Origin of the sequence: Polaribacter sp. Hel1_85, from assembly GCF_000766795.1 — a bacterium.
Taxonomy (GTDB): Bacteria; Bacteroidota; Bacteroidia; order Flavobacteriales; family Flavobacteriaceae; genus Polaribacter.
In genome coordinates this window covers 1,562,127-1,619,797 of the sequence record NZ_JPDS01000001.1, presented here as the reverse complement: position 1 = coordinate 1,619,797, position 57,671 = coordinate 1,562,127, and the positions used below count along the sequence as shown (strand labels likewise).

The 57,671-nt window shown below is 28.2% G+C and carries 49 protein-coding genes, 2 tRNA genes and 1 pseudogene (2 of these 52 cut by a window edge); 39 read left to right on the top strand and 13 right to left on the bottom strand.

Features of this window, described 5'->3' with window-relative positions; translation table 11 throughout:
* The 31 genes from PHEL85_RS07095 to PHEL85_RS06945 form a co-directional block, all read left to right on the top strand.
* Window positions 1-636, top strand: the 3' portion of a protein-coding gene (locus PHEL85_RS07095) for an energy transducer TonB (protein WP_036822829.1). 195 nt of this gene lie to the left of the window's left edge; the window shows 636 of its 831 coding nt (coding positions 196-831); the start codon falls outside the window, past its left edge; the stop codon is at window positions 634-636.
* Window positions 637-858: 222 nt separating this feature from the next.
* Complete coding sequence (locus tag PHEL85_RS07090) at window positions 859-1,284, top strand: adenylyltransferase/cytidyltransferase family protein (protein WP_036822826.1); 426 nt, start codon at window positions 859-861, stop codon at window positions 1,282-1,284.
* Window positions 1,285-1,288: 4 nt separating this feature from the next.
* On the top strand, window positions 1,289-1,717 hold the full coding sequence (locus PHEL85_RS07085; RefSeq protein WP_036822823.1) for an adenylyltransferase/cytidyltransferase family protein: 429 nt from the start codon (window positions 1,289-1,291) through the stop codon (window positions 1,715-1,717).
* Between the two features lie 32 nt (window positions 1,718-1,749).
* Window positions 1,750-2,958, top strand: coding sequence for a bifunctional folylpolyglutamate synthase/dihydrofolate synthase (locus PHEL85_RS07080; RefSeq protein ID WP_036822820.1), 1,209 nt, complete (start codon window positions 1,750-1,752; stop codon window positions 2,956-2,958).
* A gap of 59 nt (window positions 2,959-3,017) precedes the next feature.
* Window positions 3,018-3,095: transfer RNA gene (locus PHEL85_RS07075), tRNA-Val, on the top strand.
* Between the two features lie 120 nt (window positions 3,096-3,215).
* On the top strand, window positions 3,216-4,199 hold the full coding sequence (locus tag PHEL85_RS07070) for an SDR family oxidoreductase (RefSeq protein ID WP_036822817.1): 984 nt from the start codon (window positions 3,216-3,218) through the stop codon (window positions 4,197-4,199).
* Window positions 4,199-5,482 (top strand): nucleotide sugar dehydrogenase, encoded by a 1,284-nt coding sequence (locus PHEL85_RS07065; RefSeq protein WP_036823244.1) that lies wholly within the window; start codon window positions 4,199-4,201, stop codon window positions 5,480-5,482. Before PHEL85_RS07070 ends, PHEL85_RS07065 begins: the two co-directional genes overlap by 1 nt.
* A gap of 3 nt (window positions 5,483-5,485) precedes the next feature.
* Window positions 5,486-6,415 (top strand): Gfo/Idh/MocA family oxidoreductase, encoded by a 930-nt coding sequence (locus PHEL85_RS07060; RefSeq protein WP_036822814.1) that lies wholly within the window; start codon window positions 5,486-5,488, stop codon window positions 6,413-6,415.
* 146 nt (window positions 6,416-6,561) lie between these two features.
* Window positions 6,562-7,884 (top strand): UDP-glucose dehydrogenase family protein, encoded by a 1,323-nt coding sequence (locus PHEL85_RS07055; RefSeq protein WP_036822812.1) that lies wholly within the window; start codon window positions 6,562-6,564, stop codon window positions 7,882-7,884.
* An 11-nt stretch (window positions 7,885-7,895) separates the two neighbouring features.
* A complete protein-coding gene (locus PHEL85_RS07050; RefSeq protein ID WP_036822810.1) occupies window positions 7,896-8,849 on the top strand; it encodes a GDP-L-fucose synthase family protein in 954 nt (317 codons plus the stop codon).
* Between the two features lie 75 nt (window positions 8,850-8,924).
* Window positions 8,925-9,161 (top strand): four helix bundle protein, encoded by a 237-nt coding sequence (locus PHEL85_RS07045; RefSeq protein WP_316931332.1) that lies wholly within the window; start codon window positions 8,925-8,927, stop codon window positions 9,159-9,161.
* Between the two features lie 204 nt (window positions 9,162-9,365).
* Complete coding sequence (gene gmd / locus PHEL85_RS07040) at window positions 9,366-10,493, top strand: GDP-mannose 4,6-dehydratase (RefSeq protein ID WP_036822807.1); 1,128 nt, start codon at window positions 9,366-9,368, stop codon at window positions 10,491-10,493.
* Window positions 10,494-10,566: 73 nt separating this feature from the next.
* Entirely contained in the window at window positions 10,567-12,105 is a 1,539-nt protein-coding gene (locus PHEL85_RS07035; RefSeq protein WP_036822804.1) for an aldolase catalytic domain-containing protein, read from the top strand.
* Complete coding sequence (locus PHEL85_RS07030) at window positions 12,105-12,848, top strand: 3-deoxy-manno-octulosonate cytidylyltransferase (RefSeq protein WP_036822801.1); 744 nt, start codon at window positions 12,105-12,107, stop codon at window positions 12,846-12,848. Before PHEL85_RS07035 ends, PHEL85_RS07030 begins: the two co-directional genes overlap by 1 nt.
* Entirely contained in the window at window positions 12,845-13,465 is a 621-nt protein-coding gene (locus PHEL85_RS07025; protein ID WP_036822798.1) for an HAD family hydrolase, read from the top strand. The genes PHEL85_RS07030 and PHEL85_RS07025 overlap by 4 nt, the downstream gene beginning before the upstream one ends.
* A 6-nt stretch (window positions 13,466-13,471) precedes the next feature.
* Window positions 13,472-14,665: a lipopolysaccharide biosynthesis protein gene (locus PHEL85_RS07020; protein ID WP_036822795.1), complete on the top strand. Its 1,194-nt coding sequence runs from the start codon at window positions 13,472-13,474 to the stop codon at window positions 14,663-14,665.
* Between the two features lie 142 nt (window positions 14,666-14,807).
* Window positions 14,808-15,782, top strand: a complete 975-nt coding sequence (locus PHEL85_RS07015) for an alpha-2,8-polysialyltransferase family protein (protein WP_036822792.1) — start codon at window positions 14,808-14,810, stop codon at window positions 15,780-15,782.
* Between the two features lie 2 nt (window positions 15,783-15,784).
* Window positions 15,785-16,924 carry a glycosyltransferase family 4 protein gene (locus PHEL85_RS07010; RefSeq protein ID WP_036822789.1) on the top strand — a complete coding sequence of 380 codons (1,140 nt, stop codon included), beginning with the start codon at window positions 15,785-15,787 and terminating at the stop codon, window positions 16,922-16,924.
* A gap of 20 nt (window positions 16,925-16,944) precedes the next feature.
* A complete protein-coding gene (locus PHEL85_RS07005) occupies window positions 16,945-18,156 on the top strand; it encodes an O-antigen ligase family protein (RefSeq protein WP_081965081.1) in 1,212 nt (403 codons plus the stop codon).
* A gap of 4 nt (window positions 18,157-18,160) precedes the next feature.
* Window positions 18,161-19,249, top strand: coding sequence for a glycosyltransferase (locus tag PHEL85_RS07000; protein WP_156109128.1), 1,089 nt, complete (start codon window positions 18,161-18,163; stop codon window positions 19,247-19,249).
* Between the two features lie 6 nt (window positions 19,250-19,255).
* Window positions 19,256-20,620: an AMP-binding protein gene (locus tag PHEL85_RS06995; RefSeq protein WP_156109126.1), complete on the top strand. Its 1,365-nt coding sequence runs from the start codon at window positions 19,256-19,258 to the stop codon at window positions 20,618-20,620.
* Window positions 20,604-21,755, top strand: a complete 1,152-nt coding sequence (locus PHEL85_RS06990) for a glycosyltransferase (protein ID WP_052108473.1) — start codon at window positions 20,604-20,606, stop codon at window positions 21,753-21,755. The genes PHEL85_RS06995 and PHEL85_RS06990 overlap by 17 nt, the downstream gene beginning before the upstream one ends.
* 2 nt (window positions 21,756-21,757) lie before the next feature.
* Window positions 21,758-22,903, top strand: coding sequence for a glycosyltransferase (locus tag PHEL85_RS06985; RefSeq protein ID WP_036822779.1), 1,146 nt, complete (start codon window positions 21,758-21,760; stop codon window positions 22,901-22,903).
* A gap of 5 nt (window positions 22,904-22,908) precedes the next feature.
* Window positions 22,909-23,460 (top strand): WcaF family extracellular polysaccharide biosynthesis acetyltransferase, encoded by a 552-nt coding sequence (locus tag PHEL85_RS06980; RefSeq protein WP_036822776.1) that lies wholly within the window; start codon window positions 22,909-22,911, stop codon window positions 23,458-23,460.
* Between the two features lie 3 nt (window positions 23,461-23,463).
* Window positions 23,464-24,210: a glycosyltransferase family 2 protein gene (locus PHEL85_RS06975; protein ID WP_036822772.1), complete on the top strand. Its 747-nt coding sequence runs from the start codon at window positions 23,464-23,466 to the stop codon at window positions 24,208-24,210.
* Between the two features lie 3 nt (window positions 24,211-24,213).
* Window positions 24,214-25,137 (top strand): NAD-dependent epimerase/dehydratase family protein, encoded by a 924-nt coding sequence (locus tag PHEL85_RS06970; protein ID WP_036822770.1) that lies wholly within the window; start codon window positions 24,214-24,216, stop codon window positions 25,135-25,137.
* 4 nt (window positions 25,138-25,141) lie between these two features.
* Window positions 25,142-26,092: an MraY family glycosyltransferase gene (locus tag PHEL85_RS06965; protein ID WP_036822768.1), complete on the top strand. Its 951-nt coding sequence runs from the start codon at window positions 25,142-25,144 to the stop codon at window positions 26,090-26,092.
* A gap of 5 nt (window positions 26,093-26,097) precedes the next feature.
* Window positions 26,098-27,198 carry a DegT/DnrJ/EryC1/StrS family aminotransferase gene (locus PHEL85_RS06960; RefSeq protein WP_052108472.1) on the top strand — a complete coding sequence of 367 codons (1,101 nt, stop codon included), beginning with the start codon at window positions 26,098-26,100 and terminating at the stop codon, window positions 27,196-27,198.
* Window positions 27,199-27,227: 29 nt separating this feature from the next.
* On the top strand, window positions 27,228-29,126 hold the full coding sequence (locus PHEL85_RS06955) for a nucleoside-diphosphate sugar epimerase/dehydratase (protein WP_036822765.1): 1,899 nt from the start codon (window positions 27,228-27,230) through the stop codon (window positions 29,124-29,126).
* Window positions 29,127-29,170: 44 nt separating this feature from the next.
* Window positions 29,171-29,950 (top strand): polysaccharide biosynthesis/export family protein, encoded by a 780-nt coding sequence (locus PHEL85_RS06950; protein ID WP_036823236.1) that lies wholly within the window; start codon window positions 29,171-29,173, stop codon window positions 29,948-29,950.
* A 2-nt stretch (window positions 29,951-29,952) separates the two neighbouring features.
* Window positions 29,953-32,337, top strand: a complete 2,385-nt coding sequence (locus tag PHEL85_RS06945; protein WP_052108471.1) for a GumC family protein — start codon at window positions 29,953-29,955, stop codon at window positions 32,335-32,337.
* 32 nt (window positions 32,338-32,369) lie between these two features.
* Here the strand turns inward: PHEL85_RS06945 and PHEL85_RS06940 are convergent, their stop codons facing one another.
* Window positions 32,370-33,107, bottom strand: a complete 738-nt coding sequence (locus PHEL85_RS06940) for a tyrosine-protein phosphatase (protein WP_036822762.1) — start codon at window positions 33,105-33,107, stop codon at window positions 32,370-32,372.
* A gap of 157 nt (window positions 33,108-33,264) precedes the next feature.
* Here PHEL85_RS06940 and PHEL85_RS06935 point away from each other — a divergent pair, with 157 nt between their 5' ends.
* Window positions 33,265-34,113 carry an N-acetylglucosamine kinase gene (locus PHEL85_RS06935; RefSeq protein WP_036822760.1) on the top strand — a complete coding sequence of 283 codons (849 nt, stop codon included), beginning with the start codon at window positions 33,265-33,267 and terminating at the stop codon, window positions 34,111-34,113.
* Here the strand turns inward: PHEL85_RS06935 and PHEL85_RS06930 are convergent.
* Together PHEL85_RS06930 and gldJ are read right to left on the bottom strand one after the other, a co-directional pair.
* A complete protein-coding gene (locus tag PHEL85_RS06930; RefSeq protein WP_036822758.1) occupies window positions 34,110-35,366 on the bottom strand; it encodes a UDP-N-acetylmuramoyl-tripeptide--D-alanyl-D-alanine ligase in 1,257 nt (418 codons plus the stop codon). The genes PHEL85_RS06935 and PHEL85_RS06930 overlap by 4 nt on opposite strands.
* A gap of 72 nt (window positions 35,367-35,438) precedes the next feature.
* Entirely contained in the window at window positions 35,439-37,100 is a 1,662-nt protein-coding gene (gldJ, locus tag PHEL85_RS06925; RefSeq protein WP_036822755.1) for a gliding motility lipoprotein GldJ, read from the bottom strand.
* 202 nt (window positions 37,101-37,302) lie between these two features.
* Between gldJ and porU the strand changes: the two genes are divergently transcribed.
* The 7 genes from porU (at window position 37,303) to PHEL85_RS06890 (ending at window position 47,424) form a co-directional block, all read left to right on the top strand.
* The gene (porU, locus tag PHEL85_RS06920; protein ID WP_036822752.1) at window positions 37,303-40,698 is read left to right on the top strand and encodes a type IX secretion system sortase PorU; all 3,396 of its coding nucleotides are present in this window, start codon (window positions 37,303-37,305) and stop codon (window positions 40,696-40,698) included.
* Between the two features lie 40 nt (window positions 40,699-40,738).
* Complete coding sequence (porV, locus tag PHEL85_RS06915; RefSeq protein ID WP_036822749.1) at window positions 40,739-41,866, top strand: type IX secretion system outer membrane channel protein PorV; 1,128 nt, start codon at window positions 40,739-40,741, stop codon at window positions 41,864-41,866.
* Window positions 41,867-41,946: 80 nt separating this feature from the next.
* A complete protein-coding gene (gene cdd / locus PHEL85_RS06910) occupies window positions 41,947-42,429 on the top strand; it encodes a cytidine deaminase (RefSeq protein WP_036822746.1) in 483 nt (160 codons plus the stop codon).
* A 149-nt stretch (window positions 42,430-42,578) separates the two neighbouring features.
* Complete coding sequence (locus PHEL85_RS06905) at window positions 42,579-42,959, top strand: group III truncated hemoglobin (RefSeq protein WP_036822743.1); 381 nt, start codon at window positions 42,579-42,581, stop codon at window positions 42,957-42,959.
* 146 nt (window positions 42,960-43,105) lie between these two features.
* A complete protein-coding gene (locus PHEL85_RS06900; protein WP_036822740.1) occupies window positions 43,106-44,170 on the top strand; it encodes a 3-oxoacyl-ACP synthase III family protein in 1,065 nt (354 codons plus the stop codon).
* A gap of 99 nt (window positions 44,171-44,269) precedes the next feature.
* Complete coding sequence (guaA, locus tag PHEL85_RS06895; protein WP_036822738.1) at window positions 44,270-45,805, top strand: glutamine-hydrolyzing GMP synthase; 1,536 nt, start codon at window positions 44,270-44,272, stop codon at window positions 45,803-45,805.
* A gap of 137 nt (window positions 45,806-45,942) precedes the next feature.
* Window positions 45,943-47,424: a LysM peptidoglycan-binding domain-containing protein gene (locus tag PHEL85_RS06890; RefSeq protein WP_235318239.1), complete on the top strand. Its 1,482-nt coding sequence runs from the start codon at window positions 45,943-45,945 to the stop codon at window positions 47,422-47,424.
* A 269-nt stretch (window positions 47,425-47,693) separates the two neighbouring features.
* On the opposite strand, the gene PHEL85_RS06885 is transcribed toward PHEL85_RS06890, so the two are convergent.
* The 10 genes and pseudogenes from PHEL85_RS06885 to PHEL85_RS06845 form a co-directional block, all read right to left on the bottom strand.
* A complete protein-coding gene (locus tag PHEL85_RS06885) occupies window positions 47,694-48,209 on the bottom strand; it encodes a hypothetical protein (RefSeq protein WP_036822733.1) in 516 nt (171 codons plus the stop codon).
* 60 nt (window positions 48,210-48,269) lie between these two features.
* On the bottom strand, window positions 48,270-51,413 hold the full coding sequence (gene ccsA, locus PHEL85_RS06880) for a cytochrome c biogenesis protein CcsA (protein WP_036822730.1): 3,144 nt from the start codon (window positions 51,411-51,413) through the stop codon (window positions 48,270-48,272).
* A 136-nt stretch (window positions 51,414-51,549) separates the two neighbouring features.
* The gene (scpA, locus tag PHEL85_RS06875) at window positions 51,550-53,613 is read right to left on the bottom strand and encodes a methylmalonyl-CoA mutase (RefSeq protein ID WP_036822727.1); all 2,064 of its coding nucleotides are present in this window, start codon (window positions 53,611-53,613) and stop codon (window positions 51,550-51,552) included.
* Window positions 53,606-53,938 carry a hypothetical protein gene (locus PHEL85_RS06870; protein WP_036822725.1) on the bottom strand — a complete coding sequence of 111 codons (333 nt, stop codon included), beginning with the start codon at window positions 53,936-53,938 and terminating at the stop codon, window positions 53,606-53,608. The genes scpA and PHEL85_RS06870 overlap by 8 nt, the downstream gene beginning before the upstream one ends.
* On the bottom strand, window positions 53,931-55,307 hold the full coding sequence (locus tag PHEL85_RS06865; RefSeq protein ID WP_036822721.1) for a methylmalonyl-CoA mutase subunit beta: 1,377 nt from the start codon (window positions 55,305-55,307) through the stop codon (window positions 53,931-53,933). Before PHEL85_RS06865 ends, PHEL85_RS06870 begins: the two co-directional genes overlap by 8 nt.
* Window positions 55,308-55,625, bottom strand: coding sequence for an FtsB family cell division protein (locus PHEL85_RS06860; protein WP_036822718.1), 318 nt, complete (start codon window positions 55,623-55,625; stop codon window positions 55,308-55,310). It lies immediately after the preceding gene.
* Window positions 55,626-55,629: 4 nt separating this feature from the next.
* Window positions 55,630-56,235 carry a uridine kinase gene (gene udk / locus PHEL85_RS06855; RefSeq protein ID WP_036822716.1) on the bottom strand — a complete coding sequence of 202 codons (606 nt, stop codon included), beginning with the start codon at window positions 56,233-56,235 and terminating at the stop codon, window positions 55,630-55,632.
* Between the two features lie 202 nt (window positions 56,236-56,437).
* Window positions 56,438-56,511 (bottom strand) — tRNA-Thr (locus PHEL85_RS06850).
* 120 nt (window positions 56,512-56,631) lie between these two features.
* Window positions 56,632-56,706, bottom strand: a pseudogene (locus tag PHEL85_RS18265) (SnoaL-like domain-containing protein); the annotation flags it as partial.
* A gap of 53 nt (window positions 56,707-56,759) precedes the next feature.
* Window positions 56,760-57,671, bottom strand: partial view of a cryptochrome/photolyase family protein gene (locus tag PHEL85_RS06845; RefSeq protein WP_036822714.1) — the 3' portion only. The gene runs 396 nt beyond the window's last position; only the last 912 of its 1,308 coding nucleotides appear in the window; its start codon lies off the right edge, out of view; it ends in the stop codon at window positions 56,760-56,762.

The following is a 57,671-nucleotide window of genomic DNA, read 5'->3' as shown; positions in this document are numbered from 1 at the left end:
ACACCAAAAGTGGTTGAGAAAAAAGAGGTTGTAGAAGAAGAGGTTAAAGAAGTTCCAAAAGAAATCATTGAGGAAGAAATTATTACAAATGAAAGTTCTAAAGATGTTCCTGTTGTAGAGAAGGTAAAAGAAGTAAAGAAAGAGCTTGTGAAAGAGGTTGTTAAAAAAGAAGTTCCAAAAGAAAAGCCAAAACCCAAACCATCAAAAGAAACACAAGATGCGTTAAATAATTTATTAAATGGTAATTCTTCAGATGGAAAGCCAAAAGGTGAAGGTGATGATAAAGAGGTTGGTGTAAAAGGAAAAGAAAATGGTAATCCAGATACTAATAAATATTATGGAAATACAGGAAGTGGTTCTGGTGGAAATTATAATTTAGCAGGTAGAAAAGCGCTTTCAAAACCAAAAGAACAACCAGATTGCCAAGAAGAAGGAACTGTTGTTGTGAGAATTCAGGTAGATAAAAATGGTAAAGTTGTTTATGCTCAAGCAGGAGTTCAAGGAACAACAAATTCTGCACCTTGTTTGTTAAAACCGGCTAAAGAAGCAGCCTTAAAAACAAAATGGAATGCAGATAGCAAAGCTCCATCAAAACAAGTAGGAACTATTATTTATAAATTTTCTTTGTCTAAGTAATTATTAATTTTTACATTTCTGCCACTTTTGTAAAACAAAGGTTAATCAACGGCATTTAATCATTGAACTTAGTTAATTGACTTTTCGCCGACAGTTGAGCTTAATTTTAAAATTTGTATCCGATATTTGTATCATCATTAATAAATAAGTGTAAATAACTACGTCGATACAAAAGCAATATTTTTACACAAAAAATTAAATTTATATTTTACACAAAAAATTATGAAAAAAAAAGCAATTATAGTTTCAGGATATTTTAATCCAATTCACAAAGGGCATTTAGAGTATTTTAATAATGCAAAAGCTTTAGCAGATGAGTTGTTTGTTATTGTTAATAGTGATTTACAAAGAGAATTAAAAGGTTCAAAAGAATTTCAAAAAGAAGAGGAGCGTTTATTTATAGTTCAGAATATTAAAGCTGTAAATAAAGCTATAATTTCAGTAGATAAAGACAGGACAGTTTGTGAGTCAATTCGTTCTCTTTATGAAACTTATGGAGAAGAGTATGATTTAGGGTTTGCAAATGGAGGAGATCAAGATAATAATTCAATCCCAGAAGCTCCAATTTGTAAAGAATTAAAAATTCAATTAATAGATGGTCTTGGTGATAAAATACAATCATCATCTTGGTTGTTAAATAAAAAATAAGTTTATGAAAATAGGAATTACTTTTAGTTCGTTTGATTTGTTTCATGCAGGGCATGTTAAAATGTTAGAAGAAGCAAAACAAGAATGTGATTATTTAATTTGTGGTTTGCAAACAGATCCAACTTTAGATAGACCAGAAAAAAATAGACCAATACAGTCTGTAGTTGAGCGTTATATTCAATTAAAAGGATGCAAATTCGTTGATGAAATTGTCCCTTATGCAACAGAACAAGATTTAGAAGATGTTTTGCGTTCATTTAAAATTGATGTTAGAATTGTAGGAGATGAATATGCAAGCAAGCAATTTACAGGTAGAAAGTATTGTGAAGAGAAAGGAATAGATTTGTATTATAATAAAAGAGAGCACCGTTTTTCTAGCAGCGGATTGAGAAAAGAGGTTCAAGAAAAAGAAAATTTAAAGTCTAAAGCTTAATTGTCTTAAAATTAAATTGTTTCTCTGTTTTTATGGATTACAAAAAAACATTAGATTGGATGTTTGCACAATTACCTATGTATCAAAGAGAGGGTAAAACAGCATTCAAAAAGGACTTAACTAATACTTTAGCACTCTCAAAAGAATTGAACTTTCCGGAAAAAAAGTTTAAATCTATTCATGTTGGTGGCACAAATGGAAAAGGTTCTACAAGTCATATGTTGGCTTCTATTTTACAAGAAGCAGGGTATAAAGTGGGCTTGTATACTTCTCCTCATTTAAAAGATTTCACAGAAAGAATTCGAATTAATGGTGTTGAAATACCAAAGAGAAAAGTTACATCATTTATAAAAAAAAATAAAGATTTTTTAGAAAAGCAGAAATTATCTTTTTTTGAAATGACTGTAGGAATGGCTTTTGATTATTTTGCGACAGAAAAAGTAGATATTGCTATTGTTGAGGTTGGTTTAGGTGGTAGATTAGATTCTACAAATATAATTACTCCAGAAGTTTCTGTAATTACAAATATTGGTTTAGATCATACGCAGTTTTTAGGAGAAACTTTACCAGAAATCGCATTTGAAAAAGCAGGAATTATCAAAAATAATATTCCTATTATTATTGGAGAAGAACAAAAGGAGGTGAAAAGTGTTTTTGTCGCTAAAGCGGAAGAGTGTAAATCTTCAATTTATTTCGCTTCAGGTGTTGATAAAAGCTACAAAACAGATTTGTTAGGTAATTATCAAACGAAAAACTCAAAAACAGCAGTTGTAGCGATAAATAAATTGAAAGGGTTTTCTGTTTCGGAGGAAAATATTAAAAAAGGCTTATTAAATGTAATAAAAAATACAAATCTTAAGGGTAGATGGCAGATTTTGCAAGAAAATCCAAAAGTAATTTGTGATACAGCACATAATAAGGAAGGCTTAAGTATTGTGTTAAAGCAATTAGAAAAAGAATCGTTTAAAAAACTGCATTTTGTTTTAGGTGTTGTTTCTGATAAGAAATTAGAAGCCATTTTGCCGCTTTTTCCAAAAGAAGGGCATTACTATTTTTGCAAACCAGATATTCCAAGAGGGATGTCTGAAATGATTTTACAAGAAAAGGCAAAAGAATTTAATCTAATTGGGGAAAAATATTTTTCAGTTAAAGAGGCTTTTAAAGATGTGTTACTGAATGCAAATCAACAAGATATAATCTATGTTGGTGGAAGTACTTTTGTAGTTGCTGAAATTATTTAAATAAAAGTTTGGTTTTTGTTTGGTGGATTAAAAATCTGTATTATATTTGCAACCGCTTAGGGCAATTAGCTCAGTTGGTTCAGAGCACCTCGTTTACACCGAGGGGGTCGGGGGTTCGAATCCCTCATTGCCCACCAAGTAAAATCCTTCACAATTTGTGAGGGATTTTTTGTTTTTAATGGTTTTAAGGAAAGAATCAAGTGATTCTTTTTTGTTATATTTGGTTTCTTCAAAAAGAGCTGAAAAAATACTTTTAAATGGATATAGAATTATCAGGAAAAAAAATACTTGTTACAGGTGGTGCTGGTTTTATTGGTGCTAATCTTTGTGAAGTTTTACTTCATAAAAAAAATACGGTTATCTGTTTAGATAATTTTTCTACTGGAAAAAGAGAAAATATTTCTTCACTTTTAGAAAATACAAACTTTAAATTAATAGAAGGAGATATTAGAAATCTTGAAGATTGTATGTTTGCAGCTTCTGGGGTAGATTATATTTTGCATCAAGCAGCGCTTGGTTCAGTGCCAAGATCTATTAAAGATCCTATTACTACAAATGATGTAAATATTTCTGGTTTTTTAAATATGTTAGTAGCAGCAAGAGATAATAGTGTTAAAAGATTTGTGTATGCAGCAAGTTCTTCAACTTATGGAGATTCTAAATCATTACCTAAGATAGAAAGTGTAATAGGTAAGCCTTTGTCTCCTTATGCTGTAACTAAATATGTAAATGAGTTATATGCTGATGTTTTTGGAAAAACCTATGGATTAGAAACCATTGGTTTAAGATATTTTAATGTTTTTGGGAGAAAGCAAGATGCTAATGGAGCATATGCAGCTGTAATTCCTAAGTTTATAAATCAGTTGATGAAATTAGAGTCTCCAATAATTAATGGAGATGGAACTTACTCAAGAGATTTTACATTTATTGAGAATGTAATTCAAGCAAATTTATTGAGTTTAATAGCGAGTGAAGATGCTGTAAATGAGATTTATAACGTTGCTTTTGGAGATAGAAATACGTTAATAGATTTAACAAACTCTTTAAAAGAATTACTCTCTGAGTATAATCCGAAAATTAAAAATGTAGAAGTGATTTATGGTCCAAATAGAGAAGGAGATATTCCTCATTCTCATGCCGATATTTCAAAAGCAAAAAAGTTGTTAAATTATAATCCGATGTTTTCTTTAAGTGAAGGTTTAAGAGAATCAATTCATTGGTATTGGAAAAATTTAAATTAATGAGTAAAATTAAAATAGGAATTATTGGATTAGGCTATGTTGGATTGCCTTTAGCGAGACTTTTTGCAACAAAGTATTCAGTTGTTGGTTTTGATATAAATCAAACCAGAATTGAAGAGCTTAAACAAGGGAAAGACGCAACCAGAGAAGTTTCTAAATCTCTTTTAGAAGAGGTTTTTCTTCTTGAAAATAATAATGAAATAGGATTGTTTTGTTCGTCGGAATTAAATGATTTAAAAGATTGTAATTATTTTGTTATTACAGTTCCAACACCAGTTGATAAAAATAATAGACCTGTTTTAACGCCTTTAATTAAAGCAAGTGAAACTGTTGGTAGTGTTTTAAAAGAAGGAGATGTTGTTGTTTATGAATCGACGGTTTATCCAGGAGCTACAGAAGAAGATTGTGTTCCTATTTTAGAAAAAGTATCAGGGTTAAAATTTAATAAAAACTTTTTTGTAGGATATTCTCCAGAAAGAATAAACCCAGGAGACAAAAAACATACAGTAGATAAAATATTAAAAGTTACATCTGGTTCAACAAGAGAAGTAGGTGAAAAGGTAGATCAATTATATGCTTCTGTGATTTCTGCAGGAACTCATTTAGCCCCGTCAATTAAAGTAGCTGAAGCCGCAAAAGTGATAGAGAATTCTCAGAGAGATATAAACATTGCGTTTGTAAATGAATTGGCTAAAATTTTTGGGTTGATGGATATAAATACACAGGATGTTTTAGAGGCAGCTGGTACAAAATGGAACTTTTTGCCATTTCAACCAGGTTTAGTTGGAGGTCATTGTATTGGTGTAGATCCTTATTATTTAGCTCAAAAAGCACAAGAATTTGGTTATCACCCAGAAATTATTTTAGCAGGTAGAAGAGTGAATGATGGGATGGGTAAGTATGTTGCGTCAGAAGTTGCAAAACTGATGATTCAAAAAGATGTTGAGGTAAAAGGTGCTGAAATTTTAGTCTTAGGGATTACATTTAAAGAAAATTGTCCTGATGTTAGAAATACAAAAGCAGTTGATGTAATTTATGAATTACAAGATTATGGTGCAAATGTTACTGTTTTTGACCCACATGCGAATGTTAAAGAAGTTAATTCAGAATATAAATTAAATTCAATTAAAGTATTGCCTAAAAAGAAATTTGATGCAGTAGTTTTAGCAGTTGCTCATAAGGAGTTTCATAATTTGAATTTTGAAGAAATAAAAAAAGAAAAATCAATTTTATATGATGTTAAGAATTTTCTAGATTCTAAACATGTAGATAAATCACTTTAAGGAATGAAAAACTTTGCATTAATTGGTGCTGCAGGATATATTGCACCAAGGCATTTAAAAGCAATTAAGGATACAGATAATCAATTAATTGCTGCTTTAGATAAATTTGACAGTGTAGGTGTAATGGATAGTTATTTTCCTAAAGCTGATTTTTTTGTAGAATTTGAGCGATTTGATAGACATATAGAGAAATTAAAAAGAGCAGGCACACATTTAGATTATGTAAGTATTTGTACTCCAAATTATTTGCATGACTCACATATTAGAATGGCTTTAAGAAGAGGAGCTGATGCAATTTGTGAAAAACCATTGGTTTTAAATCCTTGGAATTTAGATGCTTTAATGGATATTGAAAAAGAATCTAGTCAAAAAATAAATACAATATTACAATTAAGATTGCATCCAAGTATTGTTGCTTTAAAGAATAAAGTAGATGCTGAAGGTAAAAAGGGAAAGTATGAGGTAGACTTAACCTATATTACCTCAAGAGGTAATTGGTATGATGTTTCTTGGAAAGGTGATGAAAGTAAATCAGGTGGAATAGCTACAAATATTGGGGTTCATTTTTATGATATGTTATCGTGGATATTTGGTGATGTTCAAGAGAATATTGTTCATTTGAAAGAAAAGGATAAATCTGCGGGTTATTTAGAGTTTAAAAATGCCAGAGTAAGATGGTTTTTGTCAATTAATGAAAATGATTTACCTAAACAAATAAGAGAAAAGGGTCAAAGAACATTTAGGTCAATTACAATAGATAATCAAGAATTAGAATTTAGTTCAGGGTTTACAGATTTGCATACCAAAAGTTATCAAGAAATATTAAAAGGAAACGGATTTGGTTTGAAAGATTCTGAGGAATCTATAAAAATAGTTCATCAAATTAGGAATATGACAATTAGTAAAATAGGTGAAAAACACCTATTTATTTAGTAAATAAATAATTCTATATTTGCAAAAAAAAAACTATTTTGAAAGTAGGAATTACGTTTAGTTCTTTCGATTTTTTTATGCTAGATATGTAAAGATTTTTTGAAAACACGAAAAAGAAAATTTTAAAAAAGAATAAGTAAAAATTTATGAATATATCCGTAATAGGTTCTGGTTATGTAGGGTTAGTTTCAGGTACATGTTTTGCAGAAATGGGTAACCATGTAACATGTGTTGATATAGATCCAGTTAAGATTGAAAAGTTAAACAAAGGTGTTATTCCAATTTTTGAACCTGGTTTAGAAACCATGGTTTTGAAAAATGTCAAAAATAAAAATCTAGATTTTACAACAAGTTTGTCAGAATCAATTTTAAATGCAAAAATTGTTTTTATTGCAGTTGGTACTCCAATGGGAGATGATGGTTCAGCAGATTTACAATATGTTTTGGCGGTGGCTAAATCCATTGGGGAATCAATGGTTAAAGAGTTAGTTATCGTTGATAAATCTACGGTTCCAATTGGTACTGCGGATAAAGTCAAAGCAACTATTCAGGCTGAATTAGACAAGAGAGGAGTTGCTATTAATTTTCATGTTGTATCTAATCCCGAGTTTTTAAAAGAAGGAGCAGCTATTGATGATTTTATGAAGCCTGATAGAGTAGTTATTGGCGCAGATTCAGATTATGCATTTGATACAATGAAGCAGCTATATTCTCCGTTTTTTAGAACTCATGATCGTTTTATTACTATGGATATTCGTTCTGCTGAAATGACAAAATATGCTGCCAATGCAATGTTAGCTACTAAGATTTCCTTTATGAATGAGATTGCAAATATTTGTGAAAGAGTTGGTGCAGATGCAAATCAGGTAAGAATTGGTATTGGTTCTGATAAACGAATTGGGTATAGTTTCATTTACCCTGGAGCTGGTTATGGTGGTTCTTGTTTCCCTAAAGATGTGAAAGCACTAAAGAAAATAGCGGAAGAATATGGGTATAAAGCAAATTTAATTACTTCTGTAGAAGAGGTTAATGATGCTCAAAAATTAGTGATAGCAAATAAAATTGTAAAGCGTTTTGGTGAAGATTTAACAGGAAAAACATTTGCCTTATGGGGATTAGCTTTTAAACCAGGTACAGATGATATGCGTGAGGCTCCAGCAATTTATGTTGTAAATGAATTGGTGAAAAGAGGAGCTAAAGTAAAAGCATATGACCCTAAAGCAATAGAAGAGGCTAAAGAATGTTATTTAAAAGATGTTGAAGGAATAACCTATTTTGAATCTAAATATGAAGTGGTGAAAAACGCTGATGCGTTAATTCTTTTGACAGAGTGGAAAGAATTTAGATCACCCGATTTTGAAGAAATAAAAGCGCAATTAGTTTCTCCTATAGTTTTTGATGGTAGAAACCAGTATAATGCATTTAATTTAGAGGATAAAGGGTTTGAATATCATCAAATTGGTAAATAATTTTTTTATTAATGAATAAGTCAACAAAGATATATATAGCTGGCCATAGAGGAATGGTTGGGTCTGCAGTTTGGAGAACTTTAGAAAATAAAGGGTATACCAACTTAATAGGAAGAACTAGCAAAGAATTAGATTTAAAAAATCAAGAAGCTGTTAAAGATTTCTATACAACTGAAAAACCAGCAATTGTTATTGATGCTGCTGCAAAAGTGGGAGGTATTTTAGCTAATAATGATTTTCCGTATCAGTTTTTAATGGAGAACATGCAAATTCAGAATAGCTTAATTGATGGCGCATTAAAATCAGGAATTGAAAAGTTTATATTTTTGGGAAGCTCTTGTATTTATCCAAAATTTGCGCCACAGCCATTAAAAGAAGAATATTTATTAACAGATTCTTTAGAGCCAACAAATGAGTGGTACGCAATCGCTAAAATTACTGGAGTTAAAGCTTGTCAATCTATAAGGAAACAATTCAACAAAGATTATGTAAGTTTAATGCCAACAAATTTATATGGTACACATGATAATTTTGATTTAAAATCATCACATGTTTTACCAGCAATGATTCGTAAGTTTCATGAAGCCAAAAACAATAATAATTCTGATGTAACACTTTGGGGAAGTGGTACTCCTATGAGAGAGTTTTTATTTGTAGATGATATGGCAGAAGCTGTAGTTTATGCTTTAGAAAACAAGTTGCCAGAATATTTATATAATGTAGGTTCTGGAAAGGATATTACAATTAAAGAATTGGCAGAAACCATACAGAAAGTTATTGGCCACAACGGTGAAATTGTTTGGGATTCTGAAAAACCAGATGGAACACCAAGAAAATTAATGGATGTTTCTAAGATGAAAGAATTAGGTTGGAGTTATTCAATAGAACTAGAAGAAGGAATTGAAAAAACCTATAATTGGTTTTTAAATAATATAGAGAACATTAAAGAAGTGAAGTTAACGTAGACTTTGACGAAGACTAAGACTAGGACGGAAACTAGTTCGTTGTCGGAGTCAAAGTTAAAGTTAAAAAAAAAGACATTGAGAGATTTTAGGAAATATGATATTTGGACAGATAGTATGGAGCTTGTTAATGCCATTTATACGTTTGTAGAAGCTTTTCCTAACACCGAAAAATATGGACTGAGTTCTCAGATAACACGATCTGCGGTTTCAATTCCTTCAAATATTGCAGAAGGAGCATCTAGAAATTCAGAAAAGGATTTTGCAAGGTTTTTGGAAATAGCATTGGGGTCAGCTTTTGAATTAGAAACATAGTTAATCATTGCTGAAAGAAGAAAGTATATGTCAGCATCTCATTTAGAGGAAAGTATTTTGAAGTTAACTAGTTTACAGAAAAGAATATACGCACTAAGAAGAAAAATTATAAACTAAAAGACAAAGACAAAGACAAAGACAAAGACAAAGACAAATTAGTCCAAGTCAAAGTTTATGTCAACGTCATTTTTTGAAACAAAAAATATGAAAGTAGCATTAATCACAGGAATTACAGGACAGGATGGTTCTTATTTAGCCGAATTATTATTAGAGAAAGGCTATATGGTGCATGGTATTAAGAGAAGATCTTCTTTATTTAATACAAATAGAATTGATCATTTATATCAAGATCCGCATGATCCAGATTTAAGACTAAAATTACATTATGGAGATTTGACAGATGCAATGAATTTGACTCGTATCATCCAAGAATGTCAACCTGATGAAATTTATAATCTAGGAGCGATGTCTCATGTTGCGGTTTCTTTTGATACTCCAGAATATGTTGGTAATGTTGATGGGTTAGGTACTTTAAGAATATTAGAAGCCGTAAGGATTTTAGGTTTAGAAAATAAAACAAGAATTTATCAGGCTTCAACTTCCGAATTATATGGAGGTATGCCAGAGAATAAAAATGAAAGAGGTTTTTATGATGAAGATTCTCCATTTTACCCCCGTTCTCCTTATGGAGTCGCTAAAATATACGGGTTTTGGATAACTAAAAATTATCGTGAAGCTTATAATATGTTTGCTTGTAATGGTATTTTATTTAATCATGAGTCACCAAGAAGAGGAGAGACTTTTGTAACAAGAAAAATTACACGTGCAGTAGCTAAAATAGCTTTAGGGTTGCAAGAAAAAGTCTTTTTAGGGAATTTAGAGGCAAAAAGAGATTGGGGACATGCGAAAGATTATGTTCGCATGATGTGGATGATTTTACAGGCCGAAAAACCAGAAGATTGGGTAATTGCAACAGGAATTACAACGACAGTAAGAGATTTTGTACGTTTGGCTTTTGAAGAAGTAGGTATTGAAGTGGAATTTAAAGGAGAAGGAGTTGATGAAAAGGCTTATGTTAAAGCTTGTAATCATAAAGATTTTCAAATTGAAACAGGTAAAGAAGTTTTATCTGTAGACCCTACTTATTTTCGCCCAACAGAAGTAGATTTGTTATTAGGAGATCCAACAAAAGCCAAAGAAAAGTTAGGATGGGTCCCAGAGCATGATTTGGCTTCTTTAGTTAAAGATATGATGAAAGGTGATGTTGCATTAATGAAAAAAGATGTTGATTTATTGAAGGCTGGACATGAAATTTTGAAGCAAGCAGAGTAATTATATTGTGAATATCGAAAAGATTTAATTTTAATAAAAAGAAGTGTTAGTTTCTTTTGAATCTATAAAATAAATGAAAATTTTAGACTGTACTATAAGAGATGGAGGTTATTATACAAATTGGGATTTCGATCAAAGTTTGATAGTTGAGTATTGTAAATCAATGGAGCAACTTCCTATAGAGTATATAGAAGTTGGTTATAGGAGTATAGCTTTAGAAGGATATTTAGGGAAATATTTTTATTGCCCTATATACGTGTTAAAAGAATTAAAAAGTTTAATGCCTTCAAAAAAGTTAGTAATTATTTTAAATGAAAAAGATATAAGACCTGAACATCTTGAAGAGTTACTTATACCGATAAAACCATATGTTACTTTAATTAGAATGGCAGTAGATCCATCAAATTTTAAAAGAGCAATAAAATTAGCTAAAGCTGTAAAAAAAATAGGTTTTGAGGTAGCTTTTAATGTTATGTATATGTCTAATTGGAAAAAAGATCCATCGTTTTTAGATTTATTAGAGGGATTAGATGATACTTTAGATTATTTTTATATGGTTGATTCTTTTGGAGGTATTTTACCAGATGAAGTAAAAGAAATCATACGATTAGTTAAATCTAAAACAAATGTTAGTTTAGGTTTTCATGGACATGATAATCTTAATATGGGGCTTATTAATACCCTCACAGCTTTAAAAGAAGGTTGTAATATTGTTGATGCAACAATCACAGGAATGGGGAGAGGAGCTGGGAACTTAAAAACAGAGTTATTATTAACTTATTTAAAAAGTCAAGATAAAATTAACTTTAATTTTGATTTATTAGGGGGAGTTGTTGCTAGTTTTGAGCATTTAAAAAAGGAATATGGTAATTGGGGTACAAGTTTACCTTATATGTTTTCAGGAGCTCATTCTTTACCGCAAAAAGATGTTATGGAGTGGGTAGGGATGAACAGATATTCCTTAAGTTCAATATTAAATGCTTTAAATAACAAAAAGTTAACCGTAGAAGACAATGTCAAATTACCTGTTTTAAGTAAAGTAAAAAGTTTTAAAACAGCTATTATATTGGGAGGAGGTAAATCTGTGAATTCACATAAAGATGCTATTGTAAAATATGCAGAATCGAATAATGATTTTTGTTTAATTCATGCAGGAACAAAAAATGTGATACAATTTAAAGATTTAAATTGTAAACAAGCAATTGCTTTAGTTGGGGTAGAAAATGAGGAGTTTTTAAATCAAATCGATGTTTCAAAAAGAGAAAACTCTATGTTTATATTACCTCCATATCCCAGAAAAATGGGAGTTTCCCTTTCTTCTGGTATAAAATTATTAGCTAAAGAGTTGGCAAATATTGAATTTACAAAGTCTTCGTTAGATTCACCTTTTGTGGTTGCTGTGCAAACAGCATTAGACTTTGGTGTATCTGAATTATTTATAGTAGGATTCGATGGATATGACGTGGATTTAAATAAAAATCAGTTTGCATTAGCACAGGAGAATCAAAATATTATTAATGATGCTTTAAAATTAGATGGCTTTTCAATTAAATCTATAAGTCCTACTAAATATGAGAATATAGAATTAACTTCAATATATAGCTTAATATAATGAGAACAGTAGGAGTAATACCAGCAAGATATAAATCATCAAGATTTCCAGGAAAACCTTTAATTCGATTAAATGGAATTCCTATGATAATTAGGGTTGCACAAATTGTAGAAAAAGCTTTAGGCAAAGAAAATACTTATGTTGCAACAGATGACATTCAGATTAAAAATTTAGTTGAAAGCTATGGTTTTAATATTGTGATGACTTCCGAGAATTGTTTAACAGGTACTGACAGAGTCTTCGAATTTTCTAATAAAATTGATGCGGATATTTATGTTAATATTCAAGGAGATGAACCACTTTTAGATTATAATGAAATTATAAAAGTAGTTAAAGTTAAAGAAAAAAATTACGATTATGTTGTAAATGGAATGTGTGGTTTTACAGAAGATGAAAACCCCAATAATATCAATATTCCAAAAGTTATAGTTAATAAAAAAAATGAATTAATTTATATGTCACGACTTCCAATTCCGGGAAGTAAAACAGTAGATTTAGCAGAAAAAAAAGATTTTAAAAAACAAGTTTGTATCTATGCTTTTAATAAAAAAGAATTAGAAGCTTTTGGAACCCAAACTAAAAAATCTGAAATAGAGAAACATGAGGATATTGAAATTTTAAGGTTTTTCGATTTAAATATTCCTGTGTTAATGGTAGAAACAGATGAAAGCTCTTTAGCTGTAGATGTTATTGAAGATGTAGCAAAGGTGGAAGAGGTTCTTCAGAAAATTGAAAACTCATGATTAAAAATATACTTTGGGATTTTGATGGTGTTATTTTGGATTCCATGAAAACTCGAGATTGGGGTTTTAGAGAAATATTTAAACTTTTTAATAAAGAACATGTAGATAAATTGTTAGAATATCATAATTTGAATGGTGGTTTGTCACGTTATGTTAAAATTAGATATTTTTACGAAGAAATTTTAGAGAAAAAAATAACAGAAGATGAAGTTTTGAAATATGCAGAAAATTTTTCTTTATTAATGAAAGAAGAATTAGTGAACCCAAATAATCTTATTTTGGATTCAGTGAATTTCATTAAAAATAATTATAAAAATTACAATTTTCACATTGTTTCTGGTTCAGATCAAAATGAATTAAGATTTTTGTGTAAAGAATTAAATTTAGATTTATTTTTTTTATCTATTCACGGTTCTCCAACTCCAAAAAAACAATTGGTGAATTTATTACTTAAAAAATATAATTATAACTTAAGTAATACTTGTTTAATAGGAGATTCAATTAACGATTTTGAAGCAGCAGATTATAATTCTATTGGTTTTTACGGTTATAATAATCCGAAATTATTTGATGTATCAGTAACTTATATAAATTCATTTAAAAATTTCTGCATTTAATAATTTATGAAAAAACACATAAATAATTTTTTATTAAATACATCTCCCTTTTTCGTTGCGCTTTTACCAAGTATTTTTGCTATTCCAATATACTTAAAAACAATTGGTACTGAAGGTTTGGGGATGTATTACTTATATTTAGCAACAGTAGGTATTGGAGGGACTTTTGATTTTGGTATTCCGCAAACTGTTATTAAATATGTTGCCCAATATAAACTAGTCTCTAAAAAATTTGTAAACTTAACTATTTTGTCAACTCGATTAATAATTTTGTTGACAAGTTTTGTACTAACTATTATTTCTATCTTATTATGCTTAATAATTGCATATAGTAATCTTTTTTATAATCTAGAAATTATTTGGGTTGTTTTTTTTTCAATTGGGTTAATTTTACAAATTTGGTTTAATTTTTTTTTATCAATTCTAAAAGGATATGAGAAGTTTAAAGATGTAGCTAAGATTGAGATTTTAAATAAATTAATTTTTACAGGTTTTGGAATATTATTAGCATTTCTTTATAAAGATGTTAAATATGTTATTTTAAGCCATATTTTTGCTCTTTTAATTCAGAATATATTCCTGTATAAAAAATTAACTTTTTCTAAAAAAAAATATTCTTTTAAGTTTAAAATTGAATTTTTTAAAAGAAATTTATGGTTATATTCTAAATGGATATTAATTCAAAATACAATTGGTTTTTTGAATAATAATATTGATAAGTTTATTGTTGCATCTTTTATAAACCTAAATTCTTTAGCGGTATATAATACTGCTAAAAACATAGCAAATATATTACCCGCTTTTTTTAGTAAAGGTTTATCTTATTTACTGCCTCATGTTGCTGGAATAAAAAATAAAGAAAGTATAAGAGGTTTTTATCTTAAGTATAGCTATATTTTTAACAGTATACTAGCTTTCTTATATATATTGGGGGTGTTAGTTTCGGTTCCTTTTTTTCCATTTTATCTTAAAGGAGACATTGAATTATCAAATCAAGTTATTAGTGTTTTTAGGTTTTTATTAATTAGTTCAGTATTCACTTCTACATCACTTCTAAGTTTTAATTTATACAATGGTATGGGAGAGGTAAAAATAAATACAATTCTACCTCTTATAACTAATTCTTTTTCAATTTTATTCATTTTTATTTGTGGGTATTATTATGGATTATGGGGGGGTTGTATTTGCCAGAATGAATAATGTTGTAATGTCTATTTTTGTAAGAACCTACACCTATAATAAGGTTTTTAATATGAAAGATTACTTTGTTGGTTTTAAAATGGTATTACCAATTTTAATATCAATTTTAGTAGTAGAGTTTATCTATTTTAATTTTTTTTAAATGAAAAAAAATATTTTTATATTTTCTAGTCCTCTTCAATTTCTGTTTAGTTCTTTAACAGCTTCTCAATTAGAGCAAAATTCATATAGTATTGGTTATTATTATGTTTACCACAAAAATTTTACTAATATATATAAAATGATATCTGATTTTTTAGGAGATAGTATGTCTATAATACTACCAATTGAAGAGATGGATGTTAATGATATTAACTTTGATGATACTGTTTATTTTTCAAATAGATACAGTTCCGTAGAAATTGAATTATTTTATAAATGCTATGATAAAACAACAAACCTGAATCTTTATGAGGAAGGGTTTAATACGTATTTAAAGCATCATTTTAACAACCCTAAAAAAAGTGAGTACAATACAATTAATAATATAAAAAACTTTATAAAGGTAAAAATTAGGGGTAAAAGACCAAACTTAATAAAATTAGAGGAATTTAAAAATATTTATACAACATTTAAAATTGATCACCTTAAAAATAATACTAATTGGATTCCTATTAATTTTGTTAACAGCAACGAAATACAAAAATCAAATGATTCATGTCTATTTTTATCTCAAAGTTTAGTGCAAGACAGTTTAATAGATAAAAATATTTTTATTGATTTTTTAGAGAGCTATTTTAGTAAAATAGGTTTAAAATATAAAACAATATACTTTAAACCTCATCCTCGTGATGATATAGAAATGATAAATGAAATAATTAGAAAAAATAAAAACCTCAAGTTATTACCTGAAAAAGATAGTGATTTACCTGCTGAAATTTTGTTAGTAAAAAAACCAATGGATGTTATAGGTTTTTCTTCATCAACTTTAATTTATGCAAATTCTTTACTGAAAATAACTTCTTATGAATGTTTAAGTGATTTAGTAAAGATGAATAAAACTAATTATAAAATACAATCATATTATAAAAGTGTTAAGGTTTTATTTAATAAACACAAAATAAGTAAAATAAATTAATTATGAATATACTTTTTTTTACAGAATTATCACCTTTTCCAATTAATGGAGGAGAAAGAATAAGAAGTTATGGTTTATTAAAAGCACTATCTAGTATTGGTGTTAAAGTAACGGCAGTAATCAGAAATGAAAATGATATAGATTTAAAGAAATATAAAATAAAAAATATAGATTATATTTCTTTTGATAAGCCTAGGGTTTCTGCTTTTAATAAACTATTATTTACTAATATTTACGCAACAGATAAAAATCTTTTAAATCTTTTTAAAAGTCTCTTAAAAGTTAATAAATATGATTTAGTTTTTTTAGACTATTTATTTTCAGGTAGATATGTTAATTTTTTTAAACAAAAGAAATTTAAAGTAATTATTGGAACCCATAATTGTGAATCTGACTTATTTGACCAAGAGCCTGCGCTTACTTTTTTACAAAAAATAAGAAAACTTCAGTTATACTATACCATGAGGCTGCATGAGAATTTCTATTTTAAGAGTGCAGATGCTATAATAACTGTAAGTGACAATGATAAGAATAAATTTTTAAAGAAAAAGATAAATGAATCTATCTTTGTAATTCCAAATTTTTTAGATCAAGAAAAGTATAGTATTGATAAAAATGTTTTAAGAGATGATTATTTTGTAATGACTGCCAATTTTAACGCTTATATGAATGTAGAAGGTTTAAACTGGTTACTGCAGAATGTTTGGGATGATGAAATTGATAATAAGTATAAACTTTTAATTGTCGGTAAATATTCAGATAGAATATTATATGATTTAGGATTGTCTAAAAAATTTAAAAATGTATATCCAATTGGCCCTGTAGAGGATATAACTTCTTATATAGCTAGATCTAAAGCTGTATTTATTCCTTTACTGCAAGGTAGTGGTTCCCGACTAAAATGCCTTGAAGCTATGGCGTTAAGTACACCTGTTATTGCTACGTCAATAGGTGTAGAAGGTATTAATAGCAATTCTTTTTTTGTTGCGGATACGGCAATAGAGTTTAAAAATATAATATTAAATTATAAATTTGATGAGGTTGTGGGTAGAAGATTAAATGAAGATTATATTAATACTTATTCGCTTTCAGCAAATAGAAAGAAAATAAAAGAATTAATAGATTACGTTGTTAAAATATAATAATAGACCGTTAGATTATTATGTTAGATATCAAAAATTTTAGAAAAATTCCTTTCCTAATATATTCACTTGGCTTATGGGGGGCACAAGTTGTTATATTGTTTGTATACACACTAGGATTCAAAGATTCAAGCCAATCATTCACAATTCCCTATAGAATTTTAGTTAGCATTTTTTCTATTTACTTATTGTTTTCAAAATCTTTGTTTTATGTTTTTGCGAAATCAAGGATATTGCACCTAATATTTTTCTTTTATCTTTTAATACTTCTTCGAATGTTTTATGATGGTTTTTTAGGAGTTAATGAGATGGGGCTGAAACCTGAAGTATATATATTTAGGTTTCTCTCTTTTATTGTTCTTCCCTCATTTGCCTTTATGTATCCATTAAAAAAGCAAGATGTTATATATGCGCAAAAAGGGGTGATTTTTACTTGTTTTTCATTTTTATTTATCGGTTTTTTTCTTTATAGAGATCAACTAGGCTCAGACTATAGGAGTGCTGGTTATACTGCGGAAAGAGTAAAGGATGAGTTTATAAGTCCAATGGCTTTTGCCTACATAGGTTTTACATTGTTTGGAATAGTAATCTGGGACTATTTTTATCAAAAAAGATTAAGTTTATTTATTTTTTTAACATTAATATCTATTTCGATATTTGCTATTGCGTGGAGTGGTACAAGAAATACAAGTTTGGGAGTACTATTTATTCTTGCTTTTGTCTCATTACAGAAATCAAAATCAAAAAAACATTTTTTTAAAATACTTTTTATCTGGATTTCAGGTTTTATCGGTATAGCCTATCTTATGGCAAAATCTGACTTAGATATTTTAAATAGGTTTACTTTCTTGTTTGATCAAATAAAAAGCGGTGATGCAGATGCTGGATCTGCTAGATTATCAATATGGGGTGATGGTTTTAATCAATTTTTACAAAATCCTTTTTTTGGGGATGCACTTGAGGTTAAGAGTTACAAGTATGTAGCACATAACATGTATTTAGAAACATTAATGGCTACAGGTGTGTTGGGTGGAATAACTTTCTTAATAATTCTTGTAAAAACTTTTAAAAATGGTTACATAATGTTAAAAACAAACTCTAATCTTGGATGGCTAATGATTCTTTTTTTAGAGAGATGCTTTACTGGGTTTCTAAGTACCTCTATATTAGATCCTCTTTTTTGGTTAGTTGTAGTAGCTATTAATTCAAATAAATTAAAATTAAGGAATTAAAGATATGAAATTATTTGTAGACAATGAGTTTAAGGGGCATCATTCAGAATATTTGGATATAATAATAAAATATCATCAAGTAAATAGTAAAAGGTTGGTGTTAGCAGTTAGTCAAGAATATTATAACAACAGAAAAGATATTCATCATGTAGATAATATAGTATTTGTTGTGTTAAAAAAAACTTTAAATTTACTAGATAAGTTTAAAGAAGTTAAACAAATTCAAGAAATTGCAAAGGAGTTTTCTGTTAATGAAATCTGTTTATTAAATTTTAATTATTATTTTAAATTGATGTTCTTTTTTGGCAAAAAATATAGTATTTCAGGTATTTATTTTATGCCATATTTAATGAAGAGTAACATCTCTAAGAAAGAATATAGATTAAAAACAATTCAATTTAAATCAATTTTTTTATTTTGTAATATAAAATCTATAATGATTTTAAATGATACTGATGCTGTCTCTAAATTCAATAATTTATTTAAAAACAACAAATTTTCTTATTTAGTAGACCCAGTTTATTATTTAGAAGAACCAAGTCTGTCCACCAGTAATAGAGAAAAACTTGTGTTATCTTTTTTAGGTGAAGTTTCACCAAGAAAAGGTATTTTTCAATTTTTGGATGCATTGGATAATCTTGAAAAGGAAAAACTGAATAAATTAGAAATTTGCATTGCAGGAAATTCAACTGTTTTTAAAGAAGAGATTTTAGTTAGAATTGGAGTTCTAGAGAAAAAATGTCCTACACTTTTTGGTAATGTATATCTAGATAGGGTAGAGGAAAGTGTGTTTAATACAATTCTATTAAAAGCAGATATTGTTTTATGTTTACATCAAAAGGTAGAAGGATCTAGTGGTATAGTTGGTAAAGCTTCAGTTTTTAAAAAGCCAATAATTGGCCCTAAAGAGGGATTAATAGGTTGTTTAATTAAAAAATACGGTATAGGAGTACAGATTAATACTAAAGATCCATTAAATATTTCAAAAGCAATAGAAAATATTTTAGAAAAAAGAATTCAAATTGAAGACCATAAGTTTGAACACTATGTAGAAGATCATTCCCCTGACCAATTTGTGAAAAAATTAATATAAATTTTTATGATGTCTAATTTAATTTCAAAGTATTATTATTATTTGTCAGTGATCTTAAGATACCCCGTATTTAAGTATAATCTTAATAAGATTTCCTTTTATTTAAAATCAGACTGGTTTGATAAAACAAATTATCATGAAGATTTTCAAAAAAGAAGTTTTAATCAATTAAGAAAACGTGCACTAAAAACAAAATTTTATAAATCATTTTTTAATTTAACGAAAAATGAAACGCCCACTTTTAAAGATTTTCCAGTTTTATCTAAGATTGATTTAAGAAAAGCTGAAAATGATATACGTAATAATTTTTTTCTTAATCCAAGAAATAAGTCTAATACCGGAGGTAGTTCTGGAGCACCTTTTTATTTTTATATCTCACCAAATCTAAGAGATTTTGAATTTTCTCATCAAAAATTTTTTTTTGACAGACTGGGTTATAAAAAGAATGATTTAATTTATAGCTTAGATGGCACTAGAATTTCAAAAGAGGATAAGGAAATGTCTATTTTTTGGAAAACGAAGGTTGGTAGTGGATTTCCTTATGGTAAAGTTCATTTATCTGTTTTAGAGTTGAATAAAAAAACTTATGAAATATATATTGATAAAATTCTAAAAGATAAACCTGCTTTTTTAAGGGGATATCCTTCTGCTTTAGAATCGTTAGCCTTATTTATTAAGAAAACTAAAAAGAGTAACAAGTTTAATTTTATTAAGGGAATTTTATTAACATCAGAAAACATTACTGAAGATCAGATAAAGAACATTAGTAATATTTTTAATACTAATGTTTACCCACAATACGGTATGACGGAGGCTTGTGCATTTGGGTTTACAAAAGCAAACTCATTAAAATACTATTGTTCGCCATTTTATGGTATAACGGAGGTTTTAGATGATAATAATGAACATGTTAAATTGGGTGAGGTAGGTAAAGTTGTTTTAAGTTCATTTGGTAATTATTATCAGCCTTTTATAAGATATTCTACTGGGGATTTAGCAGAATATGGTGGTTTTGATAATGGTTTTGTAATTCTTAATAAAATTGTAGGAAGAACACAAGATTATATAGTAGATAAAAATGGAACAAGAATCATGCTTGTAGGCTTAGTTTTTGGAGCGCATTTAAAGTCTTTTAAAGCTATCTTAACATGGCAAATAAAACAAGATATCCCGGGTGTTATTTCAATAATTATTGATAAAGATGATAGTGTTTGGAAAGAAGAATTCGAACTTGAAATATTATCCACTTTATCATGTAATAAAAAAGTAAGTGTAGAAATAATTTATAGTAATGTTTTCTTATTTACAAAATCAGGGAAAAGATTATTTTTGATACAAAATATAAAAAAAAGTGATGAAAATAATTTATAATTTTACAAATATACCTTCGCATTATAGAGGTTTATTGTGGGAAAAATTGTTAACCTCTAATTTTTTTGAATTTCACTTTTTTTTTGCTGTTAATAATAAATTAAATATAAAAGAAATTGACTTTAAAAAAGAAAGTTTTCAAAAATATTCTGATAGGCTTCATATCATAAAAAATTACTGGTTAAAGAAAAGAATTTTAATTTGGCAAAGTGGAGTTATTAAAAGTTGTTTGACAGATGATCTTCATACAGCAATATTTTTAGGTGAAATTCAAGTTGTTTCTACTTGGTTAGCAATGTTAATTTGTAAAATCAGGAGAATACAAGTTGTGTATTGGACACATGGTATTTATGGAAATGAATCTTATCTAAAGAAGAAAATTAGGGTTTTATTTTATAAAACAGCAGATAAAATTTTATTATATGAAAGAAGAGCTGAAAAATTATTAATTACGGAAGGTGTAAAAGAAGAGAAGATTTTAGTGATTTTTAACTCTTTAAATTATGATAAACACATAAAAATTAGAAAGAAGATAGATACTTTAAAGATAAATAACTTTAGTAATGAATTTACTTTTGAAGACAAAGTTGCATCTTATCTTATTTTTGTTGGCAGACTAACGGGTGTTAAAAAGTTAGATTTAATTATAAAGGCACTTAAGACAATTAATAATAAAGAAAAGAAATTAAATTTATTGATAGTTGGCAAGGGAGATCCTGAGATAACAAGAGAACTTAAACAGTTAGTAAAAGATTTAAATTTAGAAGCTAGAGTTCAGTTTTACGGAGCTTGTTATGATGAAGAGAGGTTAGCTAATTTTATTTATTTTGCAGAGTTATGTGTTTCCCCTGGTAATGTTGGTTTAACAGCTATCCATGCATTAAGTTTTGGAACCCCAGTATGTACGCATTCTAATTTTTTTAATCAAATGCCAGAAGTAGAAGTAATAGAAGAAGGGGTTACAGGTTGTTTTTTTGAAGAAAATAATATTCAATTACTAGAAAAAGTAATTCTTAATTGGATCAACTCTAATCTTGAAAGAAAAGTAATAAGGAAGGATTGTTATACTGTAATCGATAATCTATACAATCCTTATAATCAGGTTGAAATCATGAAAAAATTATTGAATAAATAGTTATGAAAGTATATATAATAAATTTGTTTTTATCAAGACAAGGAGGTGGCATTTTTACTGTACTTAAGGAGTTATATTATTCTAAAGTATCACAAAATTACTTTAATAAAGAATTAACTTTTATAGGATTTGAAGATGAAAACTATCAGAAGGATAGATTAAAATTAAATGGTGTGTCAATCGGCTTCAAAAAAGAAAATGCTTTTTTTTATTCTAAAAAATTTAAAAATCATTTATTTAATAATATTGAAATAGATTCGATAATACATCTTCATTCATTATGGATGTATTCTTCAATTTTATTGTTAAAATTGAATAGAAATAATAGGTTTTATAAAATAATTTCTCCTCATGGAATGTTAGATAAATGGGCATTAAATAATGGTAGTTTAAAAAAGAAAATTTCACTTTTATTGTTTGAAAAAAGAAATATTAATTCTGCAAATTGTGTTCATGCGTTGTGTACGCAAGAATATAAGGATATAAGAAAAATTTCAAAAAAAGTACCTATAGCAATTATACCCAATGGTATAAATTTACCATTAAATATAAGTTATAAACCCAAATCTGAAAAAAATATTCTTTTCTTGGCTAGATTACACCCTAAAAAAGGGCTAGATAATTTAATTGAAGCTTGGGCAGAGGTTCATGTGGAAAATTGGAATCTTATTATTGTTGGTCCAGATGAAGGTAATTATGAATTGAAAATCAATAAAATTAATAAAAACTTAAATGTAAATCAAAATAAAATTGAATTTATTGATGGTGCTTTTGGGAAGGATAAGGTAGAATTATATGAAAATGCATCTTTGTTTATTTTACCATCCTATAGTGAAGGTCTACCTATGACGATATTAGAAGCGTGGTCTTATAAAGTCCCTGTATTAATGACTAAAGAGTGTAACTTAGATATTGGTTTCAATGAAAAAGCTGCAATTGAAATAACATCAACTAAAGAAGGTATTTTGAAAGGGTTAAACACCTGTATAAATATATTAACAGATGAAGAATTAGCTGTTATAGGTAATAATGGGTATGAACTGGTTAAAAAAGAGTTTACTTGGGAAGAAGTTTCCAAGAAAATGATTAAGATGTATGAATGGGTGTCTAATAAAACAGAAAAACCTAACTTCATTCATTTAAATTAAACGAAATGAAAAAAGTTAAACTGTCAAATTATAATAACGATTGGTATAAACCTGGTTCGAAAATTAAGATATTAATTTGGTATTATATAAATATTTTATTTTTTATAAATCCTTTAAATTCAATATCAAGTTTAAAGATTTTTATTCTTAGATTTTTTGGAGCAAAAATAGGAAATAATGTAGTTATCAAGCAAAGTGTTAACGTAAAATACCCTTGGTTCTTAGAAGTGGGAGATAATGTTTGGATTGGAGAAAATGTTTGGATCGACAATCTTGCTAAAGTAAAAATAGAGAATAATGTATGTATTTCTCAAGGGGCTATGTTATTGTGTGGTAATCATAATTATAAAAAGTCTACTTTTAATTTAATTGTAAAAGAAATAACATTAAAAGAAGGTTCTTGGGTGGGAGCTAAATCAGTTGTTTGCCCTGGAGTAACTTTAAAATCTCATGCTATTTTATCAGTAGGTTCAATTGCGACCAAAGATTTGGATTCTTATTCGATTTATCAAGGTAATCCAGCAATAAAAGTTAGAGAAAGAAAAATCGAATTTTAAATAATGAAAATTTCTATAATAACAGTCTGTTACAACAGTGAAAAAACCATTGAAAAAACCTTTCAATCAGTAGCAGCACAAACCTATAAAGAGGTAGAATACATTGTTGTAGATGGCGGTTCTAAAGACACTACTGTTCATCTTATTCAGGAGTATAAAGAAATCGTAACGCAATGGGTTTCTGAACCAGATAAGGGCTTATATGACGCAATGAATAAAGGCATTAAAATGGCAACAGGAGATTTGGTTGGCATTTTAAATTCTGATGATATTTTTACAGACAATTATGTTTTAGAAAACATAGCAAATTTTCATTTACATAATACTATTGATACTTCTGTAGGAAATATTATACAGTTTAATGAAGAGGGAAAAACGGTACGTAAATACTCTGCAAAAAACTGGAATCCAGAAAAACTAAAAATTGGTTTTATGCCTGCGCATCCTGCCATTTTTTTTAAAAGAGAATTATTTGATAAATTTGGAAATTATCATTTAGATTTTACGATTGGTGCAGACTACGAATTAATCACACGTTTTTTTCTGAAGCATAACATTACATGGAAGTTTTCAGATATTACAACAACTTCTATGTTAATTGGTGGTTTAAGTAGTTCTGGAGTTAGTAGTTATCAATTGATATCGAAAGAAATTAAAAAAGCATTGACTAGAAATAATATAAAGTTTAGTTATTTAAAAGTACAATTAAGAGGTTTCTGGAAAGTAATAGGGTTTTTAAATAAAAAGTAATTGATGAATAGTAATATACATATCATTACAGGAAACAAAGGTTTTGTTGGTCTTAATTTGGTCGATTATTTAACCCGTAAGAAAAAAGAGACCATTGGTGTCTCTAGAAACCCAACCAAAGATGAACTCAATTATCAAACCTTAAGTTTAGAAAACCTAAATAAAGCCAATAGTTGTATTCATCTAGCTGGTAAAGCGCATGATTTAAAAAAGACTTCAGAAGACGCAGCATATTTTGAAGTAAATACAGAGTTAACAAAAACTTTGTTCGACCAATTTTTAAAAAGTGATTGTGAAGTTTTTATGTATATGAGTTCTGTAAAAGCAGCAGCAGATACTGTTGAAGGCTTTTTAACTGAAGATGCAAAACCTAACCCGGTAACAGTTTATGGGAAATCTAAACTAGCCGCAGAAAATTATATTTTATCTAAAGAAATACCTGAAGATAAAAGAGTATATATTTTAAGACCCTGTATGATTCATGGACCTAATAATAAAGGGAACTTGAATTTATTGTATAGTTTTGTTTCAAAAGGCATTCCATATCCTTTTGGTAAATATGTTAATAAAAGATCTTTTGTTTCTGTAGAAAATTTATGTTTTATTATCAATGAGTTAATTGATAATAAAAGTATAAAACCGGGAGTTTATAACATTGCAGATGATGCTTCTCTTTCAACAACAGATTTAGTTAGAATTATAGGGAAAACGATAAACAGACCTGCAAAAATATTACAGATTCCAAAGTTTATGGTTTCTATTTTAGCCAAAATAGGAGATGTTTTACCATTACCCATAAATTCTGAAAGGTTACAAAAGTTAACTGAAAACTATGAAGTATCTAATCAAAAAATAAAAAAAGAAATTCAAAAAGAATTACCTTTGTCAACTGAAAAAGGAATAAAAAAAACAATCGCATCATTTTAGTTTTATGGAAAAATATTTTTTGGTTTTAATAATTTTAATTTTAGCATCTTATTTATATCTAAAACTAGCCGTTAAATTTAAAATTATAGACAAACCCAATCAAAGAAGTTCACATACAAAAATAACTGTTAGAGGAGGAGGTATTATTTTTCCTATAGCTATTTTATTATTCTTTTTTTTTAATGATTACCAATACCCATACTTTGTTTTAGGTGTTTTTTTGATTTCTATAGTTAGTTTTTTAGATGATATTTATACATTAAGTTCAAAAATTAGATTTCCATTTCAATTATTATCTGTAGTGATGGTTTTGTATCAAGTTGGTGTTCCCATTGAGGCTTTGTCCTTGTTTTACTTAATTCTTGGTGTTGGAACTATCAATTTTTTTAATTTTATGGATGGAATTAATGGGATTACAGGTTTGTATTCTATTGCTGTATTATCTATTTTTTATTTTATAAATTTAAATGAAGAAATTATAAATCCAGATTTGATTATATATCCTTTTATTTCACTCATTGTCTTTGGTTTTTATAACTTTAGGAAAAAAGCTGTTTTTTTTGCAGGAGATATTGGTAGTGTCACCATTGGTATTCTGATTTTTTTTATATTACTTTATTTTTATGTAGAATTAAAATCGCCTTTAATTATTTTAGCTATTATTGTATATGGTGCCGATGCTGCAAACACCTTTTTATATCGAAAAATTTTTACAAACGAAAGTGTTTTTGAACCTCATAGGCATCATGTCTACCAAAAGTTAGTAGATATTAAAAAGATGTCACACATAAAAGTGTCACTAATTTATACTATTATTCAGTTGCTATTAAATGTTGTTCTTTATAAAACGTATCAATTAGAGTTACAAACTCAATTTTTAATTTTAATAAGTATTATTTCTTTTTTTATCCTGATCTATATCTTGGTATTTAAAAAGTTAAAAGTAAGAAATTAACTATTTTGGATTCTAAAATTTACTTATCAAAACCAAATTTTAAAGAAATTTTAATTAATACTTCTTTTAAGGATAATAATGTTCTAAATTTTGAGGTTGCTCTAGAAAAATATTTAGGGTCTAACAAAAAAATAGTGGCTTTAAATTCTGGAACTTCAGCAATTCATTTAGCATTAATTTTAGCTGGTGTTCAAAAAGATGATTTAGTCATTTGTCAAAGTTTTACTTTTGTAGCAACTGCAAACCCAATTTTATATCAAAGAGCAAAACCTATTTTTATTGATAGTGAAATTGAAAAATGGAGTATGTGTCCATTGTTATTAGAGCAAACTATTAAAAAGTATATTTCCTTAAATAAAAAACCAAAAGCAATCATTGTAAACTGTAATTACGGAATGCCATCTAAAATAGAAACGATTATTTCTATTGCTAAGTTTTATGATATTAAACTAATTGAAGATGCTGCAAGTGGATTAGGTGCTTCTTACAAAGACCAAAAATGTGGCACTTTTGGGGATTTTGGTATTATATCTTTTAATGAAAATAAAATTTTAACCACTTTTGGAGGAGGTGCATTAATTTGTAAATCTGAGGAAGATAAAAATAGGGCCATATATTTAGCGAGTCAAGCAAAAGAAAAATTTGATTATTACCAACATTCAGAAATTGGTTATAATTACAAGATGGATAAATTATCTGCTTCTGTTGGTTTATCTGAGTTAAAAAATATAGAGCAATACATTCTTAGTCGGAGAAAAATTCATTTATTTTATGTAGAATTGTTTCAGAATATGGAAGGGATTCATGTATTTCATAATTCTGATGACAATTACTTTTCTAACCATTGGTTAACTTGTATTTTAATTAACGAGAAATTAGCTGGGTTTTCAAACGAAGATATGAGCAACCAATTGCTAAAAGATAATATTGAGTCAAGACCTTTATGGAAACCGATGCATTTACAACCTGTTTTTAAAGGTTGCCCATTTTATGGAGATGGTGTTTCTGAAGGATTATTTAATTCAGGCTTATGTTTGCCTTCTGGTTCTAACCTGACAGAAAATGATTTAGAACGAATCTCAACTTCTATTAAGAAAATTTTGTAAATTTGGTTTTTAAAATCTATTAATAAAGAATGATAAGAAATTTTTTTTTAAAAGCCCTCAACAAATATGCCTCTAAATGGGTTGTTTTTGTTATTGATGTTTTACTTGTTTGTTTTTCTTTCATTATAGCATATTCTATTAGATTTGACGTTAGTTTTAATTTTGATACTTCAACCTTAATATCACAACTAGTAGTTGTGATGATAATTGCTGCTTTAAGTTTTTTAATTATTGGTTCATATAAGGGGATTATAAGGCATACGGGCACTAGAGATGTTTTTAATGTATTTATTGGGGTCACTATTTTTAGTATCACAATTGGTTTTATAGTAGTTGTAAATCAATTATTTAGGATAAATACAAATTTCACCATCCCAAAATCTATTATTCTTATTCATTATTTAGTCTCTGTTTTTGTTTTAATAATAAGTAGATATGTTTTTAAAGCGTTTTATGAAGTTATTTCAACAGAATTAAATACGGTCACAAATGCATTGATTTATGGAGCTGGAGATTCTGGTATTATAACTTATGGTGCTTTAAATAGAGAACGTAAAGAGAATTATCAAATTTTAGGTTTTATTGATGATGATAAAAACAAAGTAAATAAAAAGATTGATAGAATTAAAATATATGACTTTTCCAAAATTAATAAAGAATTCATAGAAAAAAATGAAATTAATGAAGTTATTATTTCAATTCAAAAAATAAAACCTAGTAGACTTTTAGAAATTACAGATAAATTATTAGCCTTAAATTTAAAGGTTAAGATTGTTCCTCCTCTATCTAAATGGATAGAAGGAGATTTACAAGCCAATCAAATCAAACAAATTAACATTGAAGATTTATTAGATAGAGCACCAATCATTATTGATAATCCAATTGTACAAAGGGAAGTTAATGATAAGGTTATATTAGTTTCTGGTGCAGCAGGGTCTATAGGAAGCGAAATTTCTAGGCAATTAAGTTTATATACATGTAAATTGATCGTTTTAATAGATCAAGCTGAATCTCCACTTTATGACCTTCAACAAGAATTAATTCAAAATGGAGTTACAAATTTTGTCGCTATTGTATCTGACGTAAGAGATAGGCATAAAATGTCTAGGATTTTTAAAAAATATAAACCACAAAGAGTATTTCATGCAGCTGCATATAAACATGTGCCTTTAATGGAGAAATCTCCGTATGAAGCAATAAAAGTAAATGTATTCGGAACTAAGAATTTAGTAGATTTATCAGTTGAAAATGATATCGAGAGATTTGTTATGGTTTCAACAGATAAAGCAGTAAACCCAACAAATGTTATGGGAGCTTCTAAAAGAATAGCTGAATTGTATATTAGTTGTGTAAGTAAATTGTCGAAAAAGACTAAGTTTACAACAACAAGATTTGGAAATGTTTTAGGATCTAATGGTTCTGTTATTCCACTATTTAAAAGACAGATAGAAAATGGAGGGCCTTTAACAGTTACTCATAAAGAAATAACAAGGTACTTTATGACGATACCTGAAGCTTGTAGCTTGGTTTTGGAGGCAGGTACAATGGGTAAAGGTGGAGAAATTTATATCTTTGATATGGGGAAATCCGTTAAGATTTTTGAAATAGCAAAAAGAATGATTTATTTATCAGGATTAAGATATCCTGAAGATATAGATATAAAAATAACTGGATTAAGACCTGGGGAAAAATTGTATGAAGAATTATTAGCTGATGGAGAAAATACGATAAAAACGTATCATGAAAAAATAATGATTGCTAAAACTCAAAAGCTTGATGATTCTATTGTGAAAGTTAAAATTGATGATTTATCTCTTAATTTTAATAAATTAAACAACAGTGATCTAGTTAAATTAATGAAAGAATTATTACCAGAATATGTTTCTAATAATTCAGAATTTGAAAAACTAGATAAAGTTAGTGTTTAGTGAATTTTTATAATACTTTTGCAAAAAAAAAAAATATGGTCAAAATGAAAAATCAAATTAGTAACAAGTTTTTGTTACTAATCCTTTTAATATTTCAATTAAGCTCTTGTGTTTCTAAAAAAGATATTGTTTACTTTCAAAATGATGAGATTGAACAAGCTAAAGTTTCCAATAGTTACAAAACTATAATAAAACCTGACGATTTGTTGCAAATTACTATTACAGCATTAGATACTGACGCTGTAAGGCCTTTTAATTTGGCAGCAGTTACATATTCAACTTCATCTAATTCGGCAATTGGTGTGGCACAACAGCAAACTTATTTAGTTGACAATGTTGGAGAAATAGATTTTCCTATTTTAGGGAAGTTAAAAATAGGTGGTTTGTCAAGAGATGAAGCTATAAACTTATTAAAAGAAAAGTTAGAACCAGATTATTTAAAGGATCCAAATATTAATATTAAAATAGCTAATTTTAAGATAAGTATCTTAGGAGATATTTCAAGGCCTGGTTCTTACACAGTGCCAAATGAACGAATTACTATTTTAGAAGCAATTGCTCTTGCAGGAGATTTAAATATTTCAGGAAAAAGAAATGAGATTTTAGTCCATAGAGAAGAAGAAGGGAAAAAAGTTGTTTATAAGGTAAATCTATTATCTAAAGCAATTTTTACCTCGCCAGTATATTATTTACAACAAAATGATTTGGTTTATGTTGAACCAAATTATGCAAGAATACAATCTGCCTCATCTAACTCTAGTACTAGTTTGTTTATTTCAATAACAGGCTTATTGATAACTATTGTTTCTCTTTTAACAAGATAAAAATGCAAGAACAACAACAAAATTTTACTAGCAAAATAGTAGAAAATAATGATACTATTGATATTAGAGCGGAATTAGGGAAATACCTAGTTCATTGGAAATGGTTCGTAATTGGTGGGATGTTATCAATGGTTCTTGCTTTTATATATTTAAGGTACAAGACACCTCTATATAATGCATCTACTTCTATCATGATTAAAGACAATAAAAAGTCTGGTATTTCTGCGGAGTTAGCTTCTTTTTCAGATTTAGGGATTATAGGTGGTGGTTCTTCGAATAATACAGATAATGAAATTGAAATTTTAACATCACGTAAGATTATAGGAAATGTTGTTGATTCATTATCTTTAACAAGCTCTTATTTTTTAGAAGGAAGAATAAAGAAAAGCGAAGCTTATAATAAAACACCATTATTTTTAGAATTTATAAAGAAGGATGCTTTATTTACTGAAAAAGATACTGTTTTTGTAGTTTCGATTTTAGATAAAAATAAAATTGAATTTAAAAGTATTGATGGTGAATTTATTTTATCATCTAGTTTTAACGAGGTTATTAATAGTGAAATAGGTCAGTTTAAAATTACTAATTCTAAAGAGAATAATGAAATCTTTAGGGGAAAGGATGTTTTTATTAACATAAAAGGAAGAAATAAAGTTATTGATAGTTATACGGGGCGTATTAGTGTTAATCCTGCAAATAAAAACTCTAGTGTTTTAAAGATTAGTTTGCAAGATGCTGTGAAATCTAAATCTGAAGACATTTTAAATGAATTGGTTAAACAATATAATATAGACGCAATAAAAGATAAAAATATTGTTTCTGAGAAAACAAAAGATTTTATAGAAGATCGTTTGAAAAGTGTTGGTGCAGATTTAGCAGCTGTTCAGGATGATGTTAAAAATTATAAAACTAAATTTGGAATTTCTGGATTATCATCAGAAGGGGAATTGGCTTTACAAGAAGTTTCATTTAATAATAAAAAAATTGTAGAAATACAGAGTCAATTAAGTTTAGCTAATTGGATTCAAAAAAAATTAAAAAAAGAATCTGAAGCAAATGATGTTTTACCAACTAATCTAGGTTTTACAGATGTAAGTATCTCTTCTTCTATAGAAAGTTATAATGAATTGGTATTAAAGAAGAATAAATTATTAGTGACAGCTGGTAGTAAAAACCCTCAATTGATTGAAGTACAAAGTCAGATAACTACTTTAAATAGAAACCTTTTATCAAGTTTAGATAATTTAAAGAAATCATTAGAAATTCAATTATATCAACTTAATATTGAAGGAAACAAAGTAACTTCAAAAATAGTCAATATTCCTTTAATAGAAAGGGGAATGATTGATATTGAAAGGCAAAGAGAAATTTATTCAGAACTTTTTTCATATTTATTAAAGAAAAAAGAAGAAACAGCAATTTCTTTAGCAGTAACTGTTCCTAATGCTAAGATAATTGATGTTGCATATGGTTCTAGTATTCCGGTTTCTCCAAAAAGGAAAATCGTTTACCTAGCAGCTTTAATTTTAGGTTTGTTAATTCCATTTATTATTATCTATCTTAAAAATCTTTTAGACACAAAAATTCATTCTAGAAAAGATATTGAAGATTTAACAACTTTACCTTTCATTGGAGATGTACCTCATTCTGAAACAAATGATAAAATCGTTATAGGAAACGATTCAAGAACAAGTACTGCGGAAGCTTTCCGTTTGATAAGAACTAATTTAGATTTTATGTTACCTAATAATGACAATGACCTAGGTAAGACAATTTTTATTACTTCAACAACAAGTGGTGAAGGGAAATCATTTATATCCATTAACCTAGCTGCAGCACTATCTTTATCAAATAAAAAAGTTTTGTTATTGGGTATGGATCTTAGAGCTCCAAAAGTTACTGAATATCTAGGTATTTCTGAACGAAAAGGGATTACAAATTTTATAACGAATGACAATATTTCTTTGGATGATGTAAAATTTACAATTCCTGAAATTAAAGGATTAGATATTATTTCTTCTGGTGTTATTCCTCCAAATCCTGCAGAATTATTACTTAGTGCTAAAGTTAAAGAGTTGTTTGATGAAGTAAAAAAGGACTATGATTTTATTATTGTTGACACAGCACCTGTAAATTTAGTTACCGATACTTTGTTAGTTGCTAAGTATGCAAATATGTTTATGTATGTTACAAGAGCAAATTACTTAGATAAACGAATGCTGAATATACCTCAGACTCTATATAACGAAAAAAAATTACCAAATATGGCTATTGTTTTGAATGATACAGATATGAAAAAAGGTTATGGATATGGATATGGTTACGGTTATGGAAATGGATACATAGAACAGGTTAAAAAACCATGGTATAAAAGAATTTTAAGTTAAAAAATAAAAGCATCCATTTGGATGCTTTTATTTTATAAGAACTTTTTATTGTTATCTAAAAGATGGTTGATTTTTTCTAAATTCTTTTTAGTACTAATTTTCTTCAGAAGGTCTAAATGATTATGATGATGAGTATCTGTACCAACAAAGTCATAAAAATTCTCTTTTAATAGTTTTTCAGAAATTTTTTGAACACCTTTTCCATATTGTTCAGTAAGAGATAATAGGTTTAATTGAAATAAACATCCAGCTTTTTTAAGTTTATGATAATGATTAATATCATTATGATAAAAATTGTATCGTTCAGGATGAGCTAAAATAGGTTTGTATCCTTTTAATTGTATTTCAAATAAGATATCGTATATATTAATTGGAGCACTGAAATAAGACATTTCTACAAGAACAAAATTATCTTTTAAAGTCAGGATATCATCTTTTTCTAAAAGTTCAGAAAACTGCTCATCCATCATATATTCTGCAGCAGCTTCAATAGATACATCTTTAATATTCCTTTTTATAAGTTCTTCTTTTACTTCCTGTAGTTTTTCTTTTATTGTATTTGAGGAATTGGGATAAACATCTCCTAAAACATGAGGTGTAGTTATAAAATTCTTAATACCATAAGAACGCATTTTTAAAATTAACTCAATTGAGTTGTCTAAATTTTTTGCTCCATCATCAATTCCAGGTAATAAATGAGAATGTATATCAACAAAACCTTCTGGAAAGAATTCAATTAAAGGGATGTCCTTTTTCTTAAAAAAAATCATATTATTAATTTAATACAAATTTACAATAATTTAAAGCATTTTTTAATTCTTATTATTGTTCAGAATAAAATATTAAATACGAAAACGATTGAAGATTCATTTGCTATTGTATATGAATTATACTTATAATATCTTTGAGTACAAAATAAACAGAATTATGATTTTAATTGCAGATGGAGGTTCTACAAAGGCAGATTGGATTGCTATAAATAGTGATAAAGAAGAAGAATTTAGAGTAAGGACTTTAGGGTTAAATCCTGCTATTGTTTCTGAAGAAGAATTGTATAATAGAATTATTAATATGTTTCAACTTATTAATATAAAAGAAGATGTATCGGAAATTCATTTTTATGGTGCTGGTTGTGGTACACCCAAACCTATTCAGATTTTAAAAACGATTTTAGAATCAATTTTTGTAAATGCAAAAATATTTATTTCTGAAGATATGTTAGCAGCTGTTTATGCTGCAACAGGTAAAGAGCCAGCTTTAGTTTGTATTTTAGGAACAGGTTCTAATAGTTGTTATTATGATGGTGAAAATATGGAGATGTTAGTTGCTTCTCTTGGATATATTTTAATGGATGAAGCTAGTGGTAATTACTTTGGAAAAAAACTTATTATAGACTATTACTATCATAAAATGCCAAGTAGAATTGCAGAAAAATTTAATGAAGAGTTTGATTTAGATCCAGATTATATTAAGAAAAACTTGTATAGGGAACCAAACCCTAATATGTATTTAGCTTCTTTTGCAAAATTTATGTTTGATTTTAAAGAAGATAAGTATATTAAGAAAATAATTAAAAAAGGATTCCAAGAATTTTTTAAATATAGAGTCTTACCTTACAATAAAACGGCTGATACTCCAATTTACTTTATAGGTTCAATTGCACATTATTTTAGAGATATTTTAGAAAATATTGCTAAAAAGAACGATTTAGTCATTACTGATGTAATACAAAGACCAATTGATAATTTATTAGAATATCATAAGAATAATATTTAAATAATAATATCTAAAAGTCTTTCTAAGCGCATTCCTCTTGAACCTTTAATCAGAATTGATTGATGTTTAAGAGGATTGTTTTTTAGATGCATTAATAAGTCTTCATACGTTCTAAATAGATGGTGTTTTGTTTTAGTTTGATAAAAGTTTTCACCCACAAAATAAGTAGTATTAAAACCTAGTTTTTTGACTAAATTAATAACAGCTTTGTGTTCTTCTATACTTGTTTCTCCTAATTCAAACATATCACCTAAAATAACGGTCTTAAATTCTGCATTAATTGATTCAAAATTTTCTAATGCAGCTTTCATACTTGAAGGATTTGCATTGTAAGCATCTAAAATAATTCGATTAGATTTTTTTTTGATAATTTGAGAACGATTGTTATTAGGGACATATTCTTCTATAGTACTTTTAACATCTGAATCAGAAACCTTAAAATGATTACCAATTGTACATGCAATAGCTATATTTGTATAGTTGTATTTCCCTATTAGATTACTTTGTATGATGTTAGTATTAAAAGATAATTTTACAAATGGATTTACTTCAATAAATTTTAAACTAGCACAGAAAGGTTTGTTATTTATTCTTTTTGTTTTTTCAACTTGAATAGGATCTTCTGGATTAATAAATGCAGTTTTATTATTGTTTTCTAAATAAGTATACAATTCACTTTTCCCTTGGATAACTCCTTCAATTCCTCCAAAACCTTCTAAATGCGCTTTTCCAAAATTAGTTATATAACCAAAATCGGGTTCACAAAGTGAACATAAAAAAGCAATTTCTTTTTGATGATTTGCTCCCATTTCTACAATTCCTATTTCAGTTTCTGGTGTCATTGAAAGTAAAGTAAGAGGAACTCCAATATGATTATTCAAATTCCCGACTGTTGCTGTAGTTTTATGTTTTTTCGATAAAACAGCATTTATCAACTCTTTAGTAGTTGTTTTTCCATTACTACCAGTTAATCCAATAATTGTTGTTTTTAGAATATTTCTGTGATAATTAGCTAATTTTTGTAGTGTTTCTAAAACATTATCAACTAAAATAATATGAGGATGTGTGCAATATGCTATTTCATCAACAATTGCATAAATAGCTCCAAGTTCAAGTGCTTTTTCTGCAAACTTATTTCCATTAAAATTATCGCCTTTTAAAGCGAAAAAAATAGTGTTTTTTCTAATTTTTCTAGTGTCTGTATCAACAAGAAAATGATTAGCATATAATTTGTAAATGTCTTTAATCTTCATTTTTTAAAAATAAAAAAAACCTCACTGTAAATCATACAGAGAGGTCAAGTTTTTTTGAAATAAAAAGTATTTTTAATTTCTAGCTTTTCTTTTCTTGTAAGTCATTGGTCCTACTTTATCAGTAACACATCTAAACCCTATAAAGTTAGTTGCCATGTATTCTGGTAAATATCTTCTTTGAGCAGGATCTAACCAATATTCTCTATCAGACCAAGCACCACCTTTATATACTCTTGTTCTATTACTAATTAATGTAGTTCTTTTTTTAGCGTCATTTACTAAAATTTCTCTTCCTGTTTCAGGATCTATTTCAGTACTTGGTTTTCTTGGAGAATTGTACATACTTGGTCTAGATCCAAACTGTTCTTCATCATCTTCATAAAATCTCGAAGAATTTAAATCACCATCTCCAATATCAGTATTGTTAGAAACCGTAAAGTTTCTTCTTAAAGTTACATCATCTTTTGTAATTGGAATGTACTTAATACTTCCAGGTAATTGTTTGGGAATTATTTTACCATTAGGTAATGTGTCATATTCTACTTCAGATCCAGCAGAACCGTCAGCAATTACAACTTTTCCGTTTTCATCAATCATTTTTTTAGTAAACACATTTCCTCTAAAATAATTGAAGTCATTTGCTTCATTATCTATAATCGGTCTATAAACATCAGCTACCCATTCTGCAACATTACCAGACATATCATACAACCCAAATCCATTTGGAGGATAAGATTTTACTCGAATAGGAATATCAGAACCATCAGAACTCCAGCCAGATAAACCACTATATTCACCTTTACCTTGTTTAAAGTTTGCTAATTGATCACCTCTAAATCTTTTTTCTGTTTCTCTAGAGTATTTACCATTCCAAGCATATTTTTTTCTACCTCTAACATTGTTGTATTCTCTATTTTCAATGTTTGCTTTTGCGGCAAATTCCCATTCTGCTTCAGTTGGTAATCTAAATTTCTGACTTAAAACACCATCAGCTTGCGTAATTTTTCTTCCTTCAAAAGATCCTTTAGCACCTCTTACAGAACCTCTAGTTCTAATTCCTCTTTTATATACAGTTGTGTCACCATCAAAAAGTTTATCAGAATCTGCTAAGAAAACGTCTGTATCAAAAAAGTTTCTAATAGTATCATTATCAAAAATATTTTTGATATACCCTTTATCTATTAATTTCTTTAAGTTTACAGCATCAGTACGCCATTTACAATATTGATTTGCTTGTAACCAGCTAACACCAACCACAGGGTAATCTGCATAAGCAGGATGTCTTAAGTAATTTTCAGATAAAATATCTGTGTTTCCTAAACTTTTTCTCCATACTAAAGTATCTGGTAGAACAGAATTGTATATATGTTTATATTTTTCTTCTGATGGAGGAAAAACATCTTTAATATATTGTACATATAAAAAGTATTCAGAGTTTGTAACTTCTGTTTCATCCATAAAGAAAGAACGAATATGCATCTTTTTTGGAGTTGTGTTCCAATCAAACATCACGTCATCTTGTACTTGTCCCATTGTAAAAGAACCCCCCTCAATAGCAATCATTCCTAAAGGAATTTCTTGACCAGCAGTTGCATTCCCTCTTATAAAATTATTATATTTAGGATTATTAAAAGGTAATCCTGTAAGTGTCGAACTTCCTGAAGTTGTTTTACTACAGCTAGCTAACGCTAAGATTGATAGTACAACTAAAGATATTTTAAATACGTTTCTCATTTCCTAATTAAAAATTAGTTTAGGGTTTTTATTATAGCGATGCAATTTACAATAATTATACTTTCAAACAAGTAAATTGCTAATTTTAACGCTTCATTTTTCTTCTCACAATTTAATAAACGATTGCATTTTAAATTTAGTATAATTTATCTTTATAAGAACTAAAATATCTATAAATAATTTGCGTTATTTGAATACCATTATGAGAAAACACATTTTAGTCCTTTTTTTTATATTTTTTATTCAGATAATTTCTTCTCAAGTTAGCAATTCTGTATTGTCTACAGGAGATTGGTTTAAGTTTTCTGTAGATACTACAGGTGTTTTTAAAATTGATAAAAATTTATTACAAGAGATAGGAGTATCTACAAAAGATTTAAATCCTAAGAAAATTCATATTTATGGAAATGGTGGAAATCTATTACCTGTTTTAAATTCTGACTATAGATATGATGATTTGCAAGAAAATGCAATATATATAGAAGGAGAAAATGATGGTTCTTTTGATAATTCTGATTTTATCCTTTTTTATGCAAAAGGTCCTCATGATTGGGTTGTAAATTCAGCTAGTAAAACAGCAACACATAGACAAAATATTTATTCTGATGAAGCTTATTATTTTATAACAGTAAATAATGATGATGGAAAAAGAATTCAACAAAAAGAACCTGTTACTACAAGTGCTGCTATTCAAATTGCAACTTTTGATGATTTTACTTTTTATGAAAAAGAAGAGAAAAGTATATTAAAAGTTGGTACTCAATGGTTTTTTAAAAGTGATTTTAATATTGAAAACACACAGAGTTTTAAAATACCTTTTCCAAATGCGGTTACTAGTGAAAATATTTCTGTTAAAGTAAGAGGTGTATCAACTTCAGTATCTTCTTCAACAATGGTTGTAAAAGTTAATGGACAAGATATTTATACTTTTAATTATTCAGGAGTTAGTTCTGGTGGGCTAACAAAAGCAAATCCAGCCGAAAAAAATGCAAGTATTCAAAATTCTTCAAACGCAATTGATGTTTCAATAACTTATGATAATGCTGGTAATCCTTCTGCAGAAGCGTATCTAGATTTTATTGAAATAATTGGAAAAAAGAATCTAATTGCTGATGGAAATCAATATTCATTTAGAAGTTTTGAGCAAGCAATTACTTCTGGTGCTGTTGAATATCAGATTCAGAATAATGCAAATATTTTTCAAGTTTGGGATGTTAGTAATCCAATAGCACCTACAAATATTATTAATGAAGATACTGGTAGCAATTTTACTTTTAAAGATGATTCTGGTATTTTAAAAGAATATGTACTTTTAAATCAAAATGATTATTATGTTCCTAAATCAATTCAAAACGGAAAAGTTGTAAATCAAAATTTACATGCTTTAAAAGACATTAACTATATTGTTATCACAAATTCAGAATTATCTTCTGAAGCCCAAAGATTGGCAGATTACCATCAGTCAAATTCAAACTTTACAACAAAAGTTGTCATTTTAGATGAAATTTATAATGAATTTTCTTCTGGTTCTAAGGATATTACAGGAGTTAGAGATTTTTTAAAACATATTTATAATACCAATTCATCAGTAGAAAAAAAGTTAAAATACGTTTGCTTTTTTGGTGATTCATCTTATGATTATAAAGATAGAGTGAATGGTAATAATAATATTGTACCTGTTAAGTTATCGGAAGCAAGTTTTAATTTGGCAAGTTCTTGGGTTACAGACGATTTTTTTGTGATGCTAGAAGATAATGAAGGTACAATGGCTTCATCTCATACAATTGATGTAGCTTCAAGTCGTATTCCTGTGTCAACAGTTACACAAGCTAAAGATGTAGTAGATAAAATTTTAAACTATTACAGTAAAAAAGCAATAGGAGATTGGCGAAATACAATTACACTATTAGCTGATGACATAGATGATACAGGAGAAGAAGTAATTGAGCAAGGTGTAGAAACTATTGCAGATGAAATTAAAGTAAATAAGCCAATTTTTAACGTAAATAAAATCTATTTAGATTCTTATGTTCAAGAAAATTCTTCTGGAGGTGAACGTTATCCAGAAGTTAAAAGTGCTATAACTAATGCAATTGAAAAAGGTACATTGGTTTTCGATTATTTTGGTCATGGAGGTGAAGATGGTTTTGCGTCAGAAAGAATTTTAGAAAAACCTCAAATTCAGAGTTTTAATAATTTAAATACATTACCATTATTAATTACAGTTACTTGTGATTTTTCTAGATTTGATAATCCAGAAAGAACTACAGCTGGAGAACTTACATTATGGAATGCTTCAGGTGGGGCTGCAAGTATGGTTACTACAACAAGAGAAGTTTTTATTTCTGTTGGTCAACGTTTTAATCAACAATTAATTAGGGTTTTATTAGAATTTAATAATGAAGATTTAACAATTGCAGAATCTTTAATGAAAACAAAAAATGAGTTTTCAAATACTCAGAAATTCTTTATTTATCACTTTGGTGATCCAGCAATGAAATTAGCGGTGCCAAAACCAAATATTCGAATTACAAAGATGAATGGTAAGGACGTAACACAGCCTTTAGATACTTTAAAAGCATTGTCTAAAGTTAGTTTTGAAGGTGTAATTGTTGATAGTTCCGATATTGTTTTAAATGATTTTAATGGTTCCCTTTCTACTTCAGTTTTTGATAAACCAATTGATAAAACAACGTTAGACAATGATGGTTTTGGTATTAAAATGACATTTGATACACAAGATAGTAAGTTATTTAGAGGGAAATCTACTGTAGAAAATGGTAATTTTAAGTTTGATTTTATTGTACCTAAAGATATTAAAATTGCTTATGGAAAAGGAAAGTTGAGTTTTTATGCAGAAAATGGTGAAATTGATAAAGCTGGTTATAATTTTGATGTTGTAGTTGGTGGAATTGATAGCAATGCTCCTTATGATACTGTTGGGCCAGAAATAAAATTGTACATGAATGATGAATCGTTTATTGATGGAGGTAATACAAATGCCTCACCAAACTTAATTGCAGTTTTAACAGATTCTAGCGGAATTAATACTTCTTTAACAGCTGTAGATCATGATATTGTTGGTGTTTTAGATGGAGATACAACAAATCCAATTGTACTAAATGATTTTTATCAAACAGAATTAAACGATTTTACAAAAGGAAAAGTAAATTACAGGTTAAGAGATTTAGATGTTGGGCCTCATACTTTAAAAATAAAAGCTTGGGATACTTACAATAATTCATCTGAAGCTACGTTAAATTTCGTGGTTGTTAGTGATGCTATTTTAAATTTAGAAAATGTTTTAAATTACCCAAATCCTTTTGTAAATTACACCGAATTTTGGTTTAATCATAACAAACCTAATGAACCCTTAGAAGTGCAAGTGCAGGTTTTTACAGTTTCAGGGAAATTAGTAAAAACAATCAATCAAAATGTTATAACAACAGGTAATTTAGCAAGAAGTATTACTTGGAATGGTTTAGACGATTTTGGAAATAAAATCGGAAAAGGAGTTTATGTTTATAAGTTAAAAGTAAAATCAACAACAAGCAATCTAGTTTCAGAGAAGTATGAAAAATTAGTAATACTTCAATAAAAATTAGATATTTGTCAAACAAAAATTAGAATAATATCAAATGAAAAAATTAGGAATCTATTTTTTACTTTGTGCATTTGTAAGTGTTAAAGTATCAGCGCAAACAAATACAGAAGTTACAGGAGGAATTACAACTGCTACACCATTTTTATTAATTGTACCAGATGCAAGAGCAGGTGGTATGGGAGATATGGGAGTTGCAACATCTGCAGATGCTTTTTCTCTTTTTCATAATGCTGCAAAAATGACATTTAGTAACAGGCAAGTTAAGACAGGAATTACCTATTCTCCTTGGTTACGAAATTTAACAGATGATATTTTTATAGGAAGTGCTTCTTATATGAATAGATTTAGTGAAAATGCAGCTTGGGGAGCAGATTTTAAATATTTTTCTTTAGGGCAAATTGATCTAACAAATTCTGATGGAAGTGATAATGGCTCTATTAATCCTAATGAATTTGTAGCAACAGGTTCTTATGCTTTAAAATTGAGTGAAACGTTTTCTATGGGAGTTGGGTTAAAATATATTCGTTCTAACTTAGCATTTAATGGTACTGCAGGTAATTCTTTACAACCAATTAATTCTTTTGCGGTTGATGTTTCTGGATATTATCAATCATTAGAAGAAAACTACGGCAACTTTAATGGGCGTTATAGAATAGGTTTTAATTTTACTAATATTGGACCAAAAGTTTCTTATACACCAGGTGAAGAAGATTTTATACCAACGAATTTAAAATTTGGTGGTGGTTTCGATTTTATTTTAGATGATTACAATACAATTTCTACAAATGTTGAGTTTACTAAATTATTAGTTCCAACTCCACAAGAAGACGGATCTGAACAAGACCAAGGTTGGGTAGAAGGAATTTTTAGTTCTTTTGGAGACGCTCCAGGAGGATTTAGCGAAGAAATTAAAGAATTTACCTACGCTTTAGGTACAGAGTATTTATATAATAATGCTTTTGCTTTAAGAGGAGGTTATTTTCATGAAAGTGCAGAAAAAGGGAATAGACAATATTTTACTTTAGGTGCTGGATTTAAAACCAACGCAATGAATATAGATTTATCTTATTTAGTGAATTCTTCTGATGTAAATAATCCTTTAGAAAACTCTTTACGATTTTCTTTATCTTTTGATTTAGGTGAAGTTTTTGACGATTATTAATAGTCAATAATTTTTAGTAATTTTATAAAAACATTCAAAGCAGTCAAATAAGGCTGCTTTTTTTTGACGAACAGATTTTTATGAGAAAAATTGAAATTTCAACATCGGCAACTATATATAAAGACAGTACCGAACTTTCTGTAGAAGATAAAATGCTAATGGATAAAGCAATAGAAGCAAGGGAAAAAGCATATGCTCCATATTCTAAATTTAATGTAGGAGCTGCTTTACTGTTAGATAATGGTGAAATTGTTTTAGGAAATAACCAAGAAAGTGCAGCTTATCCATCAGGAATGTGTGCAGAAAGAGTTGCTATTTGGAAAGCAGCTTCAACATATCCAGATATGAAAATAAAAAAACTAGCAATTTCAGCAAGTTCAACAATAAGTAAAGTAAATAAACCTGTTGGACCTTGTGGTGCATGCAGACAAACATTATCTGAATACGAAATAAATCAGAAAGAACCTTTTCCAGTAATTTTTATGGGAGAAGTAGGTGAGGTTGTAAAAACAGAATCATTACTTTCTTTATTGCCTTTTTCTTTTGATAGTTCTTATTTATAATTAATTTTTTGGGCGTTTTAACGGGCTTTTCACTATATCTTTTTGCCAGAAAAAGCAAAAAGGATGCCGTTGCAATCCCTAACGCAAATTGCCATCTTGCAAACAATTAGTATTATAAAAAAAAATATTTACAATATTTAAAATAAAATATGAAACCAGATATATCATCAAGAGAAGATATTAAACTCATTATAACTAAGTTTTATAAGTTGTTGTTAGCTGATCAAAAGATGATTCCTTTTTTTGAGGATATTGTTGCACATAATCATTTAGAGGAACATTTAGAAATCATTTCAGACTTTTGGAATGATATTCTTTTTGATACAAATTCATATTCAAATAATGTAATGAAAAAGCATGTTGATAAAAATGTTTTTGTAGCATTTAAAAAAGAGCATTTTACCATTTGGATGTCGTATTTATTTGAAACTATTGATGCCAGTTTTGATGGAGAAAATGCCCATAATATGAAAAACAGAGCAAGGTCTATTGCTACTGTTATGGAGCTAAAGTTAGGTGTTTACCAATAATTAATTCTTGCTTTTTATAAAGCTTTTTTACTTAAAAATAGAAGTTTGAATATCATTTTTTAAAATAAAAATTAATCCTATTTTTGGAAGAAATTGTAATTTAGAGGGCTTATATTTTTTCAATAAAATAAAATTTTACCTTAATTATGATTTCATCAAAAATAACAGGAACAGGAGCTTTTATACCCTCTATTATAAAGGAAAACAACGATTTCTTAAATGAAGATTTCTTAAATGAAGATGGATCTTCTTTTAATGCTGAAAATGATGTAATTATAGAAAAATTTAAGGCAATAACAGGTATTGCAGAAAGGCGTTATGCAAAGTCAGAGTTTTATACTTCAGATTTGGCTTTTTTTGCAAGTCAAAAAGCGATTGAAGATTCTGGCATTAATCCAGAAGAATTAGATTACATTATTGTTGCTCATAATTTTGGAGATGTAAAAGAAGGTGCAATACAAAGTGATTTATTACCAAGTTTAGCAACAAGAGTTAAACATAAATTAGGGATAGAAAATCCTAATTGTGTTGCTTACGATATTCTTTTTGGTTGCCCTGGTTGGATTGAAGCGACTATTCAAGCACAAGCATTTATAAAAGCAGGTATGGCAAGTAAATGTTTAGTAATTGGTGCAGAAACTTTATCTAGAGTGGTAGATAAGTACGATAGAGATTCTATGATTTTTAGTGATGGAGCAGGAGCTTGTATTTTAGAAGCAACAGAAGAAGCGAATGTTGGTGTTTTAAGCCATGCAACTCAAACTTTTTCTAAGGATGAAGCTTACTTTTTACATTATGGAGGATCTTTTAATGAAAAAGAAGACAAAGATATTCGTTATATTAAAATGTTGGGAAGAAAAATTTATGAGTTTGCACTTGTAAATGTTCCTTTAGCAATGAAATCTGCTTTAGACAAAAGCGGAGTTTCAATTGATGATGTAAAGAAAATTTTTATCCATCAAGCTAATGAGAAAATGGATGAAGCTATCATTAAACGTTTTTTTAGATCATTCAAAAAGAAAGTTCCAGAAGGCATTATGCCAATGAGTATTCATAAATTAGGAAATAGCTCTGTTGCAACAGTACCTACTTTATTAGATTTGGTTTTAAAAGGAGAAATTGAAAATCAAGAAGTTAATAAAGGAGATGTTATTATTTTTGCCTCAGTTGGTGCAGGAATGAATATAAATGCAATTGTTTACAAATACTAAATTACCAACAAATTATGTAAGTTTACTAACGAATACTAATTCGTGATAAAAAATATGAATTTCAGTGTTAAAATTTAATCTGAAATAGTATTTTTGCGCATGCAACAACACAACGTACTTATTTTAGATTTCGGATCGCAATACACACAACTAATTGCGAGAAGAGTAAGAGAATTAAACATTTACTGTGAAATTCATCCTTTTAACCATCCGCCAGAAAATCAATCAGAATTTAAAGCGATTATCCTTTCAGGAAGTCCAAACTCTGTAAGAGGAGAAAATGTTCTTCATCCAGATTTATCAGAAATTAGAGGAAAAAAACCTGTTTTAGCAGTTTGTTATGGCGCACAATATTTAGCTCATTTTTCTGGAGGTAAAGTAGCACCTTCTAATACAAGAGAATATGGTAGAGCTAATTTATCATTTATAAAAAGCAAAGAAACTTTTTTTGATGGTATTTCAGAAGGTAGTCAAGTTTGGATGAGTCATTCAGACACAATTAAAGAATTACCAACAAATGGAGAGTTATTAGCAAGTACAAAAGACGTAGAAAATGCGGCTTATAAAATTGAAGGTGAAGAAACATATGCAATTCAATTTCATCCAGAAGTTTATCACTCTAAAGACGGAAAACAATTATTAGAAAATTTTTTAGTTAAAATTGCAGGAGTTGCTCAAACCTGGACTCCAGATTCTTTTGTAGAAAGTACTGTAGCTGCAATTAGAGAAAAAGTAGGTAATGATAAAGTTGTTTTAGGGCTTTCTGGAGGTGTAGATTCTTCTGTAGCAGCAGTTCTGTTAAACAAAGCAATTGGTAAAAACCTATATTGTATTTTTGTTAATAACGGACTTTTACGTAAAAATGAGTTCGAAACTGTATTAAAAAGATACGAAGGAATGGGATTAAACGTTAAAGGTGTAGATGCATCGGCACGTTTTTTGAAAGCATTAGAAGGGTTAACAGATCCTGAGAAGAAAAGAAAAGCAATTGGAAACTCTTTTATTGAAGTTTTTGATGATGAAGCACATAAAATAACAGATGTTACTTGGTTAGCTCAAGGAACAATTTATCCAGATGTTATAGAATCTGTTTCTGTTAATGGAGGTCCATCTGCAACAATTAAAAGTCATCATAATGTGGGAGGTTTACCAGATTATATGAAATTGAAAATTGTAGAGCCTTTAAAAATGATTTTTAAAGACGAAGTTAGAAGAGTAGGAGCTTCAATGGGAATTGATCCTGAGTTATTAGGGCGTCATCCATTTCCAGGACCTGGATTAGGAATTCGTATATTAGGAGATATTACTGCAGAAAAAGTACGTATTTTACAAGAAGTTGATGCTGTTTTTATCAACGGATTAAAAGAAGATGGATTGTATGATAGTGTTTGGCAAGCAGGTGCAATGTTACTTCCTGTAAACTCTGTGGGAGTTATGGGAGATGAAAGAACGTATGAAAAAGTAGTAGCTTTAAGAGCGGTAGAAAGTACAGATGGAATGACTGCAGATTGGGTAAATTTACCTTATGAATTTTTGCAAAAAACATCTAATAAAATTATAAATCAAGTAAAAGGTGTAAATAGAGTAGTGTATGATATTAGCTCTAAACCACCTGCAACAATAGAATGGGAATAAAGTATATGAAACATGTAAAGTTTTTTGTTTTTCTATGTATTATAACGTTTACTGTATCTTGCGGTCAACAAAAAAAATACGTTGATTATAAGGTAAAAGAAGGTGAAACAATGAGAATCATAGCCAATAGATTGGATATGAAAACCAAAGATTTACTTCGTCTTAACCCAGATGTTGGTAGAAAACCAGAAGCTAATTCTGTGATTGTAATTCCAAATAAAAAGATAAAAGCTACTGTAGATTCTGTAAAAGATGAAGTTGTAGATGAGGTTGTTAAAATAGATACAAAAGTAGAAGATGATGCTTTAAAAGTAAATAAAGAAGAACTATTAAATGAACTTAAAAAAGACTTTGTAGTTTACGAAGTTAAAAAAGGAGATACTTTTTATAGTTTAACTCGTTTCTATAATGTTTCACAAGAAGAAATGATTGCTTTAAACCCTGTTTTATCAGAAGGATTAAAAGTTGGTCAGGTTATAAAAATTAAACCTATTTTAGAAGGAGAAGAAGAAACAGAAGTTCATATTTATGAAGATAAAATAGATGAAGGAACTTCTTTAAAGGTTGCATTATTATTACCTTTTTTAACGAGTGAAAACGATACAATAGATTCTAAAGACCTTTTTATAAAAAGTAGATTAGCTAACATTGTAACAGATTTTTATTTAGGTTCAGAAATAGCAATAGATTCTTTAAGAAAACAAGGAATTAATATAGATCTTAATGTTTTTGATACAGGAAGAAATAGTACAAGAATTAAAACTATTTTATCAGAAAACGACTTAGATAATAATGATATTATTATTGGTCCTTTATATTCAGAAGAAGCAGAAATTGTTGCAAGTAAAGTAAATACTCCAGTAGTTTTTCCTTTTTATTCAAAAAAACAATCCAAATTTTCATCGCCAAAATTAATAAAAACTTCTCCAGAGAAAAAAGTATTTAGAGAAGAGTTAACTAATTATATAAAAGACAATTTTACAAAAGGGAATTTAATTTTAGTTGGAGATGGAAAATCAGCATCAAATAATTCTAATGCGATTATAAAACAATCTTTAAAGTCTCACGATTCTATAAGTGTAGTAAATGTATTAAAGCCCAAAGACGGATATATTGCAAAAGATCGTTTCTTAGAAATTTTAAAACCAAGTATAGATAATTGGGTAATTTTAACTTCAGATAATAATGTTCTAGTGGCAGATGCTGTTAACAGTTTAATTAGTTTGCCAGATTCTACACACGTTCGTGTTTTTACTTACAATAAAGGAAAAGCATTTAATAAGATTGCAAATTTAAAGTTGGCTAAAATTAATTTAACATATGTAAGTGATGAATATGTAAACGAAGCTTCTGCTTCAACACAATTATTCAATAAACAATATGTTAGTAAAAACAACGCGTTGCCATCTTTTTATGCAACCAAAGGTTTCGATATTACTTACGATATTTTAATGCGTTTAGCTTCTGGGAATGATTTAAAATCGACATTTAAAGAAGGAGCATCTTTTAGAGTAGAAAGTAAGTTCGATTATTCAAACAAGTTGTTTGGTACATCAGAAAACAACGGTTTATTTATTGTGCAATACAATAAAGACTTAAGTTTAACAAGGTTAAAATAGTTCGATAATAGCTGTTTTTAGAAGCTATTTCCTGCTATCCACTATATCTTTTTATTACACATTGCCATAGTTTACTATCTTGTAAACTGTGGCAATTTCATTTTAGACTATAGGCTTATTTAATAGGGCAATAAAAAGGATGCCGTTTCTATCAGGGCTAAACTTATTTATGAGCCAATAGATTAAAAATAGTATTAAGCATATTAAATTATAAAACTAAAAAATCCGCTTTTTAGCGGATTTTTTTTATATCGATAAAAAAGAAAGAATTAGATTTTCTTCATTTGATCTTTCATCATTTTCATTTGATCTTTTAACATTCCGTGTTTGTCTAATTTCTTAGCTTCTGCCATTAAATTAGTAGCTTCACGTTTACGTCTTTTAGTCATTGCAATTCCAGCTAATTGTAATTTAGCCATTGCTAAATCATGATCCATTGCTAAACCTAATTTAACAGCTTTACGTAAGAATTTTTCAGCTTGCGTAATATTTGTCTGACTTAATATAATTCCGTGTAAATAATTATAATAACCTTGTTGTTTAGTAATTAAAGCAGCTTCAGGATTCTTAATATACCCTAACCATTTTTTAGTTCCTTCAAAATTTTGTTTACGTAACTGTAAAAATGCCATTAAAATGAATTCATTTTTAAAGTATAACAAAACAAAAATTCCTGCTAACAATAAGATTGAAATTCCGTTCATTATATTTACTTGGCTAAATTGATAAATAGCCCAAGCTGTAAGTAAAGTAGCAATAGCTAATTTTATATTTTTATGAAACATATTGTTTATTCGTTATTTTTAATGAGAAGCAAAAATACATTTTCTTGCTAAATTAAATCGTTACTTTTTAAAGTATTTCTTGTATTTAAAAGATGCTATAATTGTTAGTAAAACTAATACAGCAATATAAATATAAGCTTCTTTTGGTGTTACAGATTGGTCTCCACTTGCATAAGAATGTAATCCAGATAAATAAAAGTTTACACCAAAATAAGTCATCATTATGGATAAATAGACAAATGCAGAAGCAAAATTAAAAGATAATCTACCTCTTAATCCAGGTATCAAACGCATGTGCAAAACAAAGGCATAAAGCATTATAGAAATTAAAGCCCAAGTTTCTTTAGGGTCCCAACCCCAATAACGACCCCAACTTTCATTAGCCCACATTCCACCAAGAAAGTTACCAATAGTTAGCATTACTAAACCAACAGTAACTACCATTTCGTTAATAATGGTAATTTCCTTAATATTTAAGTCCATTTTCTTTTTATTCTTGTCAGTTGTAAAAATGATTAGAATTATAGCAAAAATTCCAAGAATCATTCCTAGAGAAAGAGGTCCGTAACTAGCAACAATAATAGATGTATGTACTAAAAGCCACCAAGAATTTAAAACTGGTTGTAAGTTTGCAATTTCTGGATCTAACCAATTCTGATGAGCAAAACCTAGCATAATTGCTACTAAAAAAGTAGTTGCAGCAATGGTTAGTGTAGATTTTCTGCCTATAAAAAGACCAAATAACATGGTAGACCACGCAACAAATATGATAGATTCATAAGCATTACTCCAAGGTGCATTACCACTAATATACCATCTTGCTCCTAAACTAAAAGTATGGAGTAAGAATAAGATTCCAACACCACCAATTAAGATTTTTATTAAAGTATTAACCCATTTTTTTGTATTAAAGATTTCAAAAAACACAAAAATTAGAAGTAATACACTTAAGTATCCATAATATTTAGCTAGGGTTTGAAAAGGTTGAATTTTATTATAAGAAATTTCTAATTCAATTTGTTTTTCATCAGGATACACTTCAGATCCAAATTTCATTTGAAACTTTTTAATTCCATCTAAAATTTGATCTGCCTTAGAATAGTCTTTTGTCTTTTTAGCTTCTTGTAAAAGTTGAATGTAAACAGGTAAAGATTGACGAACAAAAACAGAATCTGTTGCTTTAAAACCAGCTGTTGAGGTTTCTGGTTGAGAAACCCAAGTATTATTATCATCATTAGGAATTGGATAAATACGTAAAATGCCTCCACCAATTGCGCTGTACAATAAACCTACACGTCTGTCTATTTTTATTAAATCTTTTTCAAACTTGTTTTTTACATTTTTCTTCTGAGCTTCTGCAACTTGTTCTTTAATTTTATAGGCTCCTCTAGGAGTAATAAAATCTGATAAACGTGCATATTCGGCATCTTTTGGTAAACTTAAAGTTTCTCTAATTTTAGTGTTTCCTTTTTCTAAATAAACAACAGGTACTTCAAACCAAAGTCTTGGGTTTTCTATAATAGAAAGCAAAACCTGACTAGCTTCCATTCCATTAAAAGTTTCTGTTTTACTAACTTTTCTAATTAATTCAGAAGCAAAAGTATGAGCAGGTTTCATACGTCCTCCTGCATCTTGAATAACCAATTTGTTAAAGCTTTCTGCATGTTTTAAATCAACTAAATTGGCTTGTAAAATAGAGTCTATTTGTTGATCTGTAATATTATTAGGTTGATGAGCATCATGTTGAGCAAAACTAAAACTAGATAAGAATAAAGTAACTACAATAGACAATGTTAATTTTTTCTTTCTAATCTTTTTTAAGCGATTTTTTAAATCGTCAAAACGAGTATTTTTTGCAAATAAAATGCAAATTAAACCTGTGTATAATAAAGAATATCCTAAATATGTAATAAAAGTTCCTATAAAATCATGATTAACAGAAAGGTGTGTTTCTTCAACAGGACCAGACAAATCATAACTAGATTGGAAGAATTTATATCCTTTATGATCTAAAATATGATTCATAAATATTCGATAATCATAGGTTTCATCTGTATCAATAACAGTAACTTCACTTGCATAAGCAGCAGCACTTTCTGAACCTGGGTATTTCTCTAATTGAAAATCATTTAACTTTACAGAAAAAGGTGTTTCTAAAATTTTAGCTCCATATAACATTCTAAAATTTAATCCACCAACTGTAACTTCTTTAGAGCCTTCAGAATTAAACTTACCACCTGTTAATTCTACTCTTTTAGTTTCGTTATTACTTGTAACATCAAGAACTATAACATCTAATTTTTTATCATTTTTTGGTCCACTAACAGTTTTCATAATTCCTTTTTCAGCAGGTCTTGGAACTACAAATTGCAAACCAGCAATATTGTGTAAGGTTAAATATTGAAAATGTTGAATAGAATCTTTTGTTATTTTTCCTCTTTTTTGATCTGCCATTCTAAACCAATCTCCTTCATCTTTAGAAATCATTTTTAAATTTCCATCTTCTTTTGTAAAGTTGATAGAAGCGTTATTGTCTGCAACGTTAAAACCAACCAAAACTCCATGGATATTTTGAATAGTTCCTCTTTTTAACCAATGTTCATGTCTTGTTCCTTCAGAAGATTCAACAAAAAATAAATGTTCTACACCATTTTCATCTTCAACTAATTTTTTTTCAGCCCAAGGAATATAATTTACCAAATCAATTTTAAAATCTTGTTTGTTGCTGTCAGATTTAAAATTATCGGTATAAGACCAAGAATTTTTCCCCCAAGCAGAAAGAACTAAAGGTTTGTTTATTTCTGGTTTTTGCATTTTACCATTATCTACAATGGCATTTAGGTAAGTTGTTTCTGATAAAAATTTATTGGTAGTTTCTCCTTCTTTAATCAGCATAATTCCCTCATAACCAATATAACGTGTTACTCCAGCTCCAATCAATACAAATAAGAAAGCTAAATGAAACATTAAAACTGCCCATTTTTCTTTTTTGTATAATCTGTATCTAAAAATATTTCCAAAGAAATTAATTACAAAAAACACCATAATTAACTCAAACCACCATGTGTTATATACTAAAGCTTTAGAGGTTTGTGTTCCAAAATCGTTTTCTATAAAGGTGGCAATTCCCATTGCTGTAGCGAAAAGTATAAATAATACAGCTGTTAAGCGAGTAGAGTAGAGTATGTTAATAATTTTTTTCATCCGGATTTGGTGATTTTTTAAAGTCTCGCAAATTTACGGATAAAAGAAATAATACTTCTTCTAGCGATGTTCTTTTTTATTGTTAAGATTTGTTAAAAAAAATATCTTTTATTTTAATAATCTAAAGTAATAATGATTATTCAGCAATACTATCAATTAAAATGGTTAATAAATCAATAGCAGCTTTAGAAATTTTTGTACCTGGACCAAAAACTCCAACCGCTCCAGCATCAAATAAAAATTGATAATCTTGAGCAGGAATTACACCACCAACAATGACCATAATATCTTCTCTTCCATATTTTTTTAATTCTGCAATTACTTGAGGAACCAAAGTTTTATGACCAGCAGCTAAAGAAGAAATACCTAAAATATGAACATCATTTTCTACAGCTTGTTTAGTTGCTTCTTGTGGTGTTTGAAATAACGGGCCAATATCTACATCAAAACCTAAATCTGCATAACCTGTGGCTACAACTTTTGCTCCACGATCATGACCATCTTGTCCTAGTTTTGCAATCATAATTCGTGGACGTCTACCTTCTAGTTCTGAAAATTTATTAGCTAATTCAGTTGCTTTTTTAAATAATTTATCATCTTTTATTTCTTTACTATACACACCAGAAATGGTTTTAGTTACAGCTTTATGTCTTCCGAAAATAACTTCTAAAGCATCAGAAATTTCTCCTAAAGTTGCTCTGTTTTTTGCAGCTTTTACAGCTAAGTCTAATAAGTTTTCTTTTCCAGATTTTGCTGCTTCTGTTAAAGCTATTAAGGATTTGTTTACTTCTAAATTATCTCTATTTACTTTTAACTGATACAATCTTTCAATTTGAGAATTTCTAACAGCTTCATTATCTACTTCTAAAATGTGTAATGGGTCTTCTTCTTTTAGTTGGTATTTATTTACACCAACTATTGTGTCTTGGCCGCTATCAATTTTTGCTTGTTTAATGGCTGCAGCTTCTTCAATCCTCATTTTAGGAATTCCTTTTTCAATGGCTTTAGTCATTCCTCCTAGCTCTTCAACTTCACTAATAAGTATCCATGCTTTATTAGCAATATCTTCAGTTAATTTTTCAACATGATAACTTCCAGCCCAAGGATCAACCGTTTTGGTGATATGCGTTTCTTTTTGTAAATATATTTGTGTATTTCTAGCTATTCTTGCAGAAAAATCTGTTGGTAATGCAATAGCTTCATCCAAAGCATTTGTATGTAAACTTTGTGTGCCGCCAAAAGCAGCAGCCATTGCTTCTATTGTTGTTCTAGCAACATTGTTAAAAGGATCTTGTTCTGTTAAAGACCAACCACTGGTTTGACAATGTGTTCTTAAAGCTAAAGATTTTGGGTTTTTAGGGTTGAATTGTTTTACAATTTTTGCCCATAACATTCTTGCTGCTCTTAATTTTGCAATTTCTGTAAAATGATCCATTCCAATAGCCCAAAAGAAGGATAATCTTGGAGCAAAAGAATCTATATCCATTCCAGCTTCAATTCCTTTTCTAATATATTCTAATCCATCTGCAAGCGTATAGGCTAATTCAATTTCTGCTGTAGCGCCAGCTTCTTGCATGTGATAACCAGAGATAGAAATTGAGTTAAATTTTGGCATTTTATCACTAGTATATTTAAAAATATCAGCAATAATTTTCATGGACGGGGAAGGAGGGTAGATATATGTATTTCTAACCATAAATTCCTTTAGTATGTCATTCTGTATCGTGCCAGATAATTGTTCTAAAGAAACACCTTGTTCTTGGGCTGCCACAATATAAAAAGCTAAAATGGGTAAAACTGCTCCATTCATTGTCATAGAAACCGACATTTTATCTAACGGAATTTGGTTAAATAAAACTTTCATATCTTCTACAGAATCGATAGCAACACCAGCTTTACCAACATCACCTTGAACTCTTTCATGATCTGAATCATACCCTCTATGAGTAGCTAAGTCAAAAGCAACTGATAATCCTTTTTGACCAGCAGCCAAGTTTCTTCTATAAAAAGCATTGCTTTCTTCTGCAGTAGAAAATCCTGCATATTGTCTAATTGTCCAAGGTCTTCTAACATACATCGTAGAATAAGGACCACGTAAGTTTGGTTCAACTCCAGCAACAAATCCTTCTTGCGAAAAAGGGGTTTTAATTGTTTTTTTTAATTTTTTAATTTTTATATGTTGTAATTCTTTTCTACTCATCTTTCGGTTCTACTTCTAACTTTTGGAGTTGGTATAATTGAGAGCCAATTATTCTAGATTCTTTTTCTCTTTTTTTGATCTGTAAATAACTTGTAAATATAAAAAAGAAAGAAAATATGCATAAAAAGATAACTATACCAATCACAAAATTTACACTATTACCAAAAAATTGATAAAACTTGTTTTCTAAAAAATAGAGACTTACAATGGTAAAAAATATAAAACCAATTATAAATGTTGGAAGCTTTTTCTTAATGTCCTTAACTTCTTGTTTTAATTCAGTTTGTCTTTTTTGCTTATTTAATATCTCTTTGTTCTTATCCATTATAGGGTTTTTTATCACCTTTTTCAGAAATTAATCGTTCTTTTTCAAGCGATTCTGAAAGTCGGTTTTTAGTTAATGGGGGAACTATTGTTTTAATATTTCGTTGTTTTACAAAAGGATATAATTCTAAATCATTTTGCATTAAATCTTTTTTGTTTTCCTGAAAATTTGTGCCTAATAGAATTATTTCATTTTTTAAAAAATCTATTGATTCTTTTTTAGAGCTTTCACTAATTTTTTTTTGAATAGTACCAGCTTTTAATTGCTTTAAAAACCCGCCTCCTTTTTCAATTTGTTTAAAAATAATTAAAGCATTTTCTACTAATTGATCTGTAATGGATTCAATATAATATGAGCCGTTTGCAAAATTTTGTGCCTCTTTAAAGTGGCTTTCTTGTTGTAAAATTAACAATTGATTTCTAGAAATACGTTCTCCAAATTCATTAGATTTATGATAAATTGCATCATATGAAACATTTGAAATGGTATTTGCACCACCTAAAATAGCACTCATACATTCAGAAGTGGTTCTTAACAGATTTACATTATAATCATATAAAGTTTTATTTCTTAAACTAGGCTGAACAAAAAGATTAGTTTCTAAGTTGGCTACATTATATTCTTCTAAGAGCGTTGTCCATAATATTCTAAAAGCTCTTAATTTTGCAATTTCAAAAAAATAATTGCTTCCTACAGAAAAAGAAAAATGAATTTTTTTAGCAGATTCAGCTCCAAATTCATTTAAGTATTCATTTGCGTGTACTAAAGTATAAGCAAGTTGTTGTGTAATTGTTGCACCACAATTTTGATATAAATCACCAGAAACTGAAATACAATTTTCAGATTTTTTTTGAATGATATCGAACTTACTAAAATCTTCTTTTAGGTTGTTATACCAATTACCGGTTTCTGCTAAATTTCCAATAATATCTATCTGAAAATAGGTGTTTTTTGAATTTATAAAACTTGAAATTTCATTTTGAAAATTAGCATCTAAAAAAGAAAAATGAAAGTATATGAAGATAGATTCTAGCTCAATGTTTAGTAATAAAGTTTTAAAATCAAAAACTGAGTTTGCTTTGAATTGAATAGCAGTTGCACCTCTTTTAATAGCTTCTAAAGCTAAAGAGTTTGCTATTTTCTCATTATCAACAAAAATGGTTTGACAAACTTTAAAACTTTTTTTTGGTGTTTTTATTTGCTGATTTGTTCTATCTTCTGAAGTGTAAAATGGTTTTACAACAATTCCTTCATTGGTTTTCCATAGAAGTGAATCATTATAGTCTGCTCCTTTTAAGTCTACTTGAATTTTATTTTTCCAAGCAGAAGGAGAAGTTTTTTGAAACTCATTAAATAGAGATGTACTCATTTATTTCTTTATTGTGTCAAATTCTATTAAATAGATATCTTCATTGTCTTTCTTCATCAAGTATTTTTCTCTTGCAAAGCGTTCTAATTGAAGTGAATCTTGTAATTTTTTTATAGTTGCTTTATCTTCTTCTATTTTATTTTTATAGAAAGAGATTGTGCTTTCTAGGTCTTCAATTTCATTATTAAATTTATGATGAACTAAGTAGGAGTTTTCATCAAAAAAAAACATCCATATTAAAAAAGGAACTAAGATTAAAACAAAAACATTTGTTATAATCTTTATGAAACTATTTTTCCTTATTTCTTTTAGAGTCATAAAATTATAAACGATCGTTAATTACTGTTCTTACCACATCAATTGCAACTGTATTATGTTTATTATTAGGAATGATGATGTCTGCAAAATTTTTAGTTGGTTCTATAAATTGTTGGTGCATAGGTTTTAATGTGTCTTGATATCGATTTAAGACTTCATCTATATCTCTTCCTCTTTCAGTAATATCTCTTCGAACTCTTCTTACTAATCGCTCATCAGTATCAGCATGAACAAATATTTTTATATCAAATAAATCTCTTAAAGCTTTATTATTTAAAATTAAAATACCTTCTACTATTACTACTTTTCTTGGGTGTGTTTTTATTGTATCTGTTGTTCTATTGTGTGTTACAAAAGAATATACTGGTTGTTCAATTGTATTTCCTGATTTTAAACTCTTTAAATGATTAACAATTAAATCGAAATCAATTGCTCTTGGATGATCAAAATTAATCTTTGATCTTTCTTCATAATTTAAGTTAGTGGTAGCGTTATAGTAAGAATCTTGTGAGATTACACAAACTTCATCAGTAGGTAGTTGTTTAATAATTTGATTTACAACTGTTGTTTTACCACTTCCTGTACCTCCAGCAATTCCAATAATGAGCATAAAATTATAATTAGGATAATTAATTGACTAAAATAATAAAGATTTTACAATATTTTATTTTTTTTAATTTTTATATCGTTTAATTTATCTAAATCATTTGAATATTTTTTGCATTCTATAAAAATTAAAAATTGATTTTCAATTAAGAAATTTCAAAAAAAAAAGCCTCAAAAAAAAAATTCTTGAGACTTTTTAAAATTTGAGCCAATGGAGGGACTCGAACCCACGACCTGCTGATTACAAATCAGCTGCTCTAGCCAGCTGAGCTACATCGGCTTTTAATTTGAGTGCGCAAATAAAGTACAATTATTAATATTTACCTAAATAATTTTTAATTTTTTTCATAAAAAAAAGCTTCAATCAAATTGAAGCTTTTTATCAAGAATAAATAATTTATTACATGGTATAAAAGAATTGTTCATTCGTAATTTTACCATCTTTCACTTCAAAAACGCAAACTTCTTCCATTTGTTGTCTTCCTCAGCTTTTAAATTTAATATCAAAAAGAAACTATTAAATAAATTTTAGAATTCTATTAAAGCTTTTTTGTATGTTTTTAAACAACGTTCTCTAGCAAATTTATGTTCAACAATTGGTTTAGGATAGGTTAGTTCTTGAAAGTCTGGCACCCATTTTTTTATATAATCTAAATCGTTATCAAATTTTTGAATTTGAGTTGTTGGATTAAAAATTCTAAAATAGGGAGCTGCATCTACACCTGTACCTGCAACCCATTGCCAATTTCCAATATTGCTAGATTGTTCGTAATCATGCAATTTTTCTGCAAAATAAGTTTCACCCCATCTCCAATCTATTAATAAATGTTTGCAAAGAAAACTACCCACCAACATTCTAACTCTATTGTGCATAAAACCAGTTTGGTTTAATTCTCTCATACCTGCGTCTACTAAAGGATAACCTGTTTCTCCTTTGCACCAAGCTTCGAATTCTTTTTCATTATTTCTCCAAAGAATTCTATCGTATTTTGGTTTAAAACTTTTTTTAATTGTGTATGGAAAATGCCATAAAATTTGCATAAAAAATTCTCTCCAGATCAATTCTTTTAAGAATGTAATATTATTGCTTTTAGCCGCTTTATCTACCATTTTTCTAATACTTACAGTTCCAAAACGTAAATGTGCACCTAGTTTTGAAGTGCTATCTTTTGCTGGAAAGTTTCTAGTTTCTTCATATTGATTAATTAATTTTGATGAAACTTTATAAGATGCAATTTTGATAGTAGATTTTGTAAATCCAATTTCTTCTAATGATAAAAATTGATGGCTATTTGTTTTGATAAAGTTATCTAAAAGCTCTTCCGAAGGAAAAAATTGAATGCCTTTAAAGCAGAAAGCTTCTAACCATTTTTTTGAATAAGGTGTAAATACTTTATAAGGGGTTCCATCTTTTTTTACGATTTCATTTCGTTCAAAGAT

Coding starts and splice junctions, on each gene's coding strand:
- PHEL85_RS07080 (WP_036822820.1), top strand. CDS start 1,750: ATGGATTACAAAAAAACATTAGATTGGATGTTTGCACAATTACCTATG.
- PHEL85_RS06930 (WP_036822758.1), bottom strand. CDS start 35,366: ATGAAGATTAAAGACATTTACAAATTATATGCTAATCATTTTCTTGTT.
- PHEL85_RS07030 (WP_036822801.1), top strand. CDS start 12,105: ATGAGAACAGTAGGAGTAATACCAGCAAGATATAAATCATCAAGATTT.
- PHEL85_RS06870 (WP_036822725.1), bottom strand. CDS start 53,938: ATGGATAAGAACAAAGAGATATTAAATAAGCAAAAAAGACAAACTGAA.
- PHEL85_RS06945 (WP_052108471.1), top strand. CDS start 29,953: ATGCAAGAACAACAACAAAATTTTACTAGCAAAATAGTAGAAAATAAT.
- PHEL85_RS06950 (WP_036823236.1), top strand. CDS start 29,171: ATGAAAAATCAAATTAGTAACAAGTTTTTGTTACTAATCCTTTTAATA.
- PHEL85_RS06940 (WP_036822762.1), bottom strand. CDS start 33,107: ATGATTTTTTTTAAGAAAAAGGACATCCCTTTAATTGAATTCTTTCCA.
- PHEL85_RS07020 (WP_036822795.1), top strand. CDS start 13,472: ATGAAAAAACACATAAATAATTTTTTATTAAATACATCTCCCTTTTTC.
- PHEL85_RS07000 (WP_156109128.1), top strand. CDS start 18,161: ATGAAATTATTTGTAGACAATGAGTTTAAGGGGCATCATTCAGAATAT.
- PHEL85_RS06980 (WP_036822776.1), top strand. CDS start 22,909: ATGAAAAAAGTTAAACTGTCAAATTATAATAACGATTGGTATAAACCT.
- PHEL85_RS06990 (WP_052108473.1), top strand. CDS start 20,604: ATGAAAATAATTTATAATTTTACAAATATACCTTCGCATTATAGAGGT.
- PHEL85_RS07065 (WP_036823244.1), top strand. CDS start 4,199: ATGAGTAAAATTAAAATAGGAATTATTGGATTAGGCTATGTTGGATTG.
- gmd (WP_036822807.1), top strand. CDS start 9,366: ATGAAAGTAGCATTAATCACAGGAATTACAGGACAGGATGGTTCTTAT.
- PHEL85_RS07090 (WP_036822826.1), top strand. CDS start 859: ATGAAAAAAAAAGCAATTATAGTTTCAGGATATTTTAATCCAATTCAC.
- PHEL85_RS07015 (WP_036822792.1), top strand. CDS start 14,808: ATGAAAAAAAATATTTTTATATTTTCTAGTCCTCTTCAATTTCTGTTT.
- guaA (WP_036822738.1), top strand. CDS start 44,270: ATGCAACAACACAACGTACTTATTTTAGATTTCGGATCGCAATACACA.
- PHEL85_RS07005 (WP_081965081.1), top strand. CDS start 16,945: ATGTTAGATATCAAAAATTTTAGAAAAATTCCTTTCCTAATATATTCA.
- PHEL85_RS07035 (WP_036822804.1), top strand. CDS start 10,567: ATGAAAATTTTAGACTGTACTATAAGAGATGGAGGTTATTATACAAAT.
- PHEL85_RS07070 (WP_036822817.1), top strand. CDS start 3,216: ATGGATATAGAATTATCAGGAAAAAAAATACTTGTTACAGGTGGTGCT.
- PHEL85_RS06885 (WP_036822733.1), bottom strand. CDS start 48,209: ATGTTTCATAAAAATATAAAATTAGCTATTGCTACTTTACTTACAGCT.
- PHEL85_RS06860 (WP_036822718.1), bottom strand. CDS start 55,625: ATGACTCTAAAAGAAATAAGGAAAAATAGTTTCATAAAGATTATAACA.
- porU (WP_036822752.1), top strand. CDS start 37,303: ATGAGAAAACACATTTTAGTCCTTTTTTTTATATTTTTTATTCAGATA.
- PHEL85_RS07060 (WP_036822814.1), top strand. CDS start 5,486: ATGAAAAACTTTGCATTAATTGGTGCTGCAGGATATATTGCACCAAGG.
- PHEL85_RS06970 (WP_036822770.1), top strand. CDS start 24,214: ATGAATAGTAATATACATATCATTACAGGAAACAAAGGTTTTGTTGGT.
- PHEL85_RS06900 (WP_036822740.1), top strand. CDS start 43,106: ATGATTTCATCAAAAATAACAGGAACAGGAGCTTTTATACCCTCTATT.
- PHEL85_RS06905 (WP_036822743.1), top strand. CDS start 42,579: ATGAAACCAGATATATCATCAAGAGAAGATATTAAACTCATTATAACT.
- PHEL85_RS07025 (WP_036822798.1), top strand. CDS start 12,845: ATGATTAAAAATATACTTTGGGATTTTGATGGTGTTATTTTGGATTCC.
- PHEL85_RS06955 (WP_036822765.1), top strand. CDS start 27,228: ATGATAAGAAATTTTTTTTTAAAAGCCCTCAACAAATATGCCTCTAAA.
- porV (WP_036822749.1), top strand. CDS start 40,739: ATGAAAAAATTAGGAATCTATTTTTTACTTTGTGCATTTGTAAGTGTT.
- PHEL85_RS07050 (WP_036822810.1), top strand. CDS start 7,896: ATGAATAAGTCAACAAAGATATATATAGCTGGCCATAGAGGAATGGTT.
- PHEL85_RS06995 (WP_156109126.1), top strand. CDS start 19,256: ATGATGTCTAATTTAATTTCAAAGTATTATTATTATTTGTCAGTGATC.
- scpA (WP_036822727.1), bottom strand. CDS start 53,613: ATGAGTAGAAAAGAATTACAACATATAAAAATTAAAAAATTAAAAAAA.
- PHEL85_RS06975 (WP_036822772.1), top strand. CDS start 23,464: ATGAAAATTTCTATAATAACAGTCTGTTACAACAGTGAAAAAACCATT.
- PHEL85_RS06965 (WP_036822768.1), top strand. CDS start 25,142: ATGGAAAAATATTTTTTGGTTTTAATAATTTTAATTTTAGCATCTTAT.
- PHEL85_RS06890 (WP_235318239.1), top strand. CDS start 45,943: ATGAAAACCAAAGATTTACTTCGTCTTAACCCAGATGTTGGTAGAAAA.
- udk (WP_036822716.1), bottom strand. CDS start 56,235: ATGCTCATTATTGGAATTGCTGGAGGTACAGGAAGTGGTAAAACAACA.
- ccsA (WP_036822730.1), bottom strand. CDS start 51,413: ATGAAAAAAATTATTAACATACTCTACTCTACTCGCTTAACAGCTGTA.
- PHEL85_RS06865 (WP_036822721.1), bottom strand. CDS start 55,307: ATGAGTACATCTCTATTTAATGAGTTTCAAAAAACTTCTCCTTCTGCT.
- PHEL85_RS07085 (WP_036822823.1), top strand. CDS start 1,289: ATGAAAATAGGAATTACTTTTAGTTCGTTTGATTTGTTTCATGCAGGG.
- cdd (WP_036822746.1), top strand. CDS start 41,947: ATGAGAAAAATTGAAATTTCAACATCGGCAACTATATATAAAGACAGT.
- gldJ (WP_036822755.1), bottom strand. CDS start 37,100: ATGAGAAACGTATTTAAAATATCTTTAGTTGTACTATCAATCTTAGCG.
- PHEL85_RS06985 (WP_036822779.1), top strand. CDS start 21,758: ATGAAAGTATATATAATAAATTTGTTTTTATCAAGACAAGGAGGTGGC.
- PHEL85_RS06935 (WP_036822760.1), top strand. CDS start 33,265: ATGATTTTAATTGCAGATGGAGGTTCTACAAAGGCAGATTGGATTGCT.
- PHEL85_RS07010 (WP_036822789.1), top strand. CDS start 15,785: ATGAATATACTTTTTTTTACAGAATTATCACCTTTTCCAATTAATGGA.
- PHEL85_RS07055 (WP_036822812.1), top strand. CDS start 6,562: ATGAATATATCCGTAATAGGTTCTGGTTATGTAGGGTTAGTTTCAGGT.